General features: G+C 60.6%; 55 protein-coding genes and 1 tRNA gene (2 of these 56 running past the window's edge). 17 read left to right on the top strand and 39 right to left on the bottom strand.

Annotation, left to right across the window (positions count from 1 at the left end; all coding sequences use genetic code 11):
• Nucleotides 1-236 carry the 3' portion of a hypothetical protein gene (locus ACFOW6_RS05605; RefSeq protein ID WP_382421357.1) on the top strand. It extends 115 nt beyond the left edge of the window, so the window shows 236 of its 351 coding nt (coding positions 116-351); its start codon lies beyond the left edge, outside the window; the stop codon is at nt 234-236.
• 28 nt (nt 237-264) lie between these two features.
• Here the strand turns inward: ACFOW6_RS05605 and ACFOW6_RS05600 are convergent, their stop codons facing one another.
• The 14 genes from ACFOW6_RS05600 to ehuR form a co-directional block, all read right to left on the bottom strand.
• Nucleotides 265-987 carry a ribbon-helix-helix domain-containing protein gene (locus ACFOW6_RS05600; protein WP_382421356.1) on the bottom strand — a complete coding sequence of 241 codons (723 nt, stop codon included), beginning with the start codon at nt 985-987 and terminating at the stop codon, nt 265-267.
• Nucleotides 988-1028: 41 nt separating this feature from the next.
• Entirely contained in the window at nt 1029-3149 is a 2121-nt protein-coding gene (locus ACFOW6_RS05595; protein ID WP_382421355.1) for an HD-GYP domain-containing protein, read from the bottom strand.
• Nucleotides 3150-3175: 26 nt separating this feature from the next.
• A complete protein-coding gene (locus ACFOW6_RS05590; RefSeq protein WP_382421354.1) occupies nt 3176-3886 on the bottom strand; it encodes a transglutaminase-like cysteine peptidase in 711 nt (236 codons plus the stop codon).
• A 136-nt stretch (nt 3887-4022) separates the two neighbouring features.
• Entirely contained in the window at nt 4023-5351 is a 1329-nt protein-coding gene (locus ACFOW6_RS05585; protein ID WP_382421353.1) for an HlyD family type I secretion periplasmic adaptor subunit, read from the bottom strand.
• Nucleotides 5348-7531: a type I secretion system permease/ATPase gene (locus tag ACFOW6_RS05580; protein WP_382421352.1), complete on the bottom strand. Its 2184-nt coding sequence runs from the start codon at nt 7529-7531 to the stop codon at nt 5348-5350. The genes ACFOW6_RS05585 and ACFOW6_RS05580 overlap by 4 nt, the downstream gene beginning before the upstream one ends.
• Nucleotides 7532-7599: 68 nt before the next feature.
• Entirely contained in the window at nt 7600-9009 is a 1410-nt protein-coding gene (locus ACFOW6_RS05575; protein WP_382421351.1) for a TolC family outer membrane protein, read from the bottom strand.
• 430 nt (nt 9010-9439) lie between these two features.
• Nucleotides 9440-10450 (bottom strand): N(2)-acetyl-L-2,4-diaminobutanoate deacetylase DoeB, encoded by a 1011-nt coding sequence (gene doeB, locus ACFOW6_RS05570; protein ID WP_382421350.1) that lies wholly within the window; start codon nt 10448-10450, stop codon nt 9440-9442.
• Between the two features lie 6 nt (nt 10451-10456).
• On the bottom strand, nt 10457-11638 hold the full coding sequence (doeA, locus tag ACFOW6_RS05565; protein WP_382421349.1) for an ectoine hydrolase DoeA: 1182 nt from the start codon (nt 11636-11638) through the stop codon (nt 10457-10459).
• Between the two features lie 25 nt (nt 11639-11663).
• Complete coding sequence (gene eutC / locus ACFOW6_RS05560) at nt 11664-12653, bottom strand: ectoine utilization protein EutC (RefSeq protein ID WP_382421348.1); 990 nt, start codon at nt 12651-12653, stop codon at nt 11664-11666.
• Nucleotides 12646-13641 carry a hydroxyectoine utilization dehydratase EutB gene (gene eutB / locus ACFOW6_RS05555; protein ID WP_382421347.1) on the bottom strand — a complete coding sequence of 332 codons (996 nt, stop codon included), beginning with the start codon at nt 13639-13641 and terminating at the stop codon, nt 12646-12648. Before eutB ends, eutC begins: the two co-directional genes overlap by 8 nt.
• Nucleotides 13641-14423 (bottom strand): maleate cis-trans isomerase family protein, encoded by a 783-nt coding sequence (locus ACFOW6_RS05550; protein WP_382421346.1) that lies wholly within the window; start codon nt 14421-14423, stop codon nt 13641-13643. Before ACFOW6_RS05550 ends, eutB begins: the two co-directional genes overlap by 1 nt.
• On the bottom strand, nt 14420-15700 hold the full coding sequence (locus tag ACFOW6_RS05545; protein WP_382421345.1) for a TRAP transporter large permease: 1281 nt from the start codon (nt 15698-15700) through the stop codon (nt 14420-14422). Before ACFOW6_RS05545 ends, ACFOW6_RS05550 begins: the two co-directional genes overlap by 4 nt.
• 13 nt (nt 15701-15713) lie before the next feature.
• Nucleotides 15714-16286 (bottom strand): TRAP transporter small permease, encoded by a 573-nt coding sequence (locus tag ACFOW6_RS05540; protein ID WP_382421344.1) that lies wholly within the window; start codon nt 16284-16286, stop codon nt 15714-15716.
• Between the two features lie 145 nt (nt 16287-16431).
• Nucleotides 16432-17832 (bottom strand): MocR-like ectoine utilization transcription factor EhuR, encoded by a 1401-nt coding sequence (gene ehuR / locus ACFOW6_RS05535; protein WP_382421343.1) that lies wholly within the window; start codon nt 17830-17832, stop codon nt 16432-16434.
• Between the two features lie 177 nt (nt 17833-18009).
• On the opposite strand from ehuR, the gene ACFOW6_RS05530 reads away from it, so the two are divergent.
• From ACFOW6_RS05530 to ACFOW6_RS05510, 5 genes are all read left to right on the top strand, one after another.
• A complete protein-coding gene (locus tag ACFOW6_RS05530; RefSeq protein WP_382421342.1) occupies nt 18010-19041 on the top strand; it encodes a TRAP transporter substrate-binding protein in 1032 nt (343 codons plus the stop codon).
• 122 nt (nt 19042-19163) lie between these two features.
• Nucleotides 19164-19667: an Lrp/AsnC family transcriptional regulator gene (locus ACFOW6_RS05525; RefSeq protein ID WP_382421341.1), complete on the top strand. Its 504-nt coding sequence runs from the start codon at nt 19164-19166 to the stop codon at nt 19665-19667.
• Nucleotides 19668-19878: 211 nt separating this feature from the next.
• The gene (locus tag ACFOW6_RS05520; protein ID WP_382421340.1) at nt 19879-21366 is read left to right on the top strand and encodes an NAD-dependent succinate-semialdehyde dehydrogenase; all 1488 of its coding nucleotides are present in this window, start codon (nt 19879-19881) and stop codon (nt 21364-21366) included.
• Between the two features lie 44 nt (nt 21367-21410).
• Entirely contained in the window at nt 21411-22820 is a 1410-nt protein-coding gene (locus ACFOW6_RS05515) for an aspartate aminotransferase family protein (protein ID WP_382421339.1), read from the top strand.
• Nucleotides 22821-23220: 400 nt separating this feature from the next.
• Nucleotides 23221-24387 (top strand): sensor histidine kinase, encoded by a 1167-nt coding sequence (locus ACFOW6_RS05510; protein ID WP_382421338.1) that lies wholly within the window; start codon nt 23221-23223, stop codon nt 24385-24387.
• Here ACFOW6_RS05510 and ACFOW6_RS05505 read toward each other — a convergent pair.
• From ACFOW6_RS05505 to panB, 10 genes are all read right to left on the bottom strand, one after another.
• Nucleotides 24382-25338 carry a GlxA family transcriptional regulator gene (locus ACFOW6_RS05505; protein WP_382421337.1) on the bottom strand — a complete coding sequence of 319 codons (957 nt, stop codon included), beginning with the start codon at nt 25336-25338 and terminating at the stop codon, nt 24382-24384. The two genes, ACFOW6_RS05510 and ACFOW6_RS05505, sit on opposite strands and share 6 nt — an antisense overlap.
• A 140-nt stretch (nt 25339-25478) precedes the next feature.
• Nucleotides 25479-26249: a sterol desaturase family protein gene (locus tag ACFOW6_RS05500; RefSeq protein WP_382421336.1), complete on the bottom strand. Its 771-nt coding sequence runs from the start codon at nt 26247-26249 to the stop codon at nt 25479-25481.
• A gap of 120 nt (nt 26250-26369) precedes the next feature.
• Nucleotides 26370-26969: a cysteine dioxygenase family protein gene (locus ACFOW6_RS05495; RefSeq protein WP_382421335.1), complete on the bottom strand. Its 600-nt coding sequence runs from the start codon at nt 26967-26969 to the stop codon at nt 26370-26372.
• The gene (locus ACFOW6_RS05490; RefSeq protein WP_382421334.1) at nt 26966-27862 is read right to left on the bottom strand and encodes a phytanoyl-CoA dioxygenase family protein; all 897 of its coding nucleotides are present in this window, start codon (nt 27860-27862) and stop codon (nt 26966-26968) included. Before ACFOW6_RS05490 ends, ACFOW6_RS05495 begins: the two co-directional genes overlap by 4 nt.
• Nucleotides 27863-27942: 80 nt before the next feature.
• Nucleotides 27943-28230, bottom strand: coding sequence for a DUF6166 domain-containing protein (locus ACFOW6_RS05485; RefSeq protein ID WP_382421333.1), 288 nt, complete (start codon nt 28228-28230; stop codon nt 27943-27945).
• A gap of 89 nt (nt 28231-28319) precedes the next feature.
• Entirely contained in the window at nt 28320-29630 is a 1311-nt protein-coding gene (locus ACFOW6_RS05480; protein ID WP_382421332.1) for a TRAP transporter large permease, read from the bottom strand.
• Nucleotides 29630-30151, bottom strand: a complete 522-nt coding sequence (locus ACFOW6_RS05475; protein ID WP_382421331.1) for a TRAP transporter small permease subunit — start codon at nt 30149-30151, stop codon at nt 29630-29632. Before ACFOW6_RS05475 ends, ACFOW6_RS05480 begins: the two co-directional genes overlap by 1 nt.
• 158 nt (nt 30152-30309) lie before the next feature.
• Nucleotides 30310-31377, bottom strand: a complete 1068-nt coding sequence (dctP, locus tag ACFOW6_RS05470) for a TRAP transporter substrate-binding protein DctP (protein WP_382421330.1) — start codon at nt 31375-31377, stop codon at nt 30310-30312.
• Nucleotides 31378-31681: 304 nt separating this feature from the next.
• Nucleotides 31682-32389 (bottom strand): GntR family transcriptional regulator, encoded by a 708-nt coding sequence (locus tag ACFOW6_RS05465; RefSeq protein WP_382421329.1) that lies wholly within the window; start codon nt 32387-32389, stop codon nt 31682-31684.
• Between the two features lie 76 nt (nt 32390-32465).
• A complete protein-coding gene (gene panB, locus ACFOW6_RS05460) occupies nt 32466-33332 on the bottom strand; it encodes a 3-methyl-2-oxobutanoate hydroxymethyltransferase (protein ID WP_382421328.1) in 867 nt (288 codons plus the stop codon).
• Between the two features lie 93 nt (nt 33333-33425).
• On the opposite strand from panB, the gene ACFOW6_RS05455 reads away from it, so the two are divergent.
• Together ACFOW6_RS05455 and ACFOW6_RS05450 are read left to right on the top strand one after the other, a co-directional pair.
• Nucleotides 33426-33866, top strand: a complete 441-nt coding sequence (locus tag ACFOW6_RS05455; RefSeq protein ID WP_382421327.1) for a hypothetical protein — start codon at nt 33426-33428, stop codon at nt 33864-33866.
• 364 nt (nt 33867-34230) lie between these two features.
• Nucleotides 34231-34827: a cupin domain-containing protein gene (locus ACFOW6_RS05450; RefSeq protein ID WP_382421326.1), complete on the top strand. Its 597-nt coding sequence runs from the start codon at nt 34231-34233 to the stop codon at nt 34825-34827.
• Nucleotides 34828-34852: 25 nt separating this feature from the next.
• Here ACFOW6_RS05450 and ACFOW6_RS05445 read toward each other — a convergent pair whose 3' ends face one another.
• Nucleotides 34853-35350, bottom strand: coding sequence for a hypothetical protein (locus ACFOW6_RS05445; RefSeq protein ID WP_382421325.1), 498 nt, complete (start codon nt 35348-35350; stop codon nt 34853-34855).
• A gap of 102 nt (nt 35351-35452) precedes the next feature.
• Between ACFOW6_RS05445 and ACFOW6_RS05440 the strand changes: the two genes are divergently transcribed.
• Entirely contained in the window at nt 35453-36328 is an 876-nt protein-coding gene (locus tag ACFOW6_RS05440) for an aminotransferase class IV (protein ID WP_382421324.1), read from the top strand.
• Between the two features lie 8 nt (nt 36329-36336).
• On the opposite strand, the gene ACFOW6_RS05435 is transcribed toward ACFOW6_RS05440, so the two are convergent.
• The 6 genes from ACFOW6_RS05435 to nthA all read right to left on the bottom strand — a co-directional run bounded on the left by ACFOW6_RS05435 (nt 36337) and on the right by nthA (nt 40813).
• Nucleotides 36337-37053 carry an SDR family NAD(P)-dependent oxidoreductase gene (locus ACFOW6_RS05435; protein ID WP_382421323.1) on the bottom strand — a complete coding sequence of 239 codons (717 nt, stop codon included), beginning with the start codon at nt 37051-37053 and terminating at the stop codon, nt 36337-36339.
• Nucleotides 37054-37140: 87 nt separating this feature from the next.
• On the bottom strand, nt 37141-37662 hold the full coding sequence (locus ACFOW6_RS05430) for a gamma-glutamylcyclotransferase family protein (protein ID WP_382421322.1): 522 nt from the start codon (nt 37660-37662) through the stop codon (nt 37141-37143).
• A gap of 75 nt (nt 37663-37737) precedes the next feature.
• Nucleotides 37738-38973 (bottom strand): YeeE/YedE family protein, encoded by a 1236-nt coding sequence (locus ACFOW6_RS05425; RefSeq protein WP_382421321.1) that lies wholly within the window; start codon nt 38971-38973, stop codon nt 37738-37740.
• Between the two features lie 205 nt (nt 38974-39178).
• Nucleotides 39179-39535 (bottom strand): nitrile hydratase accessory protein, encoded by a 357-nt coding sequence (locus ACFOW6_RS05420; protein WP_382421320.1) that lies wholly within the window; start codon nt 39533-39535, stop codon nt 39179-39181.
• Entirely contained in the window at nt 39525-40184 is a 660-nt protein-coding gene (gene nthB / locus ACFOW6_RS05415) for a nitrile hydratase subunit beta (RefSeq protein ID WP_382421319.1), read from the bottom strand. Before nthB ends, ACFOW6_RS05420 begins: the two co-directional genes overlap by 11 nt.
• Nucleotides 40181-40813 carry a nitrile hydratase subunit alpha gene (gene nthA, locus ACFOW6_RS05410; RefSeq protein WP_382421318.1) on the bottom strand — a complete coding sequence of 211 codons (633 nt, stop codon included), beginning with the start codon at nt 40811-40813 and terminating at the stop codon, nt 40181-40183. The genes nthB and nthA overlap by 4 nt, the downstream gene beginning before the upstream one ends.
• Nucleotides 40814-41002: 189 nt before the next feature.
• On the opposite strand from nthA, the gene ACFOW6_RS05405 reads away from it, so the two are divergent.
• From ACFOW6_RS05405 to ACFOW6_RS05395, 3 genes are all read left to right on the top strand, one after another.
• Complete coding sequence (locus ACFOW6_RS05405; RefSeq protein ID WP_382421317.1) at nt 41003-41449, top strand: hemerythrin domain-containing protein; 447 nt, start codon at nt 41003-41005, stop codon at nt 41447-41449.
• Nucleotides 41450-42061, top strand: coding sequence for a YqaA family protein (locus tag ACFOW6_RS05400; RefSeq protein ID WP_382421316.1), 612 nt, complete (start codon nt 41450-41452; stop codon nt 42059-42061).
• 214 nt (nt 42062-42275) lie between these two features.
• Entirely contained in the window at nt 42276-43736 is a 1461-nt protein-coding gene (locus ACFOW6_RS05395) for an alkaline phosphatase D family protein (protein ID WP_382421315.1), read from the top strand.
• A 7-nt stretch (nt 43737-43743) separates the two neighbouring features.
• Here ACFOW6_RS05395 and ACFOW6_RS05390 read toward each other — a convergent pair whose 3' ends face one another.
• The 5 genes from ACFOW6_RS05390 to ACFOW6_RS05370 form a co-directional block, all read right to left on the bottom strand.
• Nucleotides 43744-44502 carry an ABC transporter permease gene (locus tag ACFOW6_RS05390; protein WP_382421314.1) on the bottom strand — a complete coding sequence of 253 codons (759 nt, stop codon included), beginning with the start codon at nt 44500-44502 and terminating at the stop codon, nt 43744-43746.
• Entirely contained in the window at nt 44499-45578 is a 1080-nt protein-coding gene (locus tag ACFOW6_RS05385) for an ABC transporter ATP-binding protein (protein ID WP_382421313.1), read from the bottom strand. Before ACFOW6_RS05385 ends, ACFOW6_RS05390 begins: the two co-directional genes overlap by 4 nt.
• Nucleotides 45575-46738 carry an ABC transporter permease gene (locus ACFOW6_RS05380; RefSeq protein WP_382421312.1) on the bottom strand — a complete coding sequence of 388 codons (1164 nt, stop codon included), beginning with the start codon at nt 46736-46738 and terminating at the stop codon, nt 45575-45577. The genes ACFOW6_RS05385 and ACFOW6_RS05380 overlap by 4 nt, the downstream gene beginning before the upstream one ends.
• A gap of 81 nt (nt 46739-46819) precedes the next feature.
• Nucleotides 46820-47743: a glycine betaine ABC transporter substrate-binding protein OsmF gene (gene osmF / locus ACFOW6_RS05375; RefSeq protein ID WP_382421311.1), complete on the bottom strand. Its 924-nt coding sequence runs from the start codon at nt 47741-47743 to the stop codon at nt 46820-46822.
• A 311-nt stretch (nt 47744-48054) separates the two neighbouring features.
• The gene (locus ACFOW6_RS05370; protein ID WP_382421310.1) at nt 48055-48837 is read right to left on the bottom strand and encodes a LytTR family DNA-binding domain-containing protein; all 783 of its coding nucleotides are present in this window, start codon (nt 48835-48837) and stop codon (nt 48055-48057) included.
• Nucleotides 48838-48962: 125 nt separating this feature from the next.
• Here ACFOW6_RS05370 and ACFOW6_RS05365 point away from each other — a divergent pair, with 125 nt between their 5' ends.
• A complete protein-coding gene (locus ACFOW6_RS05365; RefSeq protein ID WP_382421309.1) occupies nt 48963-49625 on the top strand; it encodes a hypothetical protein in 663 nt (220 codons plus the stop codon).
• Here the strand turns inward: ACFOW6_RS05365 and ACFOW6_RS05360 are convergent.
• Complete coding sequence (locus ACFOW6_RS05360) at nt 49622-50218, bottom strand: 2,4'-dihydroxyacetophenone dioxygenase family protein (RefSeq protein WP_382421308.1); 597 nt, start codon at nt 50216-50218, stop codon at nt 49622-49624. The genes ACFOW6_RS05365 and ACFOW6_RS05360 overlap by 4 nt on opposite strands.
• Nucleotides 50219-50621: 403 nt before the next feature.
• Here ACFOW6_RS05360 and ACFOW6_RS05355 point away from each other — a divergent pair, with 403 nt between their 5' ends.
• Nucleotides 50622-52250: a hypothetical protein gene (locus ACFOW6_RS05355; protein ID WP_382421307.1), complete on the top strand. Its 1629-nt coding sequence runs from the start codon at nt 50622-50624 to the stop codon at nt 52248-52250.
• Between the two features lie 342 nt (nt 52251-52592).
• Nucleotides 52593-54314, top strand: coding sequence for a hypothetical protein (locus ACFOW6_RS05350; protein WP_382421306.1), 1722 nt, complete (start codon nt 52593-52595; stop codon nt 54312-54314).
• 181 nt (nt 54315-54495) lie between these two features.
• Here ACFOW6_RS05350 and ACFOW6_RS05345 read toward each other — a convergent pair.
• A tRNA-Glu gene (locus tag ACFOW6_RS05345) sits at nt 54496-54571 on the bottom strand.
• 82 nt (nt 54572-54653) lie between these two features.
• Entirely contained in the window at nt 54654-54977 is a 324-nt protein-coding gene (locus ACFOW6_RS05340) for a hypothetical protein (RefSeq protein ID WP_382421305.1), read from the bottom strand.
• 73 nt (nt 54978-55050) lie between these two features.
• Here ACFOW6_RS05340 and ACFOW6_RS05335 point away from each other — a divergent pair, with 73 nt between their 5' ends.
• Nucleotides 55051-56100 carry an RluA family pseudouridine synthase gene (locus ACFOW6_RS05335; protein WP_382421304.1) on the top strand — a complete coding sequence of 350 codons (1050 nt, stop codon included), beginning with the start codon at nt 55051-55053 and terminating at the stop codon, nt 56098-56100.
• A gap of 75 nt (nt 56101-56175) precedes the next feature.
• Nucleotides 56176-56527 carry the 5' portion of an RNA polymerase sigma factor RpoH gene (gene rpoH, locus ACFOW6_RS05330; RefSeq protein WP_382421303.1) on the top strand. The gene runs 545 nt beyond the window's last position, so the window shows 352 of its 897 coding nt (coding positions 1-352); it begins with the start codon at nt 56176-56178; its stop codon lies beyond the right edge, outside the window.

The raw sequence follows: 56527 nt of genomic DNA, 5'->3' as shown, positions 1-56527 counted from the left end.
AGGCAATGACCCTGTCCCTGCAAGACCTGCTGCCGGACAGCAAGGGGGAAGTCGTCCTGGAAGACAGTCTGGGCAGCCTGATTCTCATGGAGGGCGGAGAGGTGACGGAACAGGGAATCCTGGAAGAAAGTCATGTCACCCACGGCGGCCAGGACGTGTCCGGCATGGCCTACGCACGCTTTGCCGACGGCATCACCCTCTACTACGATTCCGAGACCACGATCGAATTCATCTGACAGCGCAAGCGCCAATCAGATATGCGCCCTACCCTTCAGCAGGGGGTGTGCTGGAGCTGTCCCGGGCCTGACGGCGCCGCTGGAGCTGTTCGGCGCTCAGCTTCGCCGGCGGGTTCGAGGTGAACCAGACCAGGCAGTCCCCCTTTCCACCCGGCAAGGGAACGACCCGCACCGCAACGGTGATCAACCGCCCTGGAATCGCCAGCACCATACGCCCCGGCAGCATCTTGTCGCTTCCCTGCTGCGACTGCTCGGCAGCACGAGAGAAGAGATCGGGCGGATGGAAGCGCAGGACGCGATGCGCATATTGGCCGATCAGGGTACCCGTTTTCTCGCCGAAGACCTCGGCCGCCGCCTGGTTGACGGAAAAGATGAGGCCTTCCGCCGAGATGAACAAGCAGGGACTGGGACTGGCGGACAGGGCGCGACGCAGGGCCGTCGTGTCTCCGGCATCGGTATCCGGACTGCCCAGCGAGAGAGCTTCCGACAGGCAGAGGCACCGGATATAGGACGTCAGGTTATCGCTGTCGCAGGTCTCGAGAAGCTCGTGCACGAACCTGCCCAGCGAAACCTCGCGCCGCTGTGCCATCGTCTCCAGCACGTTCCAGAAGGCCCCCTCGAGACGCAGGATCTGGCGATGCCCCTGGTACTGGAGCACGCGGGTGACCGGTGCCGTACCGCTGTAGAGCGTCTTGCGTCCCTTACGTCTGCGCCCGGTTGCCTCCTGGGCGTCTGGTGATGCATCACTCATCCGTCTACCCTTTTCGTTCGGCCGCAACCGGGATCAGGGGCTCAGGACTCCGTTTCGCCGCTATCCGACCCGGCATCCTGGGACAACAATGCCTCCGTATCCTTGTCGCGCACGGCCTCGTCGAGGGCTGTGAGAACGTTCGCATCATAGCGGTGTGTATTGTCGCTCAGAATGTCGAGCGCGTCCGCAAGACTGATGCGTCCGCGGTAGGAGCGCGGCCGGATGCGGGCCGCGACGACATCGCACACCGCCAGGATCCGTGGCAGCAGGCCGATCTCCTCGCCGGAAAGTCCGCGTGGATAACCCGTGCCATCGAGGCGCTCGTACATCTGCTCGACGGTTTCCTTCACCGGCAGATCATAGTCGATCCCGGAGATGATTTCCGAGGCATATTCGATATGCCGGTTCATGATTTCCAGTTCCTGGGCATCCAGACGGCTTTCCTTGGCCACGATGGAAGCCGGGATCAGGACCTTGCCGATCTGTGCCAGATGGGCAGCGATCTGCAACGTCAGGCGCTCGTCGGAGGACAGATCCATCTCTTCGGCCACCATGGCGCACAGGCGAGCCACCAGGTCGGAGTGTCCGCTGAGATGGGGATCGATCCGCCCCACCAGGCGGTCGAAAGCTTCCGCAGTCTGCAGCATCGCCTTCTCGCGCCGGCGCCGCTCCTCGATCTGCTGGGTCATGTCGCGGCCCACCAGGACGATTCCGTCGATATCCCCGTGCTCACCCTTCAGGGGTACGCGCGAAATCTCCACATGTCTCAGCTCGTCCTGAAGATAGAGGTCATGCACTTCGGCGGGATCCTCCTTACCGGCCAGGGCCGCGGCATCATCCTCCTTCAGGCGCTGTGCCGTATGATATCCGAAAACCGCCTCGTCATTGGTGCCGACGATCTGCTCCTCCGGGCGTCCTACCGCACGCGCCAGGGCGGGGTTTGCATAGACATAGACCCCATCGCGGTCCTTCAGGCCGATCCATTCGCGAATGGAATCGTTGATCCCGGCAAGCAGCTTCCGATGGGCCTCGATGCGTGACGCCAGACTGCGGTACTGCTCGGCCATCGCCGCAACGAAGACCCCTTTCTGGCGGAACCAGACGAGAATCAGGAAGGCCGAGATGACACTGAAAATCAGGACGCTCAGCAGGATGATCTGCATGCGTTCTTCACCCTGCGTCACCAGGGCACTGCTGAGATCTGTCTCCTGGACGAGCACCCAGGGCGTCCCGTCCACCTGCCGCCCCTGGGAGTAGACGTCCTGGTCTCCGCGAACGGACGAGCGCACAGCAAACGGCAGCGCGGCCGCTTCGTCGTCTTCTTGTTGCAGGAGCCCTTCGCCGTCTTCCAGCGGAACCAGTCCCGGTTCCTGCGGCGCCACGATCTGCGGCTGCCCGTCCCCGGAAAACTGTATCAGGCGTGTCTCCTCACCGGGGTCCGAGAGAGGACGATTGGCCAGCAGGCGCGTCATGTCCTCGGCCACCGGCAGAACGGTCATCAGCACGCCGACCACACGCTCTCCATTGCCCTCGTCCTGTGCGCCGCTTTCGGCCTGGATCGCGAAGATGGGCTGCAGCATATCCATCAGCAGCCGTCCCTCGCTTTCCCGAACGCCCCGGATAACGGTCTCCCCGTCTTCGGATACCTGTTGCGCCGCCTGGACCTGCCCTTCGGACAGGCCTGCCGAATCGCTGGCAAGGATCTCCTCTCCTTCAGCAGACAGGATATAGGCGCGCTCCACGGCATTGCGGGCCACGAAGTCATCCAGCACGAGCGAGAGATAACGTGTCTGCTCGCTGGTGCCGGCGTCCACCGCCGGATCCTCATCGCTCAGGGCCGTTTCCGTCGCAAAGACGCGAATGAACTCGTTCGTCGAGAGATTGCGAGAAAGCTGCTGGCGTCCGTTGAGCCAGGTCCGAAAGGTTTCCGCGCGCCCTTCCAGCAGGATGCCGGTCCGCTCCTGGATCGACTCCTGGGTTTCCTCAGCGCGCTGCTCGATCAGGCTGTAGGCCACGCCGGCGATCACCACTCCTATGATCACGATCGCCGCCACGAGAAGCAGCCCTGTCCGCCGCAGGCGACGGGGCATGCGCTCCTCTTCGGGCGCCCCCTCAAGAAGGGCGAGTGTATCGGGTTCTGTTGTGTTCGTACGGCGGGTCATGAGCTTCACTCACTTCATCTGGGCGATCATTCGACCGATGACGGGGATATATGAACCCAGCGATGGGTCGCATTCACGGAATACTGGGGTGCGTACTGAGGCAATTCGTCGTCGTTCAGTACAACGGAGAAATTGTTGTCGAGAATGAAGGTTTCGTCTTCATAATCCACGGCCAGCACGGCATGGGGTACCTCTCGCAGGGTATCCTCGAGGACGACGATCCGCATGTCCTCCTCGGGAAAGCCCAGCTCTTTCAAAGAGGCATACTTCAGGATTGCGTAATCCTCGCAATCTCCCGAATGCCTGAGGAATTCCTGGGGTGCGGCCCAATAGTCGCTGCGGCCATAGACCCGAGAGTCCTCGAGATAAGGCATGATCTCGTTGATAAATCGATTGAGCTCATCCATCTGGGCCCGTGGATGGCGGTTCTCCAGGGAGTTCACGCGGGCCCGCCAGGCCGAGAATCGGTTGTTGAGACATTCGTTCTCTTCGTCGCACAGGCGAATGAGTTCATCCAGTCTCTCGAGTTCATCCAGGACCCGCAACCACTGCGGAAAAGCCTCGAGATTGCTGGAGCGGAACTCGATCGTTCCGAACAGCCCCTTGGCAAGACTGCTGAGGTCACTCCCCCCACCCGATTGGGCCAGCTGGATTTCCGGCCAAGGGAAGGAAAGTCCGTCCGGCCTTCGCTCACCGCCCTCGAAGGATGCCTTCCCAGCCGGCTCAGCGGAGCGCATTGAAGCAGATGAGGCAGGCCTGTCAGTTCCCGCCAGCAAGTAGACGGAGGACGCCAACGCCGAGAGCAGGAATGCCAGGCACAAACAGCCCAGCATTCTGTCCGAAAAGGCTCCCGAAAGGCTGTGCGGCATCCTCCTAGCGCTCCGTCAAGGCTTCCTGACGCGCTTTGGTCAGAGGCTTGAGCAGGTAATCCAGGATGGTCTTCTCGCCCGTCATGATGTCGACGCTGGCGACCATCCCGGGAATGATGGGCAGGGGATCCGTCGGCTCTCCCAGGTAGTTCTTTTCCGTCTCGACGATGACCCGGTAATAGGGTTCGTCGGTTTCCTCGTCGATGCGGGTGTCCGCACCGATGCGCGTGATCTCGCCTTTCAGGCCGCCATAAACAGAGTAGTCATAGGAGGTCAGCTTCACCGTGGCCTCCAGCCCGGGGCGCAGGAAGGCCACATCCTTGGGCCGAATACGTGCCTCGATCAGCAGCTTGTCATCCACCGGCACGATCTCGACGATATCCTCGCCGGACTGGACGACGGCACCAATGGTGTTGACGTTCAGGGCATTGACCACTCCGTCCACGGGGGCGGTGATATCGGTGCGCACCACGCGGTCCCGGGCCGCTTTCAGGCTCTCCTCGATGACGGCCAGCTCGCTCTTCTGGTTGTTGAGTTCCTGCTGGGCTTCGGAGCGAAAGCGCAGATAGATGTTCTGGATCCGCTCATGGGCCTCTTCCAGGGCCGCCTCTGCCCGAGGCTGGGCGTCGATCGCACCTTGCAGTTCGCTCTCCAGATCGTTCACCTCGCGGCGCAGACGCAGGATCTCCACGCGCGGCACCACGCCGCGCTCAGCAAGCGGCTGGTTCATGGCGAGCTCTTCCTGTGCCAGTTCCAGGCTTTCGCGCAGGGCATCCTCCTGCCGCTTGTGATCCTTGAGTTCCAGTTCGCGCTGACGCGCCTGCTGGCGGGCGATGCTTATCTCGGCCTCGAGCTCCTTCTTCCGGGCTTCGAAAAGCTCGCGCTCGTTCTGTACAGTCTCCGGATCGTTCTCCACGATGTCCTCGGGAAACTCGATCTCCTCCTGATCCTTGACCTCGGCTTCCAGGCGCGCAATTCGGCCACGCAAAGCGCGACGCTCCTCCATCAACTCGCCAAGATTGGAGGAAACGCTGGTGTCGTCGATCTTCAGAAGGGTCTGTCCCTTTTCCACCAGATCGCCTTCCTCAACCAGGATTTCCTGCACGCTGCCGCCTTCCAGGCTCTGCACCTTCTGCAGCTGGCTGGAGGGAATGACTCGACCATCGCCTCGCGTGATCTCGTCGACCGTGGCATTGGCCGCCCAGACAACCCCCGTCACAATCAGTGCAATAATCACGAACAGGAAGATCTGGGTCGAGCGGCGCGTACCCTGATGCAGGGCTGACTTGACCTCCTTCGCGTAATCGTAATCTTTCCAGCGGACCGAGCTCATTGCTCCTCCACCCTGAATTTGCCGCCGCGCAGGCGGGCGATGATTTCATCGCGGGGACCGTCCGCCACCAACCGGCCCCGATCCAGGACGATCAGGCGATCCACCAGGTTCAGCAGGCTGGTCCTGTGTGTCGCCAGGATCAGTGTGCGCCCCGTATCCAAAACCTCCTTCAGGCGACCGATCATTGCCTGTTCCGAGGCCACGTCCATGGCGCTTGTTGGCTCGTCTAGCACGAGGGTCGGAGGGTCGGTCAACAGGGCGCGCGCCAGCGAAATCGCCTGGCGCTGACCGCCGGACAGGTTCTGGCCCCGCTCGCTGATGACCATGTCATAGCCATCCGGATGAGCCCCGACGAAGTCGTCCACTCCCGCCAGTTTCGAGGCCCGCAGGATCAGTGCATCGTCCGCCTGGGGAAACCCCAGCGCGATGTTCTCGCGCACCGTTCCGTAGAACAGCGTCACGTCCTGCATCATGAAACCGACATTGCGGCGGATATCCGCCGGATGGATCTGGCGCAGATCCGTTCCGTCCAGCAGCACAGCCCCGTCGTCTGGCTCATACAGCCCCGATGAGAGGCGCCCCACAGTGGTCTTGCCGGAGCCGATCCGCCCCAGCACCCCGACGCGCTCGCCCTGCTGCACCCGGAAGGATACCTCGCGCAGCGCCTGGGTGCGGGCTTCCGGATAGGTGAAGCTCACGCCGCGGAACTCGATTTCCCCGTTCATGCGCCCACGACTGACGAAGCGCCGGTCGACCGGCCGCTCGACCGGAAGCTTCATGATGCCGTCCAGGGTCTTCAGGGCGACGATGGACTGATTCATCCGGGACAGGGTGTTGGCCATGCCGCCCAGCGGCGCAACGGCACGTCCGCCCAGGATGACGCAGGCGATGATGGCCCCCATGCTCATCTCGCCTTCCGAGGCCAGGTAGACGCCATAGATGACAATGCCGACGGTCGTGCCCTGCTGGAGGAAAGAGGTCATGTTTACGCCGAGGTTGGAGAACAACCGCGAGCGCTGTGCCGTCCGCGATGTGCTCCCCACGAACTGCTCCCAGGAGCGCTGCATGCGCCCTTCGGCGCCGGCGACCTTGATCGTGTCCAGACCGCTCAGGGTCTCCACCAGGATGCCGTGCTTCTGGGCTGCTTCCTTGTGGGTCTTGCGGACGACGGAATTGAGGGGAAACTGGATGCAGAAGCCCGTGACAAGGGCCAGGATCACCGCTGCCAGCGGAATATAGACCAGCGGGCCGCCAAGCATCCAGATGATGAAGAGAAACAGCCCCACGAAGAGCAGGTCGGTGAGCGAAGCCAGGGTCGACGACGTAAAGAAGTCACGAACCGTCTCGAATTCCCGCAAGTGGTTGGCAAAGGCGCCGGTGGACCCCGGACGGACCTTCATCTGTATATTGAGAACCTGTTCGAAGAGTCGGCTGGCCAGCAGCACGTCGGCTCGTTGCCCGGCATTGTCGATCAAGGCCGCTCGCAGGTTGCGCAGCAGGAAATCGAAGAACATGGCAATGCCCATGCCGGCCGCCAACACCCAGAGGGTGGAAAAGGCCTGGTTGGGCAGCACACGGTCATAGACGTTCATGACGAACAGGGGCGAGGCAATGGCCAGAACGTTCACGATGGCGGCTGCGCCTATGACCTGAAGGTAGACGGGCCAGAGACGGGCCAGCGTGCCCCAGAACCACGACCGGTTCTGCGGGCGCTCATCCTCGTCCTCCTTCATGCGTGCGTCGAACTGGTACTCCGGACGCACGTAGATCGCATAGCCGAGATAGTCTTCCTCGAGCTCCTGCAGCGGCACCATGGTGGTACCGGCACCGCTTTCGGGCACGACGACCTCTGCCTGATCGCCTTCCCCCCAGCCGGAGAGGATATAGCACTCTCCGTCCTTCATCAGCAGGACGGCCGGAAGCACGAAATCCGGAATGGCCTTGAGGGGGCGACGCACGATGCGTGCGCTAAGCCCGATACGGGCCGCGCAGCGGGAAAACAGTTCGACCGTCAGGCGTCCGTTGTCCAGCGGCAGTCCTGCCACCAAGGCATCGCGCGAAGTGGGTCTGTGATGATATTTGCTTAAAAAGGCAAGGGCTTCCAGCAGTGGGTCGATGACACCCTGCTGAACCTCGGCTGCCTCGACCCGCTCCTGCTGAAGACTTGAATCATGAACCATCTATCGCGCCGTACACTCTCTCTAGGCGCAGATCCCCGCCGTCCTGGCGGGGATTCTGATCACAATGTTTAATCCGACTGAAGCCACCGTGGCTCCTGCCTTGACATGGTCTCCTCTTCCGGAGTCTCGGGAACAGACGCCTCTTCCCGAGCAAACTGCTGGGCCTGCTTCGGCGGCTGAACCCCCAGGGTTTCGAGAAGACGTCCAGATGCCGCCAAAACGCGGTAGCGGGCGAAGATCTCGGCATATTCGCTGGTCGCGAGTGAGACCCGGGCATTGAAGAGTTCATTCTCGGAGTCCAGCAGGTCCAGCAGCGTACGCTGCCCGATGCTGAACTGATCCCGATAGGAGTTGCGGACCTGCTCACTGGAGACGACCTGGTCGCGCAGAATTTCGATGCGGCGCTGATTGGCCATCACTGTGCTCCAGGACTGGCGAACCAGTTCCTTGGCCTCGCGCTGCTGGTTCAACAGGGCTTCACGTGCCTGGCTGATCTCGCGGACCGCGATTTCCCGGTTGGCCGTATCGATGCCCCCGGTGAACAGCGGATAGCTGACAACCAGCTGCAGTGACAGGTCGTTGTTCTTGCCTTCCGTATCATCCAGGTTGTAACCGGCCCGCGCCGTTCCAACCAGGCTGACCTCCGGATAGAAAGGCGCCTTGGCAGCCTCCCAGTCCGCATAGGCGGCATCCAGGTCGGCACGGGCGAACTGGATGCTGGGATTGTTCTCAAGAGCGGCCTGCACGGCCTCCTCACGAGACCGCGGCATGCCCTGGGGACCGCTCTGTATGTCCGCCAGGTTCTGCGGCGGTTGGCCCACCAGACGCTCGAAGGTGATTTGCGCCTCTTCCAGGCTACGCTCGTAGTCCACCACTAGGGAGCGCGCATTCTGGACACGCTCGTCGGCCTGCTGCTGGTCGGCAATGCTGGAAGCACCGCTTTGCACGCGATCTGCCACATCGGCATAGATGCCTTCGAGGATATCCACGTTCTGGCGTGCCAGTTCCACCAGCTCCTGCTGGCGCAGGATGTCGATGTAGATGCGCACCACTTCCAGGCCGATGAATTCTGAACGTTCCATGACCCGCAGAGCCGCGGAATCGATCCGAGCAGCGGAGGCTTCGACCTCACTGTCTGTGGCGTGGCCGTCGAAGAGCATCTGCTGGACGGTCACGGAAGCCTCGCTGCGTAGGCGCCACTCCTTGTTGCCATCATTGGCGCGGGTATCGCGGTAACCGGGGCCGCTGCGGCCCTCCAGCGTCACCTGCGGATAATAGTTCCCGCGCGCACGGTCCAGTTCAAAGTTCCGTGCTTCCTTGTTGGCAATCGCCTCTCCGACTTCCGGATTGGTTGCCAGCGCGGTCTGGACTGATTCTTCGAGCCCCATGGCAAGACTGCCGGATGGCGCTGCCAAAACAGCCGCCGCTCCGCAGAAAAGCATGGCGCGTAGCGCCGGTTTGAAAGATTTTCCTGACATGGCCCCCTCCTCGTAAGAGCTACTCGGTCCCCAGACAAATACTTTAAGTGCAACACTCGCTTAACGTGCTCATAACTTAAAACATAAAACGTTTGAAATCAGCCGTTTGCGACATTTCCCCGTGCGCCCGTATCATGTTCGCGCTTAAGGGATGATTTGTCGTATAAGGCGGTAGTTCTGACCACCTTCTCCTACTTTTGCGTTAGCCCGTCAGGTTCTAACATACTCTCAGACCTATTCAAGAGATTGATGCTTTTGAACATTTATTTTCATAAATTTTTACCAAGTATTCCCCGCCACTATGGCCAGAATGCCACAGCCTAGTCAGACAAAGGTTAACAACGTCTTAGGACGCGCCAACAGGGAACCCCCTGAATATCACATCATGGCGCTTGTCTCGCCTCATGCAATCGCCTGCCCGACGGGAAATTCACCACCAGGTAGCAAGAACGGAAATGCAGTCGCCGCCCCGCACGATGCCCGGAAAATGCCGTGCCACGAGCAGACCATCCATGGTGGCATAGTAATCCCGTGGCGGAATGCCGGTGCGGCGGATGTTATGCACCCGGGCAATCACGTCGCCTTCGTGAACCGTATCTCCCAGGTCCACGCAGGGCTCAAGCAAACCGTCGTCCTCCGAAGAGATGAAGCATTCGTCGCCTGGCATATCCAGCATGACACTCTCGGCACGTTCCGGAACCCCTTCCAGGATTCCGGCGTGTTTCAGGAAATTGCGCACGCCGCGATCGGCGATATGCACGTTGCGCGCCGAGGCCGTACCTCCGCCCCCCAATTCCGTGGTGACGAAGATCTTTCCCAACGCTTCGGCCGCCGTGTCGTACATGCCGCGACTGTCCATCTCCAGCATCTGCATGGAATAGGGCGCCGAAAAGGCCTCCATGGCGCTGCGGCAACGCTCTTCCTGTTCCTTGTCCGGCAGGATATGGCAGGCAGCGAAAGGCACGAATTCCAGCGTCTTGCCACCGGAATGGATATCCAGGACATAATCCGCCATTGGCAGCAGGTAGCGCTGGAAGTAGTCAGCAATCTTCTGCGTCGTGGTTCCGTCGGGCCGCCCCGGAAACATGCGATTGAGATTGCCGCCGTCGATGGGAGAGGTCCGTCGGGCCGCATTGAAGGCCGGGTAGTTCATGGCCGGCACGATAATGACCCGTCCGCGGATCTCGTCCGCCGTCAACCCGTTGGCGAGCTTGAACAGCGAAACCGGCCCTTCGTATTCGTCCCCGTGGTTTCCGCCCGTCAGCAAGGCGGTGTCCCCCTCGCCGTTCCGGATCACGGTGATGGGAATCATGATCGCGCCCCAGGCAGAATCGTCATGGGAATAGGGCAGCTTCAGGAAGCCGTGCTGGATTCCGTCATACTCGAAGTCCAGCGAGGTCGAAATCGGGTTGGGCGGCAGAAACTCAACACTAGCCAGCATGATGCATCAGTCCTTGATCAGAAGCTTCCGGGGATAGTTGCAGAAGGTCTCGGCCCCGCGTTCGGTGACCGTGAAGCTTTCCGTAATTTCCAATCCCCAGTCATCCTGCCAGATGGCAGGAATCAAGTGAAAACACATGCCCGGGCGCAGCTCGCTCCTGTCCCCCGGTCTCAGGCTCATGGTACGCTCTCCCCAGTCAGGGGGATAGGACAGACCGATGGGATAGCCACAGCGGCTTTCCTTCTCCAGTCCGTGTCGTGCAATGGCCTGGCGCCAGGCAGTTTCCACGTCCTCGCAACAGTTGCCGGGCTTGGCAGCGTCCAGCGCCGCAGCAATCCCCTCCAGGATCGCCGCCTCCGTATCCAGGAACTTCTGGGGCGGCTTGCCGAGAAAGATGGTCCGCGAGAGCGGACAGTGATAACGCCGATAGCAGCCGGAGAGCTCGAAGAACGTGCCCTCGCCCTCCCGGAATGGCTGATCATCCCAGGTCAGATGTGGCGCTGAGGCATCCGCTCCGGACGGCAGCAACGGCACGATGGCCGGGTAATCGCCGCCATAGCCGTCGACCCCACGGATCTGCGCGTCATAGATTTCCGCCACCAGCTGGTTCTTGGGCAGGCCCGGCTCCACCTTTTCCCAGACTCGTTGATGTGTTACCTCCGTAATGCGCGCTGCCCGGCGCATGTACTCCAGTTCCTGCGGCGACTTCACGGCGCGCTGCCAGTTGACCAAGCTCGTGGCGTCCTTGAAGGCGGCATTGGGCAGGTACTTCTGGAGTGAGAGAAAGCAGGCCGCGCTGAAGTAGTAGTTGTCCATCTCCACACCGATGGAAGAGCCGCCCTTGCCGCGATCCTCGATGATGCGTGAGAGCAGATCCATGGGATGGCGCTCACGCGACTGAACATAGTTATCCGGATAGTGCAGGATGTTCTCTTCACGCAGGTAGACCGTGCGCCGCGCGCCATTGGCATCCTGCATCCGGCCGTACCAGACCGGCTCGTCCGCAAGCCCCAGAACGACGCACTGATGCACATAGAAGGACCAGCCGTCGTAACCCGTCAGCCAGGCCATGTTCGAGGGATCGCTGACGATCAGGAGATCGACTCCCGCTCTTTCCATGGCGGCATGAGTGGCGGCAAGGCGTGCGTCATACTCCGAACGTTCAAAGGGAAGCGAAGCTTGCGTCATACACCAGGCTCCAGAAGTTTGAGAATTACGAAGTAAAGCTGGCTCCGGCCCCTGTGGCCGAAGCCCGTTTGCGAGCCAGGGTGGCAATGGCCGTATCCTGGACTCCCGTTCCCGTCAGGTCACAGAGAGTGATATCCCCGGCCTGTTGTCGCCCCGGCTGGTCCCCAGAGATCACGGCTCCAAGCTCGGGGTAGCTTGCCTCAGCGCTCACGAGACCGGCTTCCAGGGCATGATGCAGTTCCCCCATAAGAGCACACTGGCTCTGCCTGTCACAGACATAGAGATCGACTTCCCTCAGGACGGAGGGCGCAATCTCGTTCTTGTGCTCGGAATCCGAGCCCATGGCTGTCACATGCTGTCCCGCCGTCAACCAGCCGCTTTCGATCAGCGGGGTCCTGCTGGGAGTTGTCGTCACGATGATATCCCCCGCCTCCACGGCCTCCTGAGGGCTTGCACACAACCGTGCTTCGAGCTGCAGTTCCTCGGCCCACTGGGCCAGCTCGCGCGCGCTGTCGTCCCGACGCGCCCAGATGCTGACCGTTTCGATGCTCCGCACCAGGGTCAGGGCCTGAAGTTGCAGACGTGCCTGCACGCCGGCTCCCAGGATCGCGGCATGGCGTGCGTCGGGACGGGCCAGATGGCGTGCCGCCACGGCACCCGCCGCGGCGGTCCGGACATCCGTCAGGTATCCATTGTCGAGCAGAAGGGCTTCCACCAAACCTGTTTTCGCCGAGAAGACCACCATCAAGCCGTTCAGACTGGGCAGGCCCAGCCTGGGATTGTCGAAGAACCCCGGGCTCATCTTGATAGCGAAGGACTCAAGGCCCGGCACGTAGGCCGTCTTGACATCCACCTCGCCATTCGCGTCCTCGATATCCAGGCGCAGCACGGGGGGCATGACGACACCTTGCCCGGCCAGTCGGGAGAATGCCTCTTCGACACAGTCGACGGCTTCCCTGTCCAGGGGCACCAGTGCGCGCAGATCCTGTTCATTGAGGATCGAGATCTCAGGCATTGGAGGCCTCCTTCGCAGCCGCGCCGCCCCCACACACCAGACGACAGTGCTGATCCATGTCCAGGTTGCGGCCGCTCAAGACCAGCAATGTCGGACCGTCCGGCTTCAACCTGCCGCTCAGCAAGGCCGCTATACCGGCCGCTGCTCCACCTTCGAGGACCTGCTGCTCTTCGCGATAAGCGTGGGAGATCGCTTCGGCAAGCTCGTCTTCCTCGACCAGCAGGCAGCGCTCCACCAGATCACGCACGATCGCGAAGGTATAGCGGTTCTCCAGGCCAATCCCGCCGCCCAGGGAATCGGCCAGGCTTTCCACCTCCTCGACTTCCACGGGATGACCGGCCTTCAGGCTTTCGTACATGGCCGCACCGCGCGACATGGTCACTCCGATCAGGCGAACGTCCGGACGGCGGGCCTTGATGGCCAGGGCAATGCCGGAAAGCAGGCCTCCACCGGAAAGCGGAACCACCACGTTCTTCACCTCCGGCATGTCCTCAAGCATCTCGAGTCCGAGTGTTCCCTGCCCGGCAATGACATCCTTGTGGTCGAAGGGTGAGATAAAGGTCATGCCTTCCCGTTCCAGGCGCATGGCTTCCTTCTCGGCCTCGTCCTGGCTGCGCCCGGTAATGTGCACTTCGGCCCCAAGGGCGCGGATTGCATCGACCTTGTTGGCGGGCACCAGTTCGGACAGGCAGATGACGGCCTTGACGCCGGCCACCTTGGCCGCATGTGCGACAGCGCGCCCATGATTTCCAGTGGAAACGGCCACGACGCCCTTGGTACGCGCTGCCTCGGACAGGCTGGCCAGCGCATTCGCCGCTCCGCGCAATTTGAAGCTGCCGGTAACCTGAGTGTGCTCCAGCTTGAGAGAGACCGGCACACCGGCGTGGCGGGTCAGCGACAGCGAGGGAACCGTCGGTGTACGCACGACCGTCCCCGAGATGTTCTCACGGGCTGTCTCGATTTCCGTCAGGGTGATGCCGTAATCCATTACCCAGACTCCGCAGGCAAAGGCAGCTGCATCAGGCGGCCGGCCCCTGCGACGGCATCCGCTCGACCCATGAGCCGGGTCGCATGCCAGGCAAGCGCCTGATTGCTGGCCACCACTGGAATACCCAGCTGATTTTCCAAAAGACTTACGAACGCGGAGGCGTGCAACGCCGTACAGGAGACAAACAACGCTTCGGCTTTCCCGTCAAGCACCTCTCGCCCTCCTTCGAGAAGCGCCTGCGGCGAAAGTCCTGCCATCTCGTAGTCGCTTTCCAGATTGAAGCAGGCCGCCTTCGTGATCTCGCACCCGAACGCTTCCACGCCGGCGATCATGGTCTGCGTTACGGCAGGTGTATAGGGCGTCAGAACCGCGATCCGCCGGGCATCGAGGGCCCGGAAAGCCTCGCGGCAAGCCCCCAGGGGCGTGGTCACGGGACATTCCGGACGAACGTCGTGAATCAACCGGGCAATCTCGGCCTCCCCGATCGCGACGGTCCCGGAGGTACAGCCATAGATCACGGCATCCAGCTCGCCCCCCGGAAGCAGCTTGGCCACCTCCCCCCCGATACTCCCTGCCATGGCCCGCAGGCTCTCCATGGTCACGGGGTTCCGGTAATCCAGGCGGGCTGTATAGAGATCCACGTCCCCCGGCAGCAATCGCGGCAGATCGTGCTCGCTGGCCAGATCCGTCGCCAGGGCAAGCAGTCCGATGCGCACACGACGCGGCTGTCCTGCGCCGTTCGGCGATGCCGTCAGCGTTGCGATATCTCCATAACCGCTCATCTCAGAGCAAGCGTGGGCAGGAAGAGAGCGATCTGCGGGAAGGCAATCAGCAGTGCTGCCGCCAGAACCAATATGAAAATAAAGGGCGGCGTCCCGCGAATCACATCCATGTACGGCCTTCGGAAGACGGCCATGGCGGTGAAGATGTCACAGCCAAACGGAGGTGTCGCCGAGCCGATCGCCACCTGCAGGGTGACAAGCGTGCCAACATGGACGGGATCCAGACCGGCAGCCTGCACCAAAGGTGCAAAAATCGGCGTCAGGACGAGGATGACCACGATCGGATCAACGAACATGCAGCCAATGAAATAGGCGATCGTGATCGCGATCAGGGTTATGGTGGGGCCAGCTCCCTCAAGGCCCAGACCGCCGATCACCGCCTGGGGCACCTGGGCGAAGGAGATGACCCAGGAAAAGGCCGCCCCCGCCCCGACCAGGATAAAGACAACGGCCGTGATCATGCCGGTGGAGAAGGCGATCGACGGCACCTCCGACAGTTTCACCGCCCGGAAGATGAAAACCTCGAGAATGAAGGCATAGAGCACCGCGATGGCGGCCACTTCCGTCGGACTGAAATACCCGGCATAGATGCCGCCGATGATCAGGATCGGGAAGAAGGCGGCAAGTCCCGCTCTCCTGGCGATGCGCCACTTCTCGCTCCAGCTGGCCTTCTCCTGTGTGGGGATATTGTTGACCTTCGCATATATCCAGCAGAAAACCGAGAACATGGCGAGGATCATCAGGCCCGGCACAATGCCGGCAAGGAAGAGTTCGCCGATGGAGGTCTTGGCCACCACGCCATAGACGATCATGCCGATCGAAGGCGGAATCAGGAAGGCGATGTCACTGGCGTTAATGATCAGGGCCAGCGTGAAGCTGTCCTTGTAGCCGGCATCCAGCATCTTGGGGCGCAAGGGACTGCCCATGGCCACCACGGTGGCCTGGGTCGAGCCGGAAACCGAGCCAAACAACGTGCAGCCCAGGGCCGTGGTTATGGCAAGCCCACCACGAACATGGCCGACAAAGGACATCGCCAGGTCGAGCAGACGATCGGCCGTGTGGCCCTTGGTGACGATATCCGCCGCGAATATGAACATGGGCACGGCGATGAGAGCCACGGGACTGATGCCGCTGATCATCTGCTGAACAATGATGTTGGGGTTCAGCGAAGGAATGAAGATGAAGAACCCGACGAAGACCGCCGCCAGAAGCGGCACCATCATGGGAAAGCCCAGCAGCAGCAGACCAATCATCACGGCAAGAATGGTGACTTCCATGTTGCGCTCCCCCCTACATCGATGACGAACCGTCGGACTCCATGTCCTTGACGGTGTAGGAAAGATGGACACCGGGCCGCAGGATGTTGGCAGCCGCTGCGAACACGTACTGTATGGCCGTCAGCAGCAACCCCAAGGGCACGAAGCTGTAGATGAGATAGACGGGAATGCGCAGCGAAGGCGTCAAGCGATTCGACTGGTAGAGGCTGAGCAGATAGCTGATCGAGAAGATCGCCAGCGCGAACAACAGAGCGGCGGTCACCAGGGCAATGATCGTCATCATGACCTTGCGCGGCTTTGCCGGCAGCACGTCCGTGATGGCCGACATGCGGATATGCCGACCGTAACGGGCTGCTGTACTGGCCCCAACGAACGTCACCAGGACGATAAGAAACCGATTGAATTCCTCAGCAAAGAAGAGGCTCGAGCTGAAACCGATGCGGGCAATGACATTACCGACGGTATTTAACGCCATCAGCATGACCGAAATTGCCAAGATCTGGCGCTCTACAAAGGCAATCCTGCTGTCGATATAGGTCAGACAGCGGACCGCGGCTGAACTCCCGGCAGGCGCGTTTTCCGACATAGGCTACCTGTGAATTTCCCTGTTACCCCGAATTCTCCGCAGCGTTCGGACGAAACAATCGACGTACGTCCCCGTGCGGCTATTGTGAGGACAGCATGCCCCTTCATTTTAAATTGATTCAATACTTATATTGTCCTGATACAATTCAGGAAACAAAACCGGTCGCATTGATGGCCGGGTAGCGCTGGAATGTCTCGCGGATATCCTCCAGGGCCTCGCTCAGTCGTGCCTGATCGAATTGTCCTCCGAGACAGATTCGTATGGCATTCGGGCGCCGGGCCCCGGGCGTCATGAAGGGGTCGGAGATCGTGACCGCGATGCCGCGTTCGCGCAGCACCTGCACCAGGGATTCCTCGGTCCAGTAGTCCGGCACCCCAACCCATGCCGCCAGTGCTTCCGGATGATTGCGCAGGACATGGTCGCCAAGGATATCCTGAACCAGCTGCTGCCGCGCGCGCATTTCCTCGCGCTGCAACGAGACAAGATGAGCTGCCGTCCCGTCCCTGACCCATCGCGCCGCAATCTCGGCCACCAGGGCCGTCGCCATCCAGCCCGTAACACGCAGGATGCTGGCCACGCGCAGGGTCAACGACGTAGGCACCACCAGATAGCCTGTGCGCAGTCCGGTCAGAGCACATTTCGTGAAGCTCGTGCAATGAAAGGCCAGATCCGGAATGAAGCTGGAAATCGCCGGCACGGTCTGGGACAGCAGCGGACGATAGACCTCGTCCTCGATCACGTAGACACCATGGGACTGCGCAATGTCCGCCAGATCCTGGCGCCGCTGGGCACCGGCCAAAGCTCCCGTGGGATTGCTGAAGGTGGGGATACAGACCAGGGCACGCACCCTCGTGTGACGGCAATAGGCATCGAAGGCCTCCGGAACAACGCCTTCATCGTCAGTCGGCAGCCCCCGAAGGGTGAACCCCAGAACGTTCGCACAGCCGATGACACCATGATCGGTCAGGCTTTCCGTCAGCACCACATCGTCACGCTGGATGATGGAGGAAAGGGCAAGAAACAGCCCCTGGGACGCGCCATTGGTAATCACCACCCGCTCTGCCGGCGCCTCCAGGCCCAACATGGCAAGCCAGCGGCTGGCCATCTCGCGGTGTTCTTCGAACCCGGCTACGGGACGACAAGGCCGCATCCAGGACGCGTTCTCGCTTTCCGCCAGCTCCCAGAGGATCCGACGTGAATACTTTTCCTGTTCCGCCCCGTAAGCCGCCCGAATGATCGAAAGGTCGATCAGGCCCTGGGGGCGACTGTCCAGCATGTAGGAGCCCGCCCCCTCGGTCAAGCGCGTGCGCACATAGGTGCCCCGACCGACTTCCCCCTGAAGGTAGCCGAGTCGCTCTGCCTCGCGATACGCCGTACTGACGGTCTGGACACTCACCTTGAGGCGTTGCGCAAGCTCGCGGTGCGTTGGCATGCGATCACCGCTGTTCAGCACTCCCTTGCCGATGTCCGAAACGATCGCCTCGGCCAATGCCTTATGCTTGGCGACCCCAGGATGAAGCTGTCCCAGGTTCGGTGTCCACGCCATGTCCATCCCCTTCCCTCGATTGACCTAGGACAATACTTTTATTGACACGTTTCAATATGCAATGAACTCTTTTTCAGGCAATCGCCAAGAGAGTCATGGCCCGTGCGCCGCGTATCCTGCCCTCAGGCAGCCGGCCCGCAGGCCCAAATCTTTAACAAAAGCTAGGAGGCACAGGAGATGCGCAGGAAAGCATTGCTTGCCGTTACAACTGCGGCTTCACTCATGTTCGCGGCCGGAACGCTGGCCGCGGAGGAGTGGAAGTTCGCGCACGAGGAAAGCGACGGCGATGTCCAGGACATCTACGCCGAGGAATTCAAGCGTATGGTTGAGGAACGGACGGATGGCGAGGTCTCCGTCACGATCTACACCTACGGACAGCTCGGAAACGAGAACGACATCACGGAGCTGACGGCCAACGGAGCCGTTCAGTTTTCGAACGCTTCGCCAGGCCACCTGGGAAGCTTCGTACCGGAAATCCAGGTCCTGCTGATTCCCTACCTGCTCTCCGAGAACGAGGAGGTGAACAAGAAGGTGCTGAGCAACAGTGAAGCACTCTACGGGGAACTGGCGGACGACTTCCAGAGCAAGGGCCTCAAGCTCTTCGACATCTATCCCGAAGGCGAAATGGTCTGGACCACCAAGAAGGAGGTCCGCGAGCCGGAAGACCTGGAAGGCGTGAAGTTCCGCGTCATGACCTCGCCGCTTCTGGTCGAGGCCTATGATACCTTCGGGGCCGATCCGGTGGCCCTGCCTTGGGGTGAGGTCTACAGCGGTCTTCAGCTGAACACCATCGACGCCCAGGTCAATCCGATCTTCTTCATCGAGAGCGCCAAGTTCTATGAAGTGACGGATTATCTCATCTGGACGGGCGAGCAGGAGTACACCACCACCGTGGTGGCGAATTCGGACTTCTGGAATGGCCTGTCCGAAGAGCGCCAGGACATGCTGATGGATATCCGCAGCGAGCTGACCGACTTCATCTACGAGGAACAGCAGAAGCTGAACCAGGCCAGCCGCGAGAACATCAAGGAGGAAGCGCCCGACATCGAGTACGTCGAACTCACGGCGGAGGAACGTGAAGCCTTTGCCGAGCGTGCCGAGCAGCTTGACCAGTTCTACATCGACGAGGTCGGCGGCAATGCCGAGGAAGTCGTGGAGAAGCTGCGCTCCGAAATCGAGAAAGCGGAAGAGGAGATGGGGGAGAACTGATCCCCCATTGACCTCCGGACTCTCCGGAACTGAACGCCCCGACCTGATCTCACGTGACAGTCGGGGCGTTCTTCGTTCGGCCTGGACACTCTGCTGAACCGCGTTCAAGTACCCCAAAAGCCATGAAACTTGACGAGATCGACATCCGGATCCTGGCCGTCCTGCAACGTGAGGGCCGGATCACCAAGCTCAAGCTTGCCGAGAAAGTGAACCTCTCCGCCACCCCCTGCTGGGAGCGTCTGCGTCGGCTTGAGGGGCAGGGTGTGATTGCCGGATACCATGCCCGTCTTGATCTCACACGCTTGGCGCGATTCACTCTGGTTCTGACCGAGATCACACTGCATCGCCATCATCAGGCGGATTTCCAGCGCTTCGAACAGACCATGCGCGAAACCCCGGAAATCCTGGAATGCTACGCCACCGGCGGCGGGATCGACTATCTGGTGAAAGTGGTGGCGCGCGACGTCGATCACTACCAGCGCCTTATCGATGGGCTGCTGACCCTGGATATCGGCATAGACCGGTACTTCACCTACATCGTCACGAAGCCCATCAAGGAAAGCCGCGAAGTCCCCCTGCAGATGCTCATGAGCGATACGGCACAAGAGCCGGAAAAGTCTTCCTGAAGGTGCCGCTACAGCGGGATAAACTCTCTCCCGTAGCAGCCAACTTCAAAAACCCTCTCCCTGACAGGACTGATAGCTTGCCGAAAGGTTGCCGGCCGCTCCCACGCATCCTTCGTGCGTGCAGGATTGAGGTCGTGCTGCATGTCATACCTCGCTTGGCCATACAGCCCGTGCTTCGAATGGTCGACGGGGACTACAGGGAGTTCATGCTATGCTCACACAAGAGAAGTTCCATCAGACTTCGGTTCTGCCCCTTCTGCGCGATGCCCGCCTGTTCCGGGAACAGGCCTACATTGCCGGCAAGTGGTGTTCGGCGTCCAACGGCCGGGTCCTTCCGGTGACCAATCCGGCCGACCAGAGCTATATCGGCAGCATCCCGGACATGCGCGAGAACGAGGCGCACCAGGCCGTGGAAGCAGCGCAGTCCGCTTTCGCTGACTGGAAGGCACGGCTGCCTCAGGAGCGCGGCGCTATTCTCCAACGCTGGTATGAGCTGATGTGCGAGAACAAGGAAGACCTCGCCATCCTCATGACCCTGGAACAGGGCAAACCCTTGGCCGAGTCCCGTGGCGAGATCGATTACGCAGCATCCTTTCTGCAGTGGTATGCCGAGGAAACCCGACGCATCAACGTGGAGACCGTCACCCCGCACCTGCCCGACTGCGACATGGAGCTTCGACGCCAGCCCGTGGGTGTTGTCGCAGCCGTGACACCCTGGAACTTCCCGTCGGCCATGATCACACGGAAGGCGGCAGCAGCGATCGCGGCCGGGTGTCCCGTGGTTGTTCGCCCCGCCTCGGAAACGCCCTTCTCTGCTCTTGCCCTTGCCGAACTTGGCGAACGGGCGGGACTGCCGGCCGGGCTTTTCTCGGTCGTCACGGGAGACCCGGAAGCCATCGTCGGAGAGTTCAATCGCAACCCCAAGGTGCGCGCCCTGTCCTTTACCGGCTCGACCGAAGTCGGGCGCAAGCTGCTGGCCCAGGGTGCGGCCACGGTCAAGCGCATGTCCATGGAGCTGGGTGGACACGCACCCTTCATTCTTTTCCCCGACGTGCCGATGGAGGAAGCCGTCTCCGGCGCCCTCTCCGCCAAGTTCGCCACGACGGGACAGGACTGCCTGGCCGCCAACCGCATCTACGTTCACCAGGACATCTACGAGCCTTTCCTGAAGGCCTATGGCGATGCCGTGGCGGCCCAGGCGGTCGGGAACGGTCTCGAGGCTGATGTGGACCTCGGTCCGCTGATGAGCGAGAAAGCCATTGCCAAGTGCCAGGAACATGTCGATGACGCGGTGGCCAAGGGCGCGCGCCTGCTGACCGGCGGTCGTGTCCATGAGTGCGGCGAACTGTTCTATGAGCCCACGCTTCTGGCGGATGTTACGCCGGAGATGAAGATCTACCAGCAGGAAACCTTCGGACCCGTCGCCGCTGTCTGCCCCTTTGCAACGGAAGACGAAGTCGTGCAACGTGCCAATGATACGGAATACGGGCTCGCGGCCTATCTCTACACGCGGGATCACGCCCGTGTGAAGCGCGTCACCAGCCAGCTGGAATACGGGATGGTCGCCGTCAATCGCGTGAAGATGACAGGTGCCCCCATCCCCTTCGGCGGCATGAAACAATCCGGACTGGGGCGCGAAGGCAGCCGTCACGGACTGGAGGAGTTCACCGAAATCCAGTACGTCTGCTCCTCGCACTAAGGTCCGCAAAAAAGAACAACAGACAGCAAGAGAAAGGAAAGACCATGCGCAACAATCCAACGCCCGAGCTGCAGGAGCTCGACCGCGCTCACTTCTTCCACCCCTCGACCCACATGCGCCAGCATGCGGACGGCGAAAGCCCGAACCGCATCATCACGGGCGGCCAGGGAGTCTACATCGAGGACAGCGAGGGCAAGCGCAGCCTGGACGCCTTTGCCGGCCTCTACTGCGTCAATGTGGGTTACGGTCGCCAGGAAATCGCCGATGCCATCGCCGAACAGGCCAGCAAGCTGGCCTACTACCATGCCTATGCCGGGCACGGAAACGAGCCGGCGATACGTCTGTCCGAGCGCATCATCCGCAGCGCACCGGCCGGCATGAGCCGCGTCTATTACGGCATGTCCGGGTCGGATGCCAATGAAACACAGCTCAAGCTGGTCTGGTACTACAACAATATCCTGGGACGTCCGGAAAAGAAGAAGATAATCTCGCGTTGGCGCGGATATCATGGCTCGGGGGTCATGACCGGCAGTCTGACGGGCCTGGAGCTCTTCCACAAAGCCTTCGACCTGCCACGTTCGCCCATCCTTCACACTCGCACGCCACATCATTACTGGCAGGCCGAAGAGGGCGAGGACGAACGGGCCTTCTCGCGGCGCTGTGCGGCCGAGCTGGAGGAGATGATCCAGCAGGAAGGCCCCGACACCGTGGCCGCCTTCATCGGAGAGCCCGTACTCGGCACCGGCGGCATCGTGCCTCCGCCCGAAGGCTACTGGCAGGAAATCCAGGCCGTTCTCGACAAGTACGATATTCTGTTGATCGCAGACGAGGTTGTGACCGGCTTCGGACGCACGGGCGCCTACTTCGGCTCCCAGAAATACGACATGAAGCCCGACCTGATAACGGTGGCCAAGGGCCTGTCCAGCGGCTACCTGCCCATCTCCGGCGTGATCGTCGGCGAGAAGGTCTGGCAGGTCCTGGAACAGGGCTCCGACCAGATGGGCGCTATCGGGCATGGCTGGACCTATTCCGCCCATCCGATATGTGCGGCCGCGGCCAATGCCAACCTGGACATCGTCGATGGCGAGGACCTGACCGGCAACGCGAAGCGCACCGGTGAATATTTCCAGCAGCGCATGCATGAAACCTTCGACGATCATCCGCTGATCGGCGAGGTTCGCGGAGTGGGCCTGCTGGCTGCCTTGGAATGCGTCGCCGACAAGGACCGCAAACGTCCTCTCGACCCATCCCACAAGGTTGGTCCAGCCCTCTCCTCGGCCTGTCTGGAACATGGCATCATCGCCCGGGCCATGCCGCATGGCGACATCCTGGGCTTCGCCCCGCCCCTGGTGATCAACCGAGAGGAGGTTGATCGCATCGTGGAGGGTACCCGCAAGGCCGTGGACCAGGTCTACGAGAAGCTGCGTGCGGAAAACGCCCTGTCCGCCGCATGATCCTGTCGCGGGATGCCTTCCGGAAGCGGTACGGCATCCCGCGCACACGGCGACACCCCCTCTCCGTCAACCCAAAATTTTCATGCGTTCTTAAGACTTGGATCGTATTATACAGACTGTTTATTACTGATCTGCATCAGGACATGATGTGAACAATCGGGCGCACCGTACACATCACGCAAGAAATCTGGCTCTGCCTCTCATTGCAGGGGGCAGCTCGGTTTTCTTCATCCTCCTGACAGGTTACCTGATCACGCAAGGCTCCAGCACGACAGCTCCCTTGCTGACAGGCGTATTGGCCGCAGCTCTGCCCGGCCTCCTGAGCCTCTTCCTCTTTACCTTCTCCCGGAACAGACAGCAGAAAAAACTGCACACGCGCCTCCTCAGACAGGAGAATGAGTTGCAGGAAGTCCTTAACGAGCTGCGCCTCCTGCGCGAAGCCGTGGACATCACACCCAGCCCCTTTGCCCTCTATGATCGGCACAACCGCCTGCTCGTCTGGAACAAGAGTTACGAGAACATCCATCACGAGGCCTTCCGCAAGCTGCCGCGCCCCATTGCCTACGAAGACGTAATACGGCTGACCCTCAACAATGAATTGTCGGAAGAGGAAGCGGATCAGCAAGTCGCCATCCGCCTGCGTGCCCATCAGGTGGCCGATGGACGTCCCAGCGACCATCTCTACCCGGACGGCCGCTGGTTTCGCATCCTCAAGAAACGGACCGCCAGCGGTGCCATTGCAGGCTTTGCCACCGACATCACCGAACTCAAGCATCGCGAATTCGAACTGGAGCAGGCGAACCGTGTCGCCGAACTGGCCAGCGTGGCGAAATCAGAGTTCCTCGCCATGATGAGCCACGAACTGCGCACACCGCTCAACGCGATTATCGGATTTTCCGATATCATCCGCAATGAGGTGTTCGGTGAAATCCGCGTGGGCCGCTACCGTGGCTACGCGGAAGACATCCACAACAGCGGCCAGCATCTCCTGCAGGTGATCAACCAGATTCTCGACATGTCGAAGGCGGAAGCCGGTAAGCTCGAGATCGGCGACGAGGAAGTCGAACTCAAAGACCTTCTAACACGGGCCGTCACCATGGTGACCCCCCGTGCTCGACAGGATGGGATCGCCTTGCTCCAGGAGCTTCCCGAGGAAGCAATCCCGTTTCGCGGGGATTCCGTCAGGCTCCTGCAGATTCTGCTCAACCTGCTCTCGAACTCGGTCAAGTTCACACCGAAGAACGGCACGGTTCATGCCAGCCTCCTGGACACCCCCAGCGGCGTCGAGTTCGTCATCCGTGATACGGGCATCGGCATTTCCAAGGACGACATGGAAAGGGTGCTAGAACCCTTCTATCAGGCCCTTTCCCCAAGCACCCGGGGGCATGAGGGAACCGGTCTTGGTCTTCCGCTTACGAAGCGGCTGATCGAACTGCACGGCGGGCGCATGGAAATCGAGAGCGCCCCTGGGGAAGGAACGACGGTACGTGTACTCCTGCCTGCGGATCGCATCACCATCGACCCGCCCGGAAAAACCACGGCCCTCACCGCCTCCACTGGCTCATAATCCCGCTTCCACTTCAACCCGCTGCCCCTTGCGGGATCGGCGCCAGCTGGAGGGAGTCATGTCAAACTCACCCCGGAAGCAGCGGGCGAAATGCGAGCAGGAGTCGAAGCCGGTGGCAATTGATATCTCGGTGATCGAGAGTTCGGTGAAATGCACCAGCCTGCGCGCTTCCTGCAAGCGCAGGGAGCGATAGACCTTCTGGGGAGCAGCCTGGAACGTGCCGTGGAAGAGGCGCTCGAGGTGGCGCACGGACAACCCCACTGCTGCCGCCAATTCCGCACTCGACAGTGGCTCCTCTATGTTCTGCTTCATGATCTCCAGGCAAGTCGCAAGCTTCTCGGGCAAGGCTGTACTCTGAGGCTCCGGAGTCTCCGGCAATACGGGATAGCGGCTGCTCCGGGCGACACTGCTGGACAGTGTCCGGCCATGATCCTGGCGCAGCTGTTCGAACATCGCTTCGAACGCGCTCCCACCTCCGGCCCAGGTCAGGCGTTCACGGTCCAGTACGAAGGGATGCGCTGGCTCTGGAACAAGATCGAACGTCTCACGGAATGCCAGATGATAGCCCGAGCCAAGAGCAAAGCGATAGCCGCCCAGAAGACCGGCACGGGCGAGAACCCAGACCCCGGCATCCACGCCGCCCAGCAAACAGCCACGCCGGGACAGCTGGCGCAGCCAGTCGAAGACATTCCGATTGGCATACGAGGTTGCCTGATTGCCGGCAAAGACAACGAGACGATCGTAGTCCGTGGACTCGCCCGCCAGCGATCGTCCCGAAACCGGGATTCGACTGGCGCTTTCGACAGCCTGGCCACTCCCGGTCACGACCTCCCAGCTGTAAAGCTTCTGCCGGGCCACGTCGTTGGCCAGCCGCAGTGTCTCGCAGCAGACCGAGAAACTGACGAGATCGAATCCCGGCAGGATGAAAAGGCCATAACGTACCGTGCTCATGAGATCCGACTCTAAAGTCATTGTGGACAAGCATCTTCTGGCCGAGCCAAGCATGAAAGCCTAAACGCTCCCGGGCGGCAAAAAAATGGCGGGCGATCGAAATCGCCCGCCGAAAAACGCACGGGAGCGCGCTTGAAAGTTCAGGCCGTGGCCTCAGCCCCCTCGGGTTTGCGGCCGGGCGTGCGCGCGGTCTTGCGCATGTTCGTCTTCACGTGCTTGCTGTTGTAGCCGTTGAAGAGATGGCCAATGAGTCCCCGATCCAGGTCCGAGGTCCCGAACAGCCAGTCCATGATGGGGAAGGTCAGGTTCATGTTTCTTTCCATCATGATCGACTGATTGTGGTGGGCCGTATGATGACGGCGTAGTGTGTTGACGAGAGGCATGTTCCGCACGAAGGCATTCTCGTCGACATGGCAGCAGAAGTGCATGAACTCATAGATCATGTACATGCTGGTCGTCGTGCACATGGTCAGCCAGCCGACGTTGGCTGAAAATATCCAGCCCAACAGCAGAGCTCCTGGAATCGTCATCAGGATGAAGGCACCCAGGGCATAGGGAGGGAAGAAAGTTACGCGCCAGTCACGCGAGCCGTCGAAGCGCATCTCCTCGTCCGTGAAGAACTGGTGGTGCATCAGGGTGTGGCGCGTATAGACCGCACGCAGTAGCTTGTTCTTCTGCGGTCGGTGCATGATGTGACGGTGCAGGAACCATTCGAAGAAATTGCAGAACAGGAAGACAGCTGGAACGGCCAGCCATTCCCACCATTGAACGTTCTGGATATTGGAAATGTAGAGGATCATGGCCGCAAGGCCGACACCGTATATGACGGCCACGTGCAGTGGGCCATTGTACCATTTGGCGATACGTCTCCGGTATTCCTCGCGGAAACGCGCCTGGCGTTCTGGCATCATGACGTGAATCTCCTTTGTTTCCGTTTAACCTTATTCGTAATATATCACAGATAGATCAGCTGCCAACCCATAGATTGCCTCCGCCTTGCTCGACTGGGCAAGCGTGCAGCAGGCTCAGGACTAGGCTGATAATCCCCAGATGTTCGGTGTCAGGGCGGAAGCGTACCCCGAGACAAAAGGACGGCTCCGTCCGCTGGCCGGCTCGTAGACCGAACGCTCCACCACGCCGATATTCGCCCCATAGAGGTGGATGGAGATGGAGACCTGGTCCTCAAAGGCATTGATGACCTCGTGTATGTCTCCTGCTTCAGGTGACACGAAGGCTATATCTCCGGGATTGAGCACTTCGTGCCGTCCCGGCACCAGCCCTCCTTCATCTGCGACCTCGTATGCCTGTGAGATCTCGGACCCCCTCAGCATCCCGATCAGGCCCCAGGTTTCATGATTGTGGATCGGGGTCTTCTGACCGGGACCCCAGACAAAGCTGATCAGGCTGAAGCGTTCAAGCGGATCGCAGTGCAGGAGATACTGCTGGTAATGATCGGGGTGCGCTGCGGCGAACTCCTCTGGCAACCAGTCATCGCAGGAGATCAGCTCTTGCAGTTGCATATGGCAGAAGTCGACGAACTCTTGAGAGTCCGTATCGCCCTCAGCTTCCGCACGGCTCGTTACCTGCTTGATGACGTTCCGCAGTCGCGCCAGGCCGGCGAAATTTGTCATGCCGCGTCGTTCTTCTCTTTCTGCTGCAGTGCAAAGATGGAGGTATACCCTCCACTCCAATCCGGTGGAATCAGGTGCGGGCGGCCGTCATGATGGGCCCATTTGGCCGGTTTTCCCCGCACGCATTGCTGATAGTACTTGGTCTTCAGCGGATTGTAAGTGTAGGGCATGGCATCGGCTGCGGACAAGACATTGAGCAGCAGGGGGCGGCCAGCATCCGACCTATTGGGTTCCGAACCGTGGACAGTGCGATAGTTGTGCAGGGTCAGAGAGCCAGCTGGCCCGCAGAGATACTCCGCCTTGTTTGTCGCCACACGCTTGAGATCCTCCTCACCGATATGGCCGGTCCAATTTCCTTCGCTGTCGTAATGATCAAAGATTTCCGTTTCGTGACTGCCGGGCACGACCCCCAGAGGTCCCTGATCCATGCCGCAGTCATAGAGATAGGTTCCCACGGTCAATACCGCCGGGTTGGTGTGCGGGAAGAAAGGGGCGTCCTGGTGCCATTTGACTTCGGTGCCCCCCTTGGCCCATTTGAAGTTCAGCTTGGATTGATGGAACTTCACGTCCGGCCCCAGAAGATCCGCCAGAAGGTCCCCCAATCTCGACTCCACGACGTAGTTCCAGAAGGTTACATCCTCGTCATTCGGGCTGGAAACGCGGCGCAGGCGAGGATCGTCCGCCGTGTGCCCGGGCTCGAGATCAAATACGGAATCCGACTGTGTGACCGTTCGGCTGCGTTCAACCAGCTTGTCCACGGACGCACGCAGTCGCTCCAGCCACGCGTCCTCCAGGAACTTCTCGACCAGAAGATATCCCGTCTCGAAATAGGACTCCCTCTGCTTCTGGGTCAGGACACGGGGTGGATGGGACAGGATATCTTCGGGTGTCATGGCGTCTCCTCTCCTGCCGGGTCGTTGAGCTCCGGCCGTTTATCGCCGTCCGCAGACGGCAGAATCGAGCATTGAACCACCTATTCGTTCAGCAGATGGTCGATGTCCTTGGTGGTCATTTCCCAATCGTTGTTGAAGTTCGCGACCGCCTTGCGCATGAAGCTGTCGTAGTGTTCCAGGGCTTTTCGGTCGTCCTGGAAATGATCCGCCAGAATGGCCAGGGCCAACTGGGCCGGCGCGTCACCTTCGTAGGTCCACTCGAACCCCTCCTCGGAAAGGGTCTTCAGGTCAAACCGTGGATCCAGCGGTTGGCCGTCCACGGTCACCTGAGGCCCGTCCATCGTGCGCTGTCCAAGGTAGGTCTTCACGGTCAGCTCCTTTCGTATTCAACTGATATATCATATTTCTGGGCAATCTTCCATCATCTGCCGCCTCACTGCGCACGCCCCGCCTCCGATCAGTTGAACAGAAGCCTGGGTAGCCAGAGCACCGTCTGCGGGAAGGCCATGACTATGCCCATGGTAATGGCTTGCAGAGCCAGGAAGGGCACCACGCCCCGGTACATGTCCGTCAGCTTAATCTCCGGCGGCGCAATGCCGCGCAGATAGAAGATCGCAGGCGCCATCGGCGGTGTCAGGTAGCCTGTCTGGATCACGATCAGGAAAAGAATGCAGAACCAGACCGAATCGAACCCCATCTGCGTCACGATTGGCGTGAAAATCGGTATGAAGATCAGAAGAATGGATATCCATTCCAGGAAGAAGCCCAGGACGAAAGCCATCAGCAGGATGAACAAGAGCAGCAGCCAGGGGCTGAGATCCATTCCCAGCAGGAAATCCGAGATCATGCTGCCGCCGCCCATGGAGAAGAAGACCCCGGTGAAGACCGTCCCGGCCAGCAGGATCAGCATGATCATGCAGGTCACCCGCAGAGTCTTCATGATCGCCTCCCAGAAGAGGGAGAGGGTCAGTGACCCGTAGGTCAGCGCCAGGATAACGGCTCCTGCGCTGCCGATCGCCGCGGCTTCGGTGGGAGAGGCAACGCCGGCCAGGATCGAGCCCAGCACTGCTATGATCAGCATGAGGGGCGGCAGGAGCGCCTTTGCGGTGATCACCAGCTTCTGCCCCAGCGGCATCTGCACTTCGTCTTCCGGCCGCGGACCAGCCTCAGGTCGCAGCGTACAGAGGCCGATGGTGTAGATGATGTAGAGCAACGCCATGATCAGTCCGGGTATCATGGAACCGGCAAACAGCCAGCCGATGGAAACGTCGGCAAGCGGTCCCATGACAATCAGCACCACTGAAGGCGGAATGATGGTGCCAAGGGATCCGCCGGAACAGATGGATCCCGCAATCAAGCCCTTGTCATAGTTGTACTTCATCATTGCCGGAATGGCGAGCAGGCCCACCACCGTCTCGGTGGCGCCCACTACACCCGTGGAGGCTGCGAAGATGATGCACATGATGATGGTGCCGACAGCGAGGCCACCGGGCAGACGCCGCACCCAGATCTGGATGGCATCGAACAGGCGTTCGGCAATGCCCGAGCGCTCCAGCAGGGATCCCATGAAGACGAAGAGTGGAACCGCTGCCAGGATATAGTTGCTGGCCAGGCTTTCGACACGCCCGACAAACTGCCAGATCAGGGCATCCCCATAGATGAATATGCCAAAGACGAGACCGACCCCGAAAAGCGCGAATGCAATATGAATGCCGAGAAAGATCAGCGCCAGAAGCGCCAAGAACATGAGAAAGGCTGCAAGTTCCATTACTCGGCCTCCTCAAGACTGGCGGACTGTCCGACGAGGACGGAGAGACACTTCAGGCTTTCGGCCACCAACTGGATGGCCAGAAGAACGAAACCTATCATCATGCAAAGGCGAAACGGCCAGATGACGGGGTTCCAGGCCGACTGGCCGGAGGTCTCCTCGAACATCAAGGCTTCCTCGTAGTACATGAAGAGCCCCCAGGACAGCCATATGGTAAAAGGCAGCATGATGACCGCATAGCCTAGGAAATCGATTGCCGCCTTGGTTTTCGGCCCTCGGAAGGCATAGATCAGGTCGATGCGGATATGCGCCTTTTCCTTCAGGGTATAGGCCATTCCGAGCAGGAAGTGTGCCCCCATGCCCATGTAGCCCAGCTCATAGGCCCAAATGGTCGGTGCCCCGAAGACATAGCGGGCAAAGACTTCGTAACAAGTACTCAGGATAAGCGGTATGATGATGAGCGCGGCGATGATGCCGCTGCTCTGCGTGATCTTCTCGAGAAATCGCGCAACGATAAGCATTCAGGCCTTCCCCGTCCCGCCATGCGCTTGCGTGGAAAGCGTCGTGGGCGGTCCCCGTTCACTGCGAAAAGCAGCACTATGGTCTGAAAAGAGATAGCCGAACAGACCTGCGGACGGAGATTCCCCCTGAACCTCCGCCCGCAGTGTCCGATCAGGCTTTATTCGGTGTCCAAGCCGAGCGCCCTGGTTTCAGGCACAAGGCGGCGATATGACTCCGCATCAGCCCAGAGCTTCTCGAATTCACGCTGGGACTCCCAGACACGGTCGAACCATTCATTTTCCTGAGACTGCTTATTGGCCCACTCGATCCCGATCTCGCGCGCCTTGACCTGCACCTCCGGATCAAGCTCGACGATCTCCAGTCCCTCTTCCTCGAAGAGTTTCATGGCCGCTGCACTTTCATGGCCAACCTTCATCCAGGCTTTCAAGGTGGTCAGTTCGGCCGCCGTCTCGATCAGCTGGCGATCACGCTCGTTGAGACTGTCCCAGACCTCCTGGTTGACCTGCAGTTCGAAGGGCGCCACTGGCTGGTGAACGCCTGGAACAATAATGTAGTCGGTGACCTCGTAGAACTTGGGATAGGTATCTTCCCAGGGCGTCCCCCATTCGGTGGCATCGATCACGCCACGCTCCAGCATGGGATAGATCTCGTCGCCTGCGGTGGTCACCGGTGAAGCTCCAAGCTCCTTGGACATGTCGATCCAGGCGCCGGCCGTGCGCAGCTTGAGGCCCTCCAGATCCTCCAGGCTTTGGACCTTCTTGCGGGAATTCAGAAACGTCTCTGCCGTACGCGTGAACAATGGCATGCCGACCACGCCGAATTCTTCCTGCCGCCATTCCTTCCAGAGCTCGACGCCACCGCCCTCGTAGAGCCAGTGCATCATGCGTTCGTCATCCATGGTGCCGGCAAAACCGCCGAAGGCCACAGCCGTGGTATCGCGGCCCCAGTCGTAACCGGGCCAGGTGTGACCCATGTCGGCAATACCGCGGCGCACGGAATCGGTCACTTTCAAGGGCTCGCCGATCGCGCCGCCTTGGAAGACCTCGACTTTCATGCGCCCGTCGCTGAGCAGTTCCAGCCGATCGGCAAAGGCTTGGGCGCCGATATCCATGAGGGGGCCGCCACCCCAGCCGGTGGCCATGCGCCACTCGTAGGTGTCCTGTGCCTCCACACTGCCCACAATAGCAACTGTGGCCAGCGTCGCCGCCAAGGATGTGGTTTTCATAAAGGATTTCATAGACATGGGTCCTCCCTTCCCTTGTTTGATTTGTGCTGCCTGATAGTTCTGATGCAGACAGATTAGATATGACTGATATATCTATTAGGAGGTACGCTATTGCAGCTTTCTTTTGACGTCAAGCAGCAGAGGGGAGGCTTTTTCGTTTGACGCTAAAAAATCGGAATTGAATTTCAGTAAAGATGAATATAATATGAATCTTTATTTGCCGGGATAGAACCTGCCTGCACACGCGCTGTCTCTCTCAGACGGGCTGCTCCAGTGTCCGCAACTCGGAGTCCCGCGTGAGGAATCAATACCGTGTGGGCGCATCCAGGCTGGCACGCGTAAAATCCTCGATATAATCCATCAGATCGTCGCTGGCCTGCATGGCCTCTTCGGGATTCCCCTGGGAAATGGCCGTTGCTAGGGAGGCGTGGAGACGCGCGCAGAGCGGCAGGTCCAGTACTTCCTTGTAGTGAGAGTACCAGAACCGCCGCGAAAGGCTCTGGATCAACCCGATGGCATTGGTGATGTATTCGTTGCGCGAGGCCTGACAGAGCAGCTGGTTCAGCCTGCGATCCAGCCGCATGAAGGTGATGTCATCCTCGTTCTCCGCAGCCTTTGTCATGCCTTCCGCCAATTGGCGGAATTCTTCCTTTTCACCGCTACTGGCCCGGCGCGCACTGCAACTGGCCATCAGGCGCTCCAGCTCACGCCGCACTTCCAGCAGCTTGAGCTGACGCGTGACATTGATCTCGGAAACAAGGATTCCGCGCCGCGGCAGGATGACGATCAGCCCCTCACGGGAGAGACGCTGGAGAGCTTCGCGGATCGGCGTGCGCCCGATACCAAGCTGCTTGGCAAGCTGCGCTTCGGAGAGCACCGCTCCGGGCGCAAGCTGAAGCGTGACAATCAACTCCTCAAGCCGCTTGTAGGCTCTCTCCGTCAGGCTCTTGCCCTGTTCGGTGGTATCGGATTCTGATTGGTCCAGGGGGTCTGTCTCCTCGTTAAGGCTCACCTCGTCGCGCTCCTCCCGCAAAGCGGTCCGGGGACATCCACCGGATCAACCGTATCAACATCACTGCAATTGAATACTAATGTTGCTTGCGCTTTTCAACCATGGTGAGAAAGGACTCATACTCCGCCTCATTGATGCTGTAGGAGTGATCGTCATCCGGAAAGGCCCCTGACTTCACCTCCTCGACATATTTTTGCAGTCCATCGACCGCAACCTCTGTCAGGTTGGCATAGCGCTTCGTGAACTTCGGCTTGAAGTCGGTAAAGACGCCGAGCAGGTCGTAGGAAAGCAGGATCTGGCCATCGGTTCCCGCCCCGGCCCCGATGCCGATGGTCGGAATCTCCAGCTGTTCGGAGATCACCTTGGCGATCGTGGCAGGTACCGCCTCGAATTCCAGCATGAAACAGCCGGCATCCTGGATCGCCAGCGCATCCTCCAGGATCTTCATGGCGGCCTCGGCCGTCTTGCCCTGGATCTTGAAACCGCCGAACATGGCGATGGTATGCGGCGTGAGCCCGATATGCGAAGCGGTTGGAATTCCGGAATCGACCAGGGCCTTGAGGATATGTGCCTGGCTCTTGCCGCCCTGGGGTTTTACCGCGTCGCAATCCGCCTCCTGCATGAAGCGGGTGGCATTGACCAGGGCCCGATCTACAGTGTTGTAGCTCTGATAGGGCATGCAGCCGAGCACGAAGGTGTTGGAAGCCCCCCGGCGCACGGCCAGGGAATGCATGACCATCATTTCCATGGTGGCCGGGATGGTGCTGGCATGGCCATGGGCCACCATGGCAAGACTGTCGCCGACGACGCAGACATCGACCCCGGCCATTTCCGCCCAGCGTGCCGAGGTATAATCCGGCACGGAGGTATAGACCATCTTCTCGCCGGACTCCTTGGCGTCACGGATTTCCGTAATGCTGCGCTTCTTCTTCTCTGTCGCCACGACAGGCCTCCTCCTTGATTACTGTTTGCTGATCGACGCTTGATATATTAGTAACATGCTTAAAGCCTGCCGCTTCGGGGGTCAAGCGGTCGCTTGGCTGAGCATCGCGGTCCCGGAAAAGCCGTACATGAACAAAGGATTACTCATGGACTCCAGCTTATGCCGCTAGCCGACATCCTGGCCTGGCTCCTGACGGCTCTCGCCACTCTGTCCGCCTGCCTCCTGGGACTGAATCTCGCCTATTCAGCAAGGCGCATCAATCGACCGAAAGTGCTGGCCTCCTTCTCGGGAGATGTCGTGATTTTCTTCTTGATCTTTGCAGGCCTGACCCCAGTAGCAGTGACCGTCTATTCAGCATTTCTCTCAAGTTTATGGCCTGTTTTCATAATTGTATTCGGACTAGTGCTTTTGTCAGCGCCACTCTTCCATCAGGTCCTGCCCGAAAGTCTGCGCAATACACTGCAAGGCGCGATAATTCTTGGTATCTTTTGCCTTATAATTTTGGTTTTACAATTCATTTGGCTCATAATTTGAGAGCGAAGAAGAACACTATTTGGAACCTTCCATAGAAAGAACTGAGGACACTGCATAATTTGTAATCCGATAGTATTTTTAAGGAATACGGGTCCGCGCTGAGGTGGATGACGGCAGCAAAATAAAAATATAGCTGCAATCTCAGGCGTAAAAAGCCTCTCCGAATCAATTCGGAGAGGCTTTTTGTTCTCTTTCTCTCGCAATTCCTATTGTTAATGCCCTTCGTACATACCTGGAAAATACATCGTTTCAGCTTTCGCTGGGGGCTCGTGAAGCGGCAGGTTGTGTACAATATACTGAGTAACTTCGACGTGTGGTTTTCCAGAATTGGAACCGGGGCAATACAGGAAGAAAGGATAGGATCGTGAGTCTGCAACTGAAAGAAACGGAAGAGCAGGCGCAGGATGACATGGGCCACAAGCTGCGGCTGCGGCGCAAGGTGAAGGGGCTGTCGCTGCAGGAGATTGCCGTGCATAGCGGCATCTCCATCGGCCAGCTCAGCCAGATCGAACGCGGGCTTTCCTCGCCCTCGCTCAAGTCCCTGCGCCAGATCTGCGCCGCCCTCGACATGCCCATGGGCTGGCTGTTCGATGCCGGCGGCGAGCCACAACCGGGCGACAACGGCGTCATCGTGCGCAACGACAACCGCCGGCATCTGGACCTCGGCAGCAAGGGCATGAGCAAGGAACTGCTCACCCCCGACGCCTGCCCCGGCATCCAGATGATGGAAATCGCCATCCGCCCCGACGGCGTCTCCAGCGACCGACCCTACAATCATCCCGAAGGCGCCAAGTGTGGCACCGTCCTCGAGGGCATCCTCGGCCTCGAAGTCGACGGCCGTAATTACCGCCTCGACGTCGGCGACAGCTTCGCCTTCAACGCGCAAAGACCCCACCGTTTCTGGTGCGATGGAGGCCTGACCTGTCGGGTGCTGTGGGTTGTCGCCCCGGCTCTTTACTGAGGCTCTTTCACAACTATGAGAGAACTTAGGTGCTCTGCCCTGTCACACAGACATTGCAGAGTGCGAGGAACTTTGAACTTGCATCGTCGGGAACCGGAACGCTGATCGTTTCGAAGCCCTCCGGGGAGCGTTCGCTGTAGTGCAGCGTGCCACGCAGCCCACTGATGCACCCCTGAGCCGTCACCTTGTATGCACAGTGCAGAAACAGGTCGCGAAACTCTGGCCACGCGGCAAACACCTGGGATGCGGTTTTGCCCGTGGACTCCACCGCCATGAGCCTTCCAATTCGATTGCCCACGACGCGCAGATGAAAATCATTATCCCCGTGTTGGCTGTAGAGGATAAGGTTTACTATAAGGTCCTTGAATTCAAAGGGAATCGCCGCCCGGAATGCCGATGGGGATTGTTCCTCAAGCAGGCGATTAACCCGTGTGACGAAATCGATGTTCTGCGAAGTCTGCGGGGTCGTGATAGGAACGGCCTCTATTGCTACGAGCGTGCCATACGACAGGTGCGCCTGCATGTTTTCCTCGAGGATGACGAAAGTTCCGGAAAACCGATGAGAACCTTATAAAAGGGATTAATGGCTCAGAATGACGAATAACGATTTAAGAAGGCTTAAAGCATGACAGGGATCGCCTTTGTACAACAGCGCTACCTGCCGGTGGAAGAGGCCGGTATTCCCATTCAGGACTGGGGCTTCCTGCATTCCGATGCCACCTATGACGTGGTGCATCTCTGGAAGGGGCGCTTCTTCCGGCTGGAAGACCATCTGACACGCTTCGAAGAGAGCATGGCCGGACTGCACCTGAGCTGTCCCCACGACAGGGATGGCATCCGTGAGATCCTGAAGGAATGCGTACGGCGCAGTGGCCTGCAGGACGCTTACGTGGAGATGATCTGTACGCGCGGCCTGCCCGCTCCCGGCTCCCGCGACCTCAGGACCTGCCGGAACCAGTTCTATGCCTTTGCGGTTCCTTTTATCTGGCTGGCGAACGAGGAGCAGCGCGGCCGTGGCCTGCACCTGGCCATCAGTCCCGTGGAGCGGATCAACCCGAAATCCGTCAACCCGGTCATCAAGAACTACCACTGGCTGGACTTCGTTCGCGGTCTCTTCGATGCCTATGAGCGCGAGGCGGAAACCACCGTCCTGGTGGATGGAGAGGACAATGTCGTCGAGGGCCCCGGCTTCAATGTCTTCGCCATCCACGGCCAGCGCCTGGCCACGCCGGCCAGCGGCATGCTCCAAGGGATCACCCGCCGTACCACGCTGGAGCTTGCGGAAAGCGAGGGCCTGGAGATTGCCGAACGCCCCCTGCCCGCCGATGAACTGCGCACTGCGGACGAGGTTTTCATCAGCAGCACCGCCGGCGGTATCATGCCGGTCAGCCGGATCGATTCCCGACCGGTGGGCCAGGGCGTTCCCGGCCCGATCACGGAGCGCCTGACACGCGCCTATTGGGCATTGCACGAAGACCCGACCTACAGCAGCGAGGTCTGATGGCTCCTTTACCAGGGTAGCACCTCACCTCGGTAGTCCAGAAAGGTTCCGCTCTGCGCAGCGCTCAGTCCGTCCAGAACGCTGATCAGCTGGGTTGCCGCCTGTTCCGGGCTACGCACGTTGAGACCCTGCTTGGAGTAGGGAGCTGTAAGCGGGGTTTCCACTGTACCTGGATGCACGGCAACGCAAATCGCGTCCGGACATCTACGTGACAACTCGATCGAGGCCGTTCTCACCAGCTGATTCAGTGCGGCTTTCGAGGCACGATAGGCATACCAGCCGCCATAGCCGTTGTCCCCAATGCTGCCCACTCGAGCCGACAGCGTCGCGAACACGGCTTTGCCACGGCGTGGAAACAGTGGCAGCAGATGCTTCATGAGAAGTGCCGGCCCTATGGCATTGACGCAAAACGATTTCTCCAGGTGCGCTGTCTCCAGGTGTCGCCAGCTTCGTTCCGGGCGAAACCGCTCGTCGTGCAGGAATCCGGTCGCATCGAGGACCAGGCGCAAGGCAAACTCGCTATCTGAGATTTCCGTTGCCAGCGCCTGGATGCTCTCTTCATCCTCGAGGTCGACCCTTGGAGTGCCGCTTCGGGAGGCTTCGAATACACGCGCGAAGCACCCCGAGCCGACGAGCCCGTGGGCGACCGCCCGGCCAATACCTCCCGACGCCCCCAGAACGAGGGCCGATCCCCCCTCGGGAAAGGAGTCCAGCTGTTCCGCCATGCAAGCTTCTCCCTGATACCAAGGAAGGAACTGTAAGCCTTTGACGGAAAGACAAGGCCACCCTCGGAAAAGGACAGCACAATCCACTCAAGGGGCAACCTGGTAAAGCCGCAGGGCTTCCAATGCGTGCAGACGAGCCGCCCGTTTCGGGTTCGGATCGGTCTGTGTCGCGACAGCTTCCAGTTTTGCGAGCCAAACGAGCGGAAGATCGTGCTGACGCGCGCCTTCCAGGCACAAACGGTGATACCAGTCATAAGGCAGCAGATCCTTGCGCGTCTGCCGGGGCAGATAGGTCACCACCGGAACATCGCCGTCCTCCGCCAGAGAGAAGACCACGAAGGAATCGGCTCTGTCGTAGCCCTTTCCGGCCGCCTCCGCACGGTCCAGGGCGGGCAGGTCCGCCCTTGCAATACCGAAAAGAACGCCGTGGGCCTCACCCTCGCTGTCGGGAAGCAGCCCGGCTTTTGCCGAACCGTCACGCCCCGGCTTCACGAAGTCCACGCACCAGCCTTGTACAACGGCACGACCGAGAGGTCGGGCCGATGGGCAGCGCGCCTGAAGACGCGTGGTCAGCATGTTCGAGCCGTAGGCGAAATAGAGGAAGCTCATGGCGAACAGACTATGCCGGTCCCAGCACCGGGTCACGGTCTATGGCATTGGCCGTAACCCGGCTAAGCGGAGAACTCAGCAGGCGCTCTTCTGCGGTGTTCTCTCGACCGCCAGGCCGAACCAGGGACGCAGCCGGGTTCCCAGCCAGTTGCCGGCCAATGCCGCCACGATCCAGACCCAGCCATGGAGACTGCCCGAGGCAATGCCACTGAAATAGGCACCGATGTTGCAACCGAACGCCAGGCGGGCGCCATAGCCCAGTAGCAGGCCGCCGATGATTGCCGCCATAACGGATCGCCGCGGCAGCTTCCAGACCGGCGCGAACTTGCCCGCCAGACCGGCGGCCAGGAAAGCACCGATGATGATGCCGAAGTTCATCACGCTGGTGATGTCGGCAAAAACCGTCTGCTCCAGCGACGCGGCACGAGCGGGACTGGACCAATAGCCCCAGGAGGCTACATCCATGCCCCCCGCCCCCAGGGCCTTGCTGCCCCAGAGTGCGAAGGCCGATGTGACTCCCCACGGCCGTCCGGCCAGTGCCAGAGTGATGAAGTTCAGCACGGCGAGAGCGAGTGCGCCCCAGACAAGCGGCCAGGGCCCGCGCAGGAAGCGCCGGCAGCCCTGTGTCTGGCTGTCCACGCCCTCTAGCAACCTGCCGTGCCGGCGCCTCTCCAGCCAGATGGTGCCCAGATAGATCATGCCGAAAACCGCCAGGTTCGCGAACAGAGCCGGCAGCCAGCCGAAGCTGTCCACCAGGGAGACCGGCTGGAATGCCGGCTGTTCCTGCCACCAGGGCAGATGATAGGCGCCCAGGACGGACCCGGCGATGAACCCGAACAGGGTTATGACCATGCGAGTGCTGCCGCCCCCCACGGTAAAGAGCGTTCCGGAAGCGCAGCCCCCGCCGAGTTGCATCCCCAACCCGAAGAGAAAGGCGCCGATGACGACTGAGATCCCGACTGGAGCCACGAAGCCGGAGACCTCGCGACCAAACAGCTCTCCGGATGCCAGTGCCGGGAAGAACAGGGCGCAGGCCAGCGCCAGCATGATCATCTGGGCGCGCAACCCCGCCCCACGACGATCCGAGAAGAACACGCGAAAGGCCGAAGTGAAGCCGAAAAGAGCATGATAGAGCACCAGCCCCAGGCCGCCACCCACCAGGAACAGCCAAGCCTGGCGCCCATTGACCACTTCGCTCAGGAAGATCGCCCCCAGGAGCAGCAGGGCCAGCCCCGAGGTGACGATGCGCAAATCCGTGGCACGCAGTGGCGCAGCAAAGCCTTTCGCGCCATCCAGAGTGATGTTGCTCATGGCAAATACTCTTTAGTAACTGTGAAATATAATATTAACGCGATAATTGCGCATATTTTTTCGGTGATCAAGAAATTTCACGGTACTTAGTCGCAGTATGAATGCTTATCAGCCTTGCGCATTTCGCAAGGGCAGAGAGGAATTATCTTATTTCAAGGCGTTACAAGGAACGCGCCTGAGCAACATAATACACTTGGAAAATGGTTTATTTCGATGAGGGAGGCAACTCGACAGGGTGCCCATGCGGCGTGCTCAGATAGGCCTCTTCCCACTCTCGCCGGCGCAGCCGGAGCGCATCGGGTGCCGTCAGACCCTTGATCTGAAGCAACTCCTCCAGGGCCGCAAGCCAGCAGTCATAGTAACGTGCGCCTGTCGTGTCCGGGCCGTTGCAGGCTTCGTCCCTGGCTATGGCGCGCCCAAGGGCGTCGCTCCATTCCATCCGGGAGAAATGTCCAGTCTCCTGTAGACTGATCGCCAGGGCAAAGGCCTGGGCCTGCCAGGGATAGTCAAAGGGTGGAGGATGCGCTTCGCCGTGCTGGTCCCAACGATCCTCATCGCGCATCGAGGTGGGGCTCCCAAAGGTCGATATGGACGGAATCCTTCGGCGATGCTTCATCACCCCAGAGCTCACGCGCCGAGAAGCGAACCGTGTAGAGATGCTGCGGCTGTTCGCCCTGCCCCATTGCATGGGCGTCAGCAAACACATGGGCCCCGTGATGCAGGGCCACTTCGCCGCACTTGTCACGCGCATAGCGCGGCAGGCGGGTATGACCGGCAGGATGGATATTCCGGGTGCGGACAGCATCCCCCACCGAGAACCGGGGGACTGCGGATACCTCCCGTGCCGTGGGCACGCCCCGGGACAGGATTGCCCGCACCCGATCGGCCGTGACGGGCGGATCTGATCGTTCTGCATCCAGGGCCGCACGGCCCTGGCGAAGTTCTTCGCCGGAAAGCAGGCCGTTCTCCACCGCCAGATCCACCAAGGCGGCAACCCAGCGTTCGTAATACGACATGGAGAGATAGTCAGCCGGCGGCAGTGCTTCCCTGGCATAGCGCGAGCGGTCCAGGTTCCAGCGTTGCCATCCGGCCAACGCCAGGGTCATGGCCAAGGCCCTTGCCTCCCAGTCTTCATGGAAGATCGGTTCGTCTTCCTCGATGGGGATGGGGCCGAAGCCATGCATCCCGCCCATGTCGTGAACACCGTTCATTGATCTCCCCTCCCCGGTTCAAGAACCTTGGAGACACCAATCATGGAATCCCGTGTCACCAGTTGGGCCAGCGCCTCTTCCGATAGGCTCTCACTGCCTTCCGGACGCTGTGGCAGGACGAGATAGCGCATCTCCGAGGTGCTGTCCCAGACACGCACTTCGACCTCCTCCGACAGGTCCAGGCCGAACTCTCGCAGTACAGAGCGCGGTTCGCGGACCACGCGCGCCCGGTAAGCCGAGGACTTGTACCAGGCTGGCGGCAGCCCGAGGACGGCCCACGGATAGCAGGAGCAGAGCGTGCAGACGACGACGTTATGGAGTTCGGGCGTGTTCTCCACGACCTTGAGATGCTCGCCCTGACGCCCACCGTAGCCCAGCTCTCCGATGGCTGCCGTGCCGTCTGCCAGCAGGCGCGCGCGATAGTCCGGATCGCTCCACGCCCGCGCCACCACGCGTGCCCCGTTCATGGGACCGACTTCCTCGCTGTAGACCTGGATAAAGGCCTCAAGCGCCGCAGGGTCGACCAACCCCTTGTCCACAAGCAGGGATTCCAGCGTCTTGACCCTCAGTTCCGGATCCGAAGGCAAGAGACTGTGCGGGTGATCGTGCGAATGACTGTCCTGGGTCATGGAATTCTCCCTACCGGGCATTCTAGACGTGAAAGCCGCATCCGTTCAAAATTCTTTGCCCATTTTTGACAGAGATGGAGCAGCTTGCCGCTCCTGAAGGCGCTACCTATCTGTAAAAGGCACGCCCGACCGCCCACCGCCCCCTCGGGCACCAGGATCGGACCGAAGACTCTGCTTCAGGAGAAAGCCTTGGATATCTTTGAAGCCATTGAGCAGGATCACCAGGAGATACGACACCTGATCCATCGTCTTCGTGGTGTGGAAGAAGAGGACCGCACGCAGCAGGAGAAGGTTTTCGAAGAGCTCAAGGCCCTCCTCCTGCATCACCATGAAGCGGAGGAGCGCACCTTCTTCCATGCCCTGCTCGATAACAGAGATGCTCGACATGAAGGCATGCATGCCCTGCAGGAACATGGCGAACACAAGAAAGTGCTGGAGCAGATGGGCGACATGCGCCCCGGCAGCGACAATTGGTGGGACCGCTTTGGCGAACTCGAACACGACATCCTGCACCACCTCGAGGAAGAGGAGGAGGATATTTTTCCGCTCGCCCGCAAGGTCTTCTCCAGCCAGGAGGCCAGAGCGCTGGGCACACGGATCGGCCAGGTCAAGGGCGGCCTGAGCGCTCACGGCTGAATGAAAGAAGCCGCCGGCACCGAGGAAGGAAAAGATCGTCGTTGGCTGGAAAGATTCCTGAGCTCGCGCCACTCCCCTGTTGCCATGGGTGGCCTCTCCTTCCTGGAAAGCACGATTCTTGCCGTTCCGCTGGAACTGATCCTGGTCCCCTACATGCTCGCCAACCGCAATCGCATCTGGTGGATCGCGGCCCTGGTAACGCTGGGGTGCCTGCTTGGCGCACTCTGCGGCTACCTGGTGGGCATGGCGGCCTACGACACACTGGGCAGCTGGCTGATCGAGCGTTTCGGCTGGCAACAGGCCGCGGCCACCTTCCAGATGGAATTCAACGAGAACGGTTTCGTCGCCATACTTCTGGTGGGTGTCAGTCCGGTACCGTTCCAGATCGCCATGCTGACTGCCGGCGCCAGTGGCTACTCCCTGCCGCTCTTCCTGCTTGCTGCGGCTCTTGCCCGCGGCTTGCGCTATTTCGGGCTCGCCCTCCTGGTCGTGATTTTCGGCCGGCGCGTGGAGGGCCTGCTGCAGAGGTGGCAAATCCGTAAACGCACGCTGCTCCTGGGCATGATACTGCTTGCTCTTGCAATTACCCTTTTCCTGGTGCTCTCGGGATGAGAGGCGGTCGGCCACAGTTCCATGACCCAAGATGCCCACAAGAAACGCCCTGTCGCTGTTTGCGAACGATCTATATATCTGAAAGACTTAACGCGGAATAGAAAATACCCGATGCTAGGCATACCTGTCCTGTGGAACGGTCCCGGTGCCCGGGGCTGTGCTTTTGCCTCCCCCTCTCTCAAACTCCAGTCAATGATTCGGGGCATCCGTTACCATGCCGCTTGAGAGCCACTTCGGTCCCGTTCTTTACTTTCGAGGCGCAGACAGCACCCACTGGCGGGTTCGTGCCCTTATCGGCCTGAGCGAGGAAATGCAGCCGCCGCCGGTACAAATTCAGAGTGGCGTGGTTCCTGCCAAGCACCTCGACACGAGGCTGGGCCTCGCCATCTGGTGTTACGATCTCGAATTCCCGCGCCTGGCAGAGGATCATAGCGCACACTACGGCATCGGTGAGGAAAGCTGGACGGTCTGTATCCCGGGCACCGAGAGCGGCCTGCATCTCGCCTTTACGGCCTGCAACGGTTCAGAAACCGGGAATCTCGATTACCCGGAAGAGAATCGGAACCGGCTCTGGAACCGGCTCCAGGATGCCCACCGCGTCACGGCCTTCCACCTGCTGCTTCAGGGTGGCGATCAACTCTACGCCGACCCCGTATGGGACAGGGTGCCGGAACTGGCACGGCGCGTGGACGGCCAGAAGCCCGACACCAAGGGGCCGGGCGTTGCGCGGGAAACCGTTTCCGCTATCCGCGACTATTATTTCGAGCGTTACGTCAAACTCTGGTCCCAGCACGAGCTTGCGCCCCTGCTGGCCAGCATCCCCTCCCTGATGATGTGGGACGACCACGATATTTTCGACGGCTGGGGATCACACCCGCCGGAATGGCAGGCCAGTGAACCTTACAGGAGCGTCTACGACGGTGCACGACGGGCATTCCGGATCTTCCAGCTCGGCCTGGCGCCCGAAGGGGAAGCCGATCCCCATCACAACGGCTTCTTCAGCAAGAGTCTGAGCCATCTCGGCTGGGTCTACAGGATCGGGGATGTCGGTCTGCTGGCCCCCGACCTGCGCAGCACCCGTACGACCAGCCAGGTCATGTCCCGTAGCGCATGGCAGGGCCTGGAAGCTGCCCTCGACCACCTCAATGGCTGTCGGACACTGATCCTGCTGTCCAGCGTACCGCTGTTGAACCTGGATCTCACCCCGGTCGAACGCCTGATGGTCTGGTTCCCGCGCCAGCAGGGCTATCAGGACGACTTGCGCGATCAGTGGCAGTCCTTCGCTCACAGACGCGAATGGACACGCATGATGAATCAGCTTTTTGCCTACGCCAAGCGCAACGAGGCACGTATCCTGGTGACCTCCGGGGAAATCCACCTGGGTGCCTTCGGGCGCGCTCACAATGAGCGGCACCTGATCCACCAGCTTATTTCTTCGGGAATTGTGCATCCACCCCCGCCCCGGGCCTTCGCGTCCGCGCTTTCCCTGCTCAGCCTGATCCTTCGTCCCTCGGCACGAGGCATACGCACCCGCATGCAGCCCATTCCCGGCTTTGGGCGGCGCTATCTGGCCGAACGCAACTGGCTGGAACTCGACCTTCCGGCAAATGCCGGTCCCCGGGCGCGCTGGCACGCCGAGGAGTCCGGCATCAGTGCCTGGGTGGAGCTGAAGTAACCTCGCCTCAGGTCCGCTCCACGGAGAAGAAACGCTCAAGCCTTTCGAAGACCAGGTCCGTCACGATGGCCAGCAGGGCGACCAGGATGGCCCCCTGCAGCACAAAGGCGACATTCTGGCTGACAAGACCCGAGATGATCGGCGTGCCCAGACTGCGCGCGCCGACCGTGGAGGCAATGGTGGCCGTACCGATATTCACGATGACCGAGACACGGATCCCTGCGGTGATCACCCGCATGGCCAACGGCAGTTCGACACGTGTCAGTATTTCCCGCTTCGACAGGCCCATGCCACGAGCTGCCTCCAGGGTTGCCGAAGGAACCGTCTCCAGGCCGGCCATGGTATTCTGCACGATGGGCAGGAGGCCATAGAGCGCAAGTGCCACCAGAGCGGGCTTGAAGCCGAACCCTGCCAAAGGAGCCACCACGGCCAGCACGGCGGCAGGGGGAAAGGTTTGCCCGATGGCACTGATGGCCGAAATGACCGGCTTGAATTCCTCCCCCACGGGCCGCGTGGCGAAAACCCCTGCGCTCACCCCGACAATCACCGAAATCAGGCTGGAGGCCGTGACGAGGAAAATATGATCCAGCACCAGGTCGGGAAAGCTGTGACGGGTGTAGACCGGCTTGTCGATACCTGGAAACAGCCAGTCGAAAAGCGGTCCCGCCTGCCCCATGAAGAGGGTCAGCAGGATAAATACCAACGTGAGCCAGGGCAGGATCCCCAGCCGGGGCGCTCTCGCAGGCAGACTGCCGATGCCTATCACGGCCGCTCCACCACGTTGTTGAGCCCGACTTCGCCGGTCAGGCGCCCTTCGGCATCCACGACCGGCAGCCAGTCGGTCTTGCGCCAGACCATGTGGGACAAGGCCTCCTTCAGACTCATGTCCGGCGTGGCATGGCTTTCCCTACCGAGCGGCCGCAGGCTCCTGTCCAGGTCATCGTCGCCTGTTGGCGCTTCCGTCAGCAGACCCTCTATCTGTCCTTCCGGCGAAAGGAGCCACAGGTGATCCGACGTTCCAAAGTGGTTGCGGATGCTCTCGAGTGGATCATTGCGCAACGCGGAAGGAGCTGGCTCAAGCCGCGTCTCCACCGACTCGCAGGCCAGCATCTTGAGGCCGAGATCCGACTGTCCGACGAAGTTCAGGACGAAATCGTTGGCCGGAGTATTGAGTATCTCCCGCGGCGTGCCAACCTGAACCAGTCGTCCCTCGTCCATGATCGCGATGCGTGAAGCCAGCTTCAGGGCCTCGTCCATATCGTGCGTCACGAAGACGATGGTCTTGCCGGTTTCCTCGTGGACACGCCGCATCTCTTCCTGCAGGGAATCACGGGTGATGGGGTCCAGAGCGCCAAAGGGTTCATCCATCAGCAGCACCTCCGGGTCCGCGGCAAGGGCGCGCGCCACGCCGACCCGCTGAGCCTGGCCGCCGGACAGCTGGTGGGGATACTTGTGGCGGAACTCCGAAGCGTCGAGATGAAACAGGTCGAGAAGCTCCTCGACACGCTGCCGGACCTGCGACGATGACCACTTGAGCAGGCGCGGCACGACGGCAATGTTCTGCTCGACCGTCCAGTGAGGAAACAGCCCGATGGACTGGATCGCGTAACCGATCCGCCGGCGCAATTCTTCTGCACGCACCGACGCGATATCCTGACCTTCGATGCGTATCGTGCCCGATGAAAGCGGTATCAGGCGGTTGATCATCTTGAGCGTGGTCGACTTGCCGCTGCCGGAGGGGCCGATCAGGACACAGAGATCTCCCTTGCCCACGGACAGCGTAACGGAGTCGACAACGTTCTTTCCGTCATAGGTCTTGGTAACCTGGTCGAGCTCGATCATGTGGCACCTTTCCGTCGGCTGAGCGAAACGAGAAGCTGAAGCAGGCAATCGGCCAGAACGGCCAGTATTATAGTGGGAATCGCTCCCAGAAGTACGAGATCTATGGCGTACTGTCCCAGTCCATTGAACACGAAGGTTCCCAGCCCGCCTGCCCCGATCAGTGCCGCCACCACGGCCAGGCCGATGGACTGGACCACGACGATGCGCAAGCCGGACAACAGTACAGGAAGAGCCAGCGGGACCTCCACCCGCCAGAGAATCTGGCGCGGTGTCATGCCCATGCCCTGGGCGGCCTCGATCGCGGCGGGCGGGACCTGGGCGAAGCCGGCGTAGGTGTTGCGTGCGATCGGCAGAAGGGCATAGAGCACCAGCGCAATGATGGCGGGTGTGGAACCGATCCCGCGCACCCCCAGTTCGCGAAACAGGGGAACGGCCTCGCCGAGCGAGGATAACGGAGCCACAAGCAGGCCGAAGAGCGCGATGCTGGGTATGGTCTGGAAGACGTTCAGCGTACTGAACAGACTGCTGCGCAGGCGCAATCGGCGCAAGCCCAACAGGCCCAGGGGCACGCCGATCACGAGTGCTGGCCCCAGCGCCGAGAACACCAGCATCATATGTTCTCCCAGCGCCCCGGCAAAGGCCTCTCTCCGATTGGCGTACTCGCGCATGATGGAGAGCTGGTCCAGTGCCCCGCTGAGAAACAGGAGCACCAGCGCCGCAAAGGCAAACAGTGCGAAGAACACCTGCGTGAAGACCGACCGCGTCATGCGCTGAAGCACGTCGATCATCATGAGACAGAGGCAGAAGACCTGCACCCAGAAGGCACTGCTGAGAGAGACACGAACCGCCGGAGCGGCATCTTCCAGGTTGCGCGCGGCAAAGTTTCCGGCCGCATAAACCACCAGCAGCAGGAGGAGCAGACAGGCAACGAGTGCGACATGCCCGAACATCCCGGGCCATCGGTGCCAGTACACGGCCATCAGGGCCACGAGTGCCAGCAATCCGCCTGCCAGGGCCAACTGCCCGCCCGTCAGCGCCGCCCAGAAGCTGTAGGGCTCCCCCGAAACCAACCGGTTGGGCGCCATGTTGACAAACGGCAACAGCAGGGTCGCAGCCAGAGCCAGAACCAGCAGGGTTACAATGACGCGGTTTGGTTTCATGGAACGTAAGGGGCGCCCTGCTCTGCAAATGAGGCGAACACTCGCATTATCCGGAACACGGCGCCCCCGCCGTATCGCTCATCAATCGAGGAAACCGTTCTCCACAAGATAATCGCGCGCCACCTGCTGGGCATCGAGACCGTCGACGGCAATCTGGGAATTCAGGCCCTGCAGCGTCTCCAGGGTCAGGGATTCGAAAACCGGGTTCAGGATATCCTCGATTTCCGGATGAGCCTCAAGGACTTCTTCCCGGACGATGGGAGTGGGCTCATAGACGAACTGCACCCCCTTGGTGTCCTCCATGACGACAAGCCCCACCGCAGCCAGCGCACCATCGGTGCCATAGGCCATGGCGGCATTGGCGTCGTTCATGCCCTCGGCTGCCGCCCGGATCGTGGTGGCGGTGTTGCCGCCGGAGAGCTCCAGGATCTGGTCGCCCTCCAGCTCAAAGCCATAGGTTTCCTGGAACGCCGGCAAGGCATTGGGTGTTGTCACGAATTCGGCCGAGGCAGCCAGCTTCACCTCACCTCCTTCGGACACCCACTCGCCGAAATCCTCCATCGAAGACAGACCTTCTGCCTCCGCAAGATCACGGCGCACGGCAATGGCCCAGGTGTTGTTGGCCGGAGCCGGCTGCAGCCAGACAATTCCGTTCTCCTCGCGGTCCAAGCGGCTGACCGTTTCATAGGCCTCATCCGCATTGTTCCAGACATCACTGTCTTCCATTCCGAAGAAGAAGGCACCGTTGCCGGTGTATTCGGGATAGATATCGATCTCGCCGGAGGTGATCGCCTCGCGCATCACGTTGGTGGGCCCCAGCTGGATCCTGTTCTCGACCTCAATGCCCGCGTCCTCGAGCAGAACCCGGATCATGTTGCCCAGCAGTTCGCCTTCGGTGTCGATCTTGGAAGCCACCGCGACACTGTCCTGGGCGGCGGCAGAGGTCGCGAAGCCCGCACTCAGGGCCGCGGCGAAGAGGGCTGTCTTGAACGTCTTGAAGGTCATCCGGATTCTCCCTGTTTTACTTGTCCGGAGAAGGGTTTTGCCATTCGCGGGCCAACACGCAACCGTTCCCCGGCACATGGTGCCACAAATGGCGCTCTCTAACTTCCCTTCCAGTCTAGCCACAGAGCCCCGGTCAAAACCAGAGCATTCCCCGAAAAAATCCGGGGACGACTCCTTGGACCCCTATGGATGGCTGCGCCAAGCTGTTCAGTATGTCAGCTCCGTGAACCCATTGTGCAATGACATCCGCCGCTGCCAACCTTCGCCGCTGCCAATCTTCAGAGAGTTCTGCCGGAGCGCCGGATCACAGATCAGCTCAGCAAGCCGGCCTGTTTCAGTCGCGCGCGGTAGGTTCGACCGACCGGAACGCTGCGGCCGTCCCTGAGCTGGAGAAACTGCCGCTGGCCCTCGCGCTCCGTCCCGACGACCGCATCCTGGGCGACCCACCACGAGCGGTGCACCCGCTGGCCCAGGCCTTGCAGTTCCCGTGCCGCGTCTTCCATGCGGCAGAGGATCAGTTCGGAGCCGCCGGTCGTGTGCACGGCAAGATAATGGTCCTGCATTTCGAGGCACACCAGCCTGCCCGGCAAGGGGCCCGGCAAACGCTCGAGGAACAGGGACAGGCCCTCGCCAGCCGCATCCCCCTCGGCCTCCGGGGAAACAGTCTGTTCGTCGTCACGCCGGCGATTTGCCCAGGCATAGGCCGCCACCGAGATCACAGCGCAGAGCAGCAGCACCTTCCAGTACAGGGCCAGCAGGCTGGCGGAGCGCTCCATGCCCGCCAGGGTGTTGGCCATGTGAACCACGCCGGTGGCGGGTAGAGAAACCAGGAAACTGCCGCCCAGAGGAACCAGCAGAGAGCCCCAGCGTGTCTCGGCAGATACCCGTGTCGCGCTATAGCGGATCGCCAGATCGCACAGCAGCCAGTTCAGGGAAACCACCGACAGCCAATAGGCCAGGCGTGGCAGGAGTGGAAGCAACTCATAGGTCCCGAACGGGCCGAGCAGCCCCAGGAGCAGGCCCACCACGACAGGGGCCGCCAACCGGGCACACTGCCGGGCAGTCCGTTCGCGCTTCGTGAATGCATCGAGCATGGCGTTGACGTATTTCCCCGGACGTTCCCGCAACTTTCCTTGAGCCGCGCAGCGCTTCCCCCGCATTTCCTTGTCATCACGGCGCGAACGGCCCCGAAGACAGGATCTGGAAGGGAGATGATGACATGATCGAACTGCTGCTTGCACCTCATATTCTCGCGGGGTTTGTGGCCCTCGGCGCAGCCGGCGTGGCCGTCGCTGCGGCCAAGGGCTCGCCGCTTCATCGGCGATCGGGAAACGTCTATGTTCTGGCGATGCTGGTCGTGACAATCACCACCCTGGGACTGGTGATGTTGCGGCCCAATGCCTTCCTGCTGGGCATCGGGATCTTCAGCTTCTATTTCGTGTTTACGGGATGGCGCTCGGCGAAACAGCGTGACGGGCGCGCACGAGCGATCGACGTGTCCGCTGCCTTCCTCATGGCCGTAACCGCCCTGGCCATGGCGGGCTGGGGACTGGCTGGGCTTCTCGACTCCGTTGGGAAAGACCGCTCGATCATTCTCCTGGTGTTCGCAGCCATCGGGCTCAGCATGGCAATCTCCGATCTCCGCGACTGGCGCAAGGGGCCGATCACTGGCAAGGCGCGGATCGCCCGCCACTTGACGCGCATGCTGGGCGGCAGCATCGCCACCATCACGGCTGCGGTGGTCGTCAATCTGACCTTCCTGCCGCAACTCGTCGGCTGGCTGGGTCCCACTGCCCTGATCACGCCGTTGATCGTATGGTGGAACGTCCGCCTGCTGCGCCCGCACCGGGCCCCAGACCGGAAGCAACGCATGCGCGCCTAACGAATGAAATTGTCCGCATATGCACGACCCAGTCCGATGGACTCGTAATGCCGGATGGCGTTGTCCAGCTTGGTGAAGACGTCCTCGTAGTCGAGCGCGTTGCCCTCGGGGTCGACGTAGGTGTAGCCGCCCGTAACGTGAAACAGGGTCACCATTTCCTCGACTCCCTCGGGGACGACCAGCGTGTGCGTCTCTCCCGGTGGCTCGAAGGCATAGTCCCCTTCCCGGGCGACCCAGTCGTGCTCCAGGTAGTGCCATTCGCCCCGCAAGGTAAAGGCATGAACGGGACCCGTATGCCGATGCCGGGACAGGATTCCGGACTGGCGCACACGGAGCAGGTTCACGTAATAGCCCTGGCTCACCGACAGGATAAGGGGACGGAACCAGACGCCATCGGCCTGCGGAACCCAGGCTTCGTCATCGCCGTCCAACTCGAGGGCACCCTGCACGAAGATGTCCGGCGGCATCGCCGTGGGTTGGGGCCGCTGATAGGCAATCTTGCGACTGTCTCGCTTGCCGCTGCTTTCGTTCATCTCTCCATCTCCCTTGAGCTCCGCCTTGGTGGACGGCTTCATGGCCAAGCGTAATACCATCCAGCCCACCATCTTAGGCAAGAGTGTGCCACGCTCCCTGCTGCTGAATTATTGCCACAACCGTTGCCAAAAAACGGGAATCATTATCTCAGGAAGAACTCCTCCACTGCGGGAAGCGCCATTTAGCCCGAAGAGCGGAAGTTCTCCTCGCCTTAGCGCCTCTGCCCAGGACGTATCCGCACCAGCCCCCTCATACCATCGGCAAGCTGAATAACTGGGCGCTGATGTGCCAGCCATCCGACGTTTCCAAACCCATGCGGCAGGCCATTCTGTCGCTTATATACATTGAATTTTAGTGCATTTGACAGCGCATTGTTTCATAAGCACAATAACATTGTCGGCTGTAGAATATACAGCTGGCTGACCACCCAAAACGGCACAGGAGCCGTATGGGAGGATCGCGATGATGCGGACGACGGGCTTTCCAAATGCCAATCTGGCGCAGCGCGGTGATCGCCGATGCGCCACTGTAACTCCACAAAGTGAGATCCTGCGGACGAGTTCGGCGCTTACGCGACCGCAACGTGCCCTGCGCACCGCGATCACGATCGCGTCAGTCGTCGCCTTGATGAGCGTCGGGACAGCTCCGGTCACGGCGGAGGATGGCGATACGGTTGAAGAGAGTCTCGTTGACGAATTGTCCTCGGATGCGGCTTCCGATTACGCCCGTGACGCCAAGGAAGGGTTGGACGAGCGGCAGGAAAGCAACACGCGCCAGCAGAACCGGGCCGACCAGGAGAGCCGGGGTGACGGCTCGATCCAGGAACGCCAGGAAGAGCGTGCCCGTGAGGAAATCAAGGACGCCGTCACCGAAGCCTATCTGAGCGGCAAAGACGGCTCGGAGGCCGCTCGCGATGCAGCGAGTGACGACAGCTCTTCAGACAATGACGAAGACAAGAAGAACCAGGATGATACCGCTGCCGGGGATGAAGGTGATGCCACATTCGACGTGGCCGTGCCCAAGGCCAAGCCGACCCCGGGTAGCGACGCGGATATCAATGAGACAGGCACAGCGGGTGCCACCGACGGAATCGAACTGGGCTTGGGTGCTTATCCCGGTGTTGGACCCGACATTTACGGGGCCGAGGTTGTGGGGCGGCTTGCCAATCAGGTTCTCCCCTCAGGCCCGATGGCTGAAGCCGGAAATCCAACAGGTGAACTTGGCGCGTACGGAGCCGTGCCAGGCCTCGGCCAGCAGGACGGCAGCCGCATCGGCGCCGGCTACGGCGGAATCTTCGGCAGTCTGGCCGGCGTGAAGGCCCCGTCGGCGTCCGAATCCGGCCGCATGCAGGGCGACGGAAGCGATGGTATTCCGGCACGAGAGATGGGCGATCACATTATTATATACGACGACGAGGGGCATGAAGGGCATGTCGTCCAAACAGTCGAAAAAGACGATCTCGATGCCGTTACGGGATCCGACGGCGACTGGCATATCGATGGGGCCGGTGAATTAAAGATTACATGGTCGGAAAATTCCGGTTCCGGATCAGATCAAACGGGCGGTAGCGACGAGAACGAAGAGACCATGGAGTTTGGGGCAGACGAAGCCGTTGGAGAGAACAGTAACGACAACGATTCAGAGTCCGATCAAGAGGGCAGGAACGAAGGCAATTCGGAGTCCGCATCAAATTCGGAGTCTAGCTCCAATAATGACAATGAGGAAAGTAGTTCTGAGTCCGAATCAAATTCAGAATCAAGCTCCGAAGATGGCCAGGAGGAAGAAAACAAGACCGCCAAGGATGACGGCGATACCTTGCCGTGCCGACCCGGGCTCTCAAGCTGTGGGTCGAGTGCAGACCCGGAAGAACTGCAGGAAGAGGTTAAGCGTGCGAGCAGCCACTCGCGGACGACCATGCCGGCCAACCCAGGGGACGGTGAGAAGGTTAATTTTGACTTGCCGTGGAATATCCTAAACCAACTGGACAAGACCACGATGCCGGTTCGGCCTGGGTCCATGCAGCAATCGGCCATGCCGTTGCCGCTGTCGGTCTGGAACCCCGGCTACATCGATCCGCATCGCGGCAACTGATCCATGACGGGCTGTCAACCAGGGTCGTCCGTAATTCTCATCGATCGCTGTGCCATCTCGCCCTCCGGTTCCGAGTGGGCCGGAGGGCATTCTAAAGTGAGGTCGCGGCCAACCATCGAAGTCCACCTATGACAGACAATACGTGCGGGGGTGCTTTTGGCGAGTGCAGCGAAAAGGAATGACCGTGGGGAATTCCGTGGTTTCGGTTTGTTTTCTGGTTCGAGTCCATCATTAGGCGGAACCATCAGTATCGCCACGGTCGGATTCATGGTCGCTGTTGCGTCCCCTGCACAGGGTCAGCTGCCACCCGAAATATCTGATCAGCCCCCGGCCACACGGGCCTTGCTTGAGAGTCCGAACCTGGGGCGGCTGACCTTCAACCAGAACCGGGCCGATCAGTTCAGCCGTTTCCCTGACATGGACCGATGGGAAGAGCGCGGGCCGACCGGCGCGGACCCAAACGTTTCGGCGATCCGGGCCGAATTGCGTCAACTCTATCTGGCGACGGTACAGTCGGCTCAGCTTGCGGCCGATGCCGTGCCAAGCACCCAGGGCGCTCGACAGAACGATCAACGGGCACAGGCTACACTCGGCATTCAGTTGGCGTCGGCCGACCCGGCTCGCGTTGGCGGTCGGCAACGGGCGCAAACACCCCCCTATGGCGAACTCGCAACATTGCTGGGCCGTGATCCGCAGGATGCAATCGATGAACTGGACCAGCTCACCGAAGCCAATCCGGACGACGGGCGCCTGTGGCAACTGCTGGGTGCCGCGCAGCTGAGTGTCGAGGATTACGGACAAGCGGTCGGCGCCTTGCGGCTCGCGATCGAACACGGTCGCGACAAGCCTGTGGTCCGACAGGCGCTCGGGGATGCGCTGCTGGGCGTCAACAAGCCTGGCGCGGCGCTCGATCAATTGCGGCAAGGACCCGATAGCGGCCGCAACCGGCTCGGACAAGCGACCGCGCTAATCCGCCTGGAGAGAGTGAACGAGGCGCTGCCCTTGCTGGATGAAGCGGAAAAGCTGGCGCCGGAACTTGAAGCCCGCGTGCGCGCGGTGCGCGCTGGCGCGTTAAAACTGGCGGATCGCCAACAGGAGGCCGAGGAGGAAATCGCCCGTGGGCGATCTCTCGCAAGGGACCGCGAACTGCTGGATAGCTACGACCGGATCGCGCGGCCGTACCCTTCGAGGGGGACGGGCTCCTGGGGGTTCAGCGCCTCCCTGAATGCTGGCTACAACGACAACGTTGCTTTGCGCTCTGACAGCGCGCCAGGGTCGGCGGCGGACAAAGCCGACTACTTATTCGAGCCGGCTTTCAGCGGCTGGGGCGTGCTGTTCGGCAATCAGACGACCCGTGTCGTCGCATACGGCAATGTTGATAGTAGGCTGCATGCCGAGCGTGAAGGGCTCAACGAGGTGTTCACCGATCTGGGCCTTAGGGTCGAACATGATCTGGACGAATCGTGGCAAGTCTCGGCTGGGGTCGGGGCCGAATACGGCAACATCGATGGCGACAGCTACGTCTTCACCACGCGCGCAGAAGTCGGGGTTCACTGGCAACAGACGGATTGGAGCGAGACGTCGTTAAGCTATACGCTGTCGCATCGGGACTTCATGTTCGAGACAGTGCCTGAAGAAGACCGCGACGGTCTCTTGCACCGCGGCGTTCTTTCGCAAACCTTACGGTTTCCAGAGCTGGCAGAGGGCGCGCAGGTGTCGCCCTACGTTTCCCTGTCCCGGGAACAGACCGAAGGTGCGTCCGCGGAAAACCATGGTTGGGGCGTTGGCCTGGATGGCCGTATACGGCCGCTCGACAAGCTGACCTTGTTCGCTGGAGGCGGCTATCGCACTTACAACTATGACAATCCTAGCGTGCGCACGAACTTCGACCTCGAGCGTGAGGATGAAACCTGGCACGCCAGTGCCGGTGTTCGCTATCGGGCGACGGACTGGGCGACCGTCGGCGTGCGCTACAGCTATCTCGACAAGGACTCCAACATTCCATCGTCATTCAGTTACGAGCAGAACATGATCCTTGCGACGCTGACACTTCGGGGGCCGTAACCTTCGGAAACAAGACAGCGGATATGGTTCACTTGGGCGCGCGGAAAGGCCGTGCATTCTCGGCCTACCACCAGGCACTTCCGCAGCTTTCCAGGGCATAGCTGCGCCCGCCTTGACAGGTTGGACCGTTACTAGGGAAGAGCCCTATTTTTTCCAGTAGAATCAACGCCTTAGAGAAGATTGGCGTCCCCTAGGGGATTCGAACCCCTGTTGCCGCCGTGAGAGGGCGGTGTCCTAGGCCTCTAGACGAAGGGGACGCAGTCAAGGCCGGGAGCGAGGATATACAGAATCCAGCCCGGCTCAGCAACCGCTTTCAAACAGGTTTCGGCAAAAATTCCGCTATTCGCTGCCCAGCTGGATACGCCCGCGCACCTCGCCGCTGGCGGTGTCCAGCAGGATGATCTGGCGGCAGGCGGCCTGCGGCCCGTCGCGTCCCTGCAGCGTAAGCAACAGGCTGCCCTGCCCGTCGCCCTTCACACTGTCCAGTTCGCACCCCGCCGGCAAGTTGACGCTGGTCTCGAAAAAAGGGCTTTCGGCGGAGGGGCCATTCTCGCTCTTCTCCGCCAGTTGCGTGGCCTGGCGCGCAAAGCCCCAGATCACCAGTCCCATACCAATGATGATCAGGATACCCATTCCGATCACCAGTGCCTTTAATGCGTGCATGAATAGATATTCTCCGGAATAATCGAGGGCGTGACTGCCTCCTGTCACGCGAAACCATCAAAGCCGCTTGCCCGTGCCCCGTCGATCTCACCAGCACACAGAACCGGACAGCAAGGAGACGCTGAGCGAAGAAGCCCAGCCTGCCTTTCCCCCAGCGGCCGGACATTGCGAGATCACGGTCCAGCCTGAAGACGGGGGTCAGCGGCTGGATCGCCTGCTCGCCCGGAAATTGACCGATCTCTCGCGCAACCGCCTGCAGACCCTCATTTCAAAAGGGGCCGTGCGGGAAGGCGCACAAACGATAGTGAACCCCTCCCTGCGGGTCAAATCCGGCCAAACTTTCGCCATAGAGATTCCCGAGACTGTAGAGCAGATACCAGAGGCCCAGCCCCTGGATCTCGAGATCCTGCACGAAGACGAAGAGGTGCTGGTACTGAACAAACCGGCGGGCCTGGTGGTCCATCCGGCTGCGGGAAATCCGGACCATACCCTGGTCAATGCCCTGCTGGCTCATTGCGGCAGCGAGTTGCTGGCGGTGGGCGGCACCGAGCGTTGCGGCCTCGTGCACCGGCTGGACAAGGACACGAGCGGAGTCATGGTCACGGCCAAGAGCGAGGCCGCCTATACGGCCCTCGTGCAGCAATTTTCCGGGCGCGAGATCTCGCGTGACTACATTGCCCTGGCCTGGGGCGGCTTGAAACCGCTGGAGGGAGAGATTGACGGCAACATCGGGCGCAGCCCGGCCAACCGCAAGAAGATGGCCGTGGTCCGCTACGGCGGCAAGCCAGCCCGGACCCGTTACCGGACCCTCCATCGCTATGGCGGAGAGGCGGTCAGTCAGCTGGCCTGCCGCCTCGACACGGGGCGCACGCACCAGATCCGCGTCCACATGGCTCATGCCGGCCACCCCCTGGTGGGCGACCCACTCTATGGCCGCCGCCATCCCGCCATCGCCAAACGGCTGCCCGAGGCGGTGGCCGAAACTCTGAAGACCTTTGGACGCCAGGCGCTGCATGCAAGATCCCTGGGGTTCACCCACCCGAGCACTGGAGAATGGGTTGAATTTACGACAAACCTGCCCTGTGATCTAAAAAACTTGATCAAGAGTTTGGAACGCTTATAAAATAATCATGACCATATTGGTATGGTTTTACGCCGGCCTGTTACACAGAGAAGTGGCCGGAAAGGAGTCGTGGAGATGACAGGTTTACCATCTGCTTCCAAGTTGCCCGCACTGACGAGCGACAGCAATCTGACGCGCTATTTGCAGGAAATCCGCAAGTTCCCCATGCTGGATGCGGACGAGGAATACATGCTGGCCAAGCGCTGGCAGGATCGCGAAGATACGGAAGCCGCCCACAAGCTGGTGACCAGCCACCTTCGGCTGGTGGCTAAAATTGCCATGGGCTATCGTGGCTATGGCCTGCCGATTTCGGAGCTGATCTCCGAGGGCAACGTCGGAATGATGCAGGCGGTCAAGCGCTTCGATCCGGAACGCGGCTTCCGCCTGGCCACCTATGCCATGTGGTGGATTCGCGCCGCCATCCAGG

This window comes from Fodinicurvata halophila (assembly GCF_042651425.1).
GTDB lineage: Bacteria > Pseudomonadota > Alphaproteobacteria > Kiloniellales > DSM-21159 > Fodinicurvata > Fodinicurvata halophila.
The sequence above is the reverse complement of the archived record's forward strand: the minus strand, read 5'-3'. Positions and strand labels throughout refer to the sequence as shown.

Bases quoted from the DNA above. Each gene is read 5' to 3' on its own strand.
- ACFOW6_RS05530 (WP_382421342.1), top strand. From the start codon at position 18,010: ATGCGCAGGAAAGCATTGCTTGCCGTTACAACTGCGGCTTCACTCATG.
- ACFOW6_RS05475 (WP_382421331.1), bottom strand. From the start codon at position 30,151: ATGCTTATCGTTGCGCGATTTCTCGAGAAGATCACGCAGAGCAGCGGC.
- ACFOW6_RS05545 (WP_382421345.1), bottom strand. From the start codon at position 15,700: ATGGAAGTCACCATTCTTGCCGTGATGATTGGTCTGCTGCTGCTGGGC.
- doeB (WP_382421350.1), bottom strand. From the start codon at position 10,450: ATGCTGGCTAGTGTTGAGTTTCTGCCGCCCAACCCGATTTCGACCTCG.
- ACFOW6_RS05540 (WP_382421344.1), bottom strand. From the start codon at position 16,286: ATGTCGGAAAACGCGCCTGCCGGGAGTTCAGCCGCGGTCCGCTGTCTG.
- doeA (WP_382421349.1), bottom strand. From the start codon at position 11,638: ATGACGCAAGCTTCGCTTCCCTTTGAACGTTCGGAGTATGACGCACGC.
- ACFOW6_RS05435 (WP_382421323.1), bottom strand. From the start codon at position 37,053: ATGGCGGAACAGCTGGACTCCTTTCCCGAGGGGGGATCGGCCCTCGTT.
- ACFOW6_RS05445 (WP_382421325.1), bottom strand. From the start codon at position 35,350: ATGCAGGCGCACCTGTCGTATGGCACGCTCGTAGCAATAGAGGCCGTT.
- ACFOW6_RS05380 (WP_382421312.1), bottom strand. From the start codon at position 46,738: ATGAAACCAAACCGCGTCATTGTAACCCTGCTGGTTCTGGCTCTGGCT.
- ACFOW6_RS05585 (WP_382421353.1), bottom strand. From the start codon at position 5,351: ATGAGCTCGGTCCGCTGGAAAGATTACGATTACGCGAAGGAGGTCAAG.
- ACFOW6_RS05440 (WP_382421324.1), top strand. From the start codon at position 35,453: ATGACAGGGATCGCCTTTGTACAACAGCGCTACCTGCCGGTGGAAGAG.
- ACFOW6_RS05505 (WP_382421337.1), bottom strand. From the start codon at position 25,338: ATGAGCACGGTACGTTATGGCCTTTTCATCCTGCCGGGATTCGATCTC.
- ACFOW6_RS05360 (WP_382421308.1), bottom strand. From the start codon at position 50,218: ATGGTATTACGCTTGGCCATGAAGCCGTCCACCAAGGCGGAGCTCAAG.
- ACFOW6_RS05400 (WP_382421316.1), top strand. From the start codon at position 41,450: ATGAAAGAAGCCGCCGGCACCGAGGAAGGAAAAGATCGTCGTTGGCTG.
- ACFOW6_RS05515 (WP_382421339.1), top strand. From the start codon at position 21,411: ATGCGCAACAATCCAACGCCCGAGCTGCAGGAGCTCGACCGCGCTCAC.
- ACFOW6_RS05340 (WP_382421305.1), bottom strand. From the start codon at position 54,977: ATGCACGCATTAAAGGCACTGGTGATCGGAATGGGTATCCTGATCATC.
- ehuR (WP_382421343.1), bottom strand. From the start codon at position 17,832: ATGGCGTGGACACCGAACCTGGGACAGCTTCATCCTGGGGTCGCCAAG.
- eutB (WP_382421347.1), bottom strand. From the start codon at position 13,641: ATGGATTACGGCATCACCCTGACGGAAATCGAGACAGCCCGTGAGAAC.
- ACFOW6_RS05520 (WP_382421340.1), top strand. From the start codon at position 19,879: ATGCTCACACAAGAGAAGTTCCATCAGACTTCGGTTCTGCCCCTTCTG.
- ACFOW6_RS05495 (WP_382421335.1), bottom strand. From the start codon at position 26,969: ATGACAAATTTCGCCGGCCTGGCGCGACTGCGGAACGTCATCAAGCAG.
- ACFOW6_RS05525 (WP_382421341.1), top strand. From the start codon at position 19,164: ATGAAACTTGACGAGATCGACATCCGGATCCTGGCCGTCCTGCAACGT.
- ACFOW6_RS05600 (WP_382421356.1), bottom strand. From the start codon at position 987: ATGAGTGATGCATCACCAGACGCCCAGGAGGCAACCGGGCGCAGACGT.
- ACFOW6_RS05430 (WP_382421322.1), bottom strand. From the start codon at position 37,662: ATGAGCTTCCTCTATTTCGCCTACGGCTCGAACATGCTGACCACGCGT.
- ACFOW6_RS05550 (WP_382421346.1), bottom strand. From the start codon at position 14,423: ATGAGCGGTTATGGAGATATCGCAACGCTGACGGCATCGCCGAACGGC.
- osmF (WP_382421311.1), bottom strand. From the start codon at position 47,743: ATGACCTTCAAGACGTTCAAGACAGCCCTCTTCGCCGCGGCCCTGAGT.
- ACFOW6_RS05355 (WP_382421307.1), top strand. From the start codon at position 50,622: ATGATGCGGACGACGGGCTTTCCAAATGCCAATCTGGCGCAGCGCGGT.
- ACFOW6_RS05580 (WP_382421352.1), bottom strand. From the start codon at position 7,531: ATGGTTCATGATTCAAGTCTTCAGCAGGAGCGGGTCGAGGCAGCCGAG.
- ACFOW6_RS05590 (WP_382421354.1), bottom strand. From the start codon at position 3,886: ATGCGCTCCGCTGAGCCGGCTGGGAAGGCATCCTTCGAGGGCGGTGAG.
- ACFOW6_RS05395 (WP_382421315.1), top strand. From the start codon at position 42,276: ATGCCGCTTGAGAGCCACTTCGGTCCCGTTCTTTACTTTCGAGGCGCA.
- ACFOW6_RS05500 (WP_382421336.1), bottom strand. From the start codon at position 26,249: ATGATGCCAGAACGCCAGGCGCGTTTCCGCGAGGAATACCGGAGACGT.
- ACFOW6_RS05425 (WP_382421321.1), bottom strand. From the start codon at position 38,973: ATGAGCAACATCACTCTGGATGGCGCGAAAGGCTTTGCTGCGCCACTG.
- eutC (WP_382421348.1), bottom strand. From the start codon at position 12,653: ATGCCTGAGATCTCGATCCTCAATGAACAGGATCTGCGCGCACTGGTG.
- ACFOW6_RS05365 (WP_382421309.1), top strand. From the start codon at position 48,963: ATGATCGAACTGCTGCTTGCACCTCATATTCTCGCGGGGTTTGTGGCC.
- dctP (WP_382421330.1), bottom strand. From the start codon at position 31,377: ATGAAAACCACATCCTTGGCGGCGACGCTGGCCACAGTTGCTATTGTG.
- ACFOW6_RS05420 (WP_382421320.1), bottom strand. From the start codon at position 39,535: ATGCGCGATGAGGATCGTTGGGACCAGCACGGCGAAGCGCATCCTCCA.
- ACFOW6_RS05480 (WP_382421332.1), bottom strand. From the start codon at position 29,630: ATGGAACTTGCAGCCTTTCTCATGTTCTTGGCGCTTCTGGCGCTGATC.
- ACFOW6_RS05385 (WP_382421313.1), bottom strand. From the start codon at position 45,578: ATGATCGAGCTCGACCAGGTTACCAAGACCTATGACGGAAAGAACGTT.
- ACFOW6_RS05575 (WP_382421351.1), bottom strand. From the start codon at position 9,009: ATGTCAGGAAAATCTTTCAAACCGGCGCTACGCGCCATGCTTTTCTGC.
- ACFOW6_RS05490 (WP_382421334.1), bottom strand. From the start codon at position 27,862: ATGACACCCGAAGATATCCTGTCCCATCCACCCCGTGTCCTGACCCAG.
- nthB (WP_382421319.1), bottom strand. From the start codon at position 40,184: ATGAACGGTGTTCACGACATGGGCGGGATGCATGGCTTCGGCCCCATC.
- nthA (WP_382421318.1), bottom strand. From the start codon at position 40,813: ATGACCCAGGACAGTCATTCGCACGATCACCCGCACAGTCTCTTGCCT.
- ACFOW6_RS05370 (WP_382421310.1), bottom strand. From the start codon at position 48,837: ATGCTCGATGCATTCACGAAGCGCGAACGGACTGCCCGGCAGTGTGCC.
- ACFOW6_RS05595 (WP_382421355.1), bottom strand. From the start codon at position 3,149: ATGACCCGCCGTACGAACACAACAGAACCCGATACACTCGCCCTTCTT.